Genomic DNA, 57,671 nt, shown 5'->3' with positions numbered 1-57,671 from the left:
CATTTTGATTTTCAGATACGGACGCTATTCAGTATATATCTTTAATGCTGCAGACGATCATGGACGGAAAGGAAATGCCCGCACAGTGATGTTGGATCGCTATTTTCAGGAGCATAAGGAAACTGACTTAATCTTTGACTTTGAAAGTGCGCAAAAACCTGATGTTCGTTCTTTCTATCAGTCGTTTGGCGGAGTGGATACGGTGTTCTTTACGATGAGTAAAACGAGCTTGCGATTCCCGCTTAACTATGTTCAATCCATTCGCAGGTTTCTGATCAGAACCATACGGGCTCTGCTTTTAATCCTTTGTAAGATTTGAGATCCATTTCAAGAGAACCTATCACCAGTTCCACCTGAACTTTTAGTGGGATTTTATTCACATCATCGGAGATCCAGAGCTTCATAGCACCTTCGCCTTTGAATAGTTTGTTATCAGGGATCAGCGGGTTCAAACGTAGTACACGTGTTTTACCAAACTTCGTCTTGATTACATCTTTACCCACATACCTTACCCTGAGCTTATACACTTCACCATCAAAAAAGGTAGGCACTTCAATCACCTCTCCTTCTGCTATACGATCGAAGTTCATGGTTCGTAAAAGGAAATAACCGCTAATAATATCATGTACATTATTAGGGACTGCATATGTTTTTGTTTCATCTTTTATAGATAATACAGCGACATCCTTGTTGTGATTGAAAACCACCGTTTCGTCTTTTCTGTATTTATTTTCCTGAATATTTCTCTGAAACATTTGCGGAATGATAGCGGCTGTATCAACATACGACCTCCAGGTATCTCGCACTCTGGATATCAGGTCAAATGGACCAACGGTGCGGCCTGTAACATTGATTTTATAACACGGCTTGTTATTTACCACAGAGAAGTTTTTGGCTATTTCGACTTTTGCTTCCGCTGCATTAATGAAGCCGTAATGTACGCGGTACTCTACCTTTTCGCCAAAGCCAAAACTTTTATTAGGTACTACCCTGGCTTGGTCAAACTGTCGGAAACCTGCAAAAACTAATGAAATTAAGAGAATAAGTAGTGTAAGGTGTATGTATTTCATGCTTAAAAGTTAAGATTAGAGAGAGGGGTATTTATCCTTCAGATAACCCAGATACTTTTTAAAATTGCTTCCGAATTTGCTTTCGTATTCTTGCTTGAAAACATTTTGTTTGGATTTATAAGTTTGATAACTTATAAAATACGCATTTCCCGGTAAAAAAGATGTCTCGTCCGAACGTTTGGCTTTCAACGTTTTTCTTCCGCCCATCAGTGTATCGGTAGCACTAACAATTTTCAATATCATGTTCTTTTTAGCAGAGTCTTTTTCTGGTTTTGGTGTTTGGTCTGGCCCGAATGTAAGATAAAGACTATCTAATTGCTTTATGCCCCTTAACATATGTTGCGAATAAGCATCATTGTATTTTTTAGAATACTCATAGTCTGCATATTGCTTTGAATCTGCTCCATATTTCTGTTTTAGAAAAAGTGTAGCTCCTAAATCTCCGACAAAACTGGCCAGGTTTTCATTTAATTCCAGATCATTTTTAACAAAAAGTGTTCCATGAGTAAGTTCGTGGAGAATAAGATTAGCGAGGCTTCCTTCCCTTCTTTTGAACATGCTGGAGAGAATCGGATCCCGGAGATAACCCAGTGTTGACCAGGCTGACACTTCGCCGATATCGGTATCAAATCCTTCATCTACCAGCACTTTTTCTTCTTTTACTGCACGTGTAGAATCGAAATAGCCTTTGTATGGAAAGCTGCCGAGGATGGGGAAATGCCATTTATAGGCCTTGATTCTATATCTGTCGGATGCTGTAATAATCCAGATAAGCGGCTTGTTATGTTGATCGTAAAAGGTTGTATAGTTTTTTGAAGGAGAAAGACCCAGCGAATCCACCCCGAATTGTTTGATTTCTTCAATCAAACGGATTTGTGCTTTTAATGAGTCCGGAAAGGCCGGGTCTGCCAATACTTCACTGACATCCTTTACATTTAAAAGAATGCTGACCTGTCCTTTTGCCTGCATCCATCCATAACTCAGCAGGTCACGGTAAACAATGCCAAATGTAATAACGACACAGAGTAGGGCAATGAGGATTTTTTTTAGCACGATATTCTGACTTGTTAAAACTCAAAAAAGGCCGGTGATGAACAGCCGGCCGGTTGAAAAACAAAAATATCGTATGTTTTTAGTTTTTACATATAATTCAGATCATTATTCGGTTTCAGTTTGATGATCCTGAGCTTGTTTAATAATAAAATAAAAGGGTAGGTAGGATCAAATTCATGCCATTTGAAGCCAAAATTGGCACGACCTCCAAACTTATGGTGGTTGTTATGGTAAGATTCTCCCATCATTAAAAAGTCGAAGGGCAGAAGATTCTTAGCAGTATCATTTACGGGAAAATTAACGTATCCATATTTATGCGCATACCAATTGATAATCGCTCCATGTACCGGTCCCATTAGAAAGTGAATGGGCAAAAGCAGATACATCCACCAATGCGTAGCAAATTGTACATAGAAAAGGATATAGAATATGCCCCAGCCCAATCTGGATAACCATGAGTCTCCGATTTTTTCCATAAACTCCCAGTGTGGTACACCTTTTTTGAATTTGGCTTCGATGGTATCTGTACGCCTGACAATTGTATTGTAGTAATTTTTTGTTTTCCACATCATGTCTGTCAGGCTGCTCGAAAAGCTGGGAGAGTGCGGATCATCCTCGGTATCAGCATAAGCATGATGAAGACGGTGCATGACGCCATAGGCGTAGGGACTTAGAAATGAAGATCCCTGGAATACCCAGGTAAATACATAAAATGTTTTTTCCCAGGCAGGACTCATCGTAAACATTTTGTGTGCTGCGTAGCGGTGGAGGAAAAAGGTTTGCATCAGTAAGGATAGATACCAATGCGCAATAAAAAACAGTAAAATAATCATAATGAAGCGAAAGGAGCTTTGATAGGATAAGCTGCAAAGGTATTTTTACAGCATGTAGAGATTGATGACGAAAATCATTTTTAAACGAAGCATTCGACGTATATCTACCCATGCCGCGTACACCAATTATCACTGAAATTGCGATAATCAGATACTGGAAAATTTTTACAGAATGATATGGTTTGATACAATTAATATCATATCTTTGTTACTGAAATTATCGATGAGCTTATTTCAGGTGTGTGCTTCAACACGTTGAAGCATTACATCACATAGGACAAGATAGATTTTAGATTTACTTTGAATAGCGTAAATTTACATCTGTTGAGGAAATATGAAGAAGCGGTTTGTCAAAACAACCTTAATCATAACATAAACAATTACTTTTCATTAAGTATGGCAGCACCAGCAACAACCGATAAAGAAAACAAACTAAAGGCACTTCAGACTACCCTTGAAAAGTTAGATAAGACTTTTGGAAAAGGTACAGTAATGCGTCTTAGTGATACCAAAGTTCTTGATATTCCTGTCATTTCAACGGGATCTCTGGGATTAGACCTTGCTCTTGGAGTAGGCGGCGTTCCCCGCGGCCGTATAGTAGAAATATATGGACCGGAATCATCCGGTAAAACGACGCTTTCTATGCATTGCATAGCTGAAGCTCAGAAGAAAGGTGGCCTGGCTGCTTTTATAGATGCTGAACACGCTTTTGATCGTTTGTATGCAGAAAAGCTTGGGATCGATACGAGTAACTTACTGATTTCTCAGCCAGACAGCGGAGAGCAGGCTTTGGAAATTGCCGAGCATCTCATCAGCAGTGGAGCGGTGGATATCATTGTCATTGACTCTGTAGCTGCTTTGGTACCAAGAGCTGAGCTTGAAGGAGAAATGGGAGAAAGCAAAATGGGGCTTCAAGCGCGTTTGATGTCTCAGGCACTTCGTAAACTGACAGGTGTGATCAACAAAACAGGATGTTGCTGCATATTTATTAACCAGCTTCGTGAAAAAATCGGTGTCATGTTCGGTAATCCTGAAACAACTACGGGTGGTAACGCATTGAAGTATTATGCTTCTGTACGTCTGGATATTCGTAGAGTTGGCCAGATCAAAGAAAGCGCTGATGCGATACTTGGTAACCGGACCAAAGTGAAAGTTGTAAAAAATAAAGTAGCTCCTCCTTTTAAAGTGGTAGAGTTTGATATCATGTATGGCGAAGGAATCTCCAAAGTAGGAGAAGTGATCGACCTTGCGGTTGAGTTGGAAATTGTTAAAAAGGCAGGATCCTGGTTCAGCTACGAAGGAAATCGTTTAGGACAGGGACGTGATGCTGTAAAGGCATTATTGAAAGATAATCCTGAGTTGCTGGACGAACTGGAAGCAAAAGTGCGTGCAAAAGTGAACAATGAGCCTGATTCGCTTATTGATACCAGCGAACCTAATGTGACAGACGAGGGATCTCCTGAGTAATAGCTGATCAATCAAAAAAATGCCCCGGGAAGTGTAAAACTTTTCGGGGCATTTTTATTAGTAAGTAAAAAGGTATTGACGGAACCTAAAATAGTTTGCTGTCGTCGTCATCTTCGTCAAAATCGAAATCTTCATCATCGGGACCAGAGAACATACTGCTCACCAGATCCTGAAACTTCATGCCCTGATCCAGTGATTGTTTTCCAATCAAAGAGAACTCGGCCATTCCGTGTAATGCAAATTCCATCATGAAAAGTTTTTCTTCCTTGCTTCCGTAAGCGCTCAACATGTCGACAAAATCGTCAAGCCCATCTATACTGCCTAATCGGGCTGCATATTCCCGATCGGTCATATCTCCGATCATTTCCATTTCATTGCCGGCACCAAACCACTCAATGACTTTTGCGTATGGATTAATCTTGCTTTTTTTCGATTTTTCAGGATCAGGAAAGAAATTCAGAAACTGAGTTCTGATCGCTTTGCCGATTAGGTTCTGAGCGACGATAACAGGACCTTCCACTTCACCCTCATATACCAGTTCCACTTTACCGCAAATAGAAGAAACCACCCCATAGAGATCCGATATGCGCCCATATGTGCTGTCTTCCCCGTTAACCAGCGTGCGACGCTCTGCAGTACTTAATAGTGTTTCATAGGCCGATATTGTCAAACGTGCAGATACACCACTTTTACTATCTACATATTCACTGTCTCGGGCTTCAAAAGCAATTTGTTCAATCAGGGTTTTGATGAGGTCGTTCACTACAACTACTTCACCTTGTCCTTTTTTAACGATTGCTTCCTGTTCCGTTATCTTTCTGCCTGTTTCGAGCGTCTTCGGATAGTGCGTTACGATCTGGCTTTCGATACGGTCTTTAAGTGGCGTTACTATACTTCCGCGGTTGGTATAATCCTCCGGATTGGCTGTGAATACAAATTGGATATCGAGAGGCAAACGAAGTTTGAAGCCCCGTATCTGAATATCTCCTTCCTGCAAAATATTAAACAGCGCAACCTGAATTCTCGCTTGTAGATCGGGCAACTCATTAATTACAAAAATACCGCGATGCGACCGTGGAATCAGTCCATAATGAATAACGCGTTCATCCGAATAAGGCAATTTCAAGGTGGCCGCTTTAATAGGATCTACGTCACCAATCAAATCTGCAACAGATACATCAGGAGTCGCAAGCTTTTCGGTGTAACGCTCATCTCGATGCAGCCATGCAATCGGCGTCTGATCACCAAATTCAGACAAGGTATCCTTTGCAAAACGGGATAATGGCTGCAATGGATCATCATGCAACTCAGAATCCTTTACGTAAGGAATATATTCATCCAGAAGATTGATCATCATCCTGGCAATCCTTGTTTTAGCCTGACCACGTAAACCCAGGAAATTAATATTGTGCATCGACAAAATGGCACGTTCAACATCCGGAATTACAGTTTCTTCGTATCCCCATATTCCGGGAAACACACTTTCCTTACGCTTTATCTTCTCTATCAGGTTATCACGCAGCTCCTGTTTAATGGAGCGGGGTGCATAACCGGCTTTTTTTAAATCACCGAGGGATTGAATTTTCAATCGCTCCGAACTACTCAGATTTAGATAGGTCATTGAATTTGTTTGGATTATCTTGCATAGGCAACCGAACGCATCTCACGAATTACCGTGATTTTGATTTGTCCAGGGTATTGCATTTCCTTTTCAATTTTTTGAGATATATCGAATGAGAGCATTCCTGCTTTTTCATCCGACACATTATCAGCATCAATAATGACACGAAGTTCGCGTCCAGCCTGGATCGCATAGCACTTCTCAACACCATCGAATGACAAGGCCATGTTTTCGAGATCACGCAGCCTCTGAATGTAAGATTCCATCATTTCACGACGTGCACCCGGGCGTGAGCCTGAAATCGCATCACAAACCTGAATGATCGGAGAAAGCATACTCGTCATTTCGATTTCATCGTGGTGAGCTCCGATGGCATTGCATACTTCCGGATTTTCTTTATACTTTTTCGCCAATTCCATACCTAGAATTGCGTGCGGCAAATCAGATTCTTCAGGCCATACTTTTCCAATATCATGCAGTAAACCGGCTCTTTTGGCAAGTTTGGTATTTAAGCCAAGTTCAGCTGCCATTGTAGCGCAAAGTTTTGCTACCTCGCGTGAGTGCTGAAGAAGGTTTTGACCATAAGATGAACGGAAGCGCATACGACCAATCATCTTTACTAATTCAGGATGCAATCCATGGATACCCATATCGATTACCGTACGTTCCCCGATTTCTACGATCTCATCGTCAATATTTTTACGGGTTTTCGCAACCACCTCTTCAATTCGTGCAGGGTGAATACGTCCATCCTGTACCAGGCGATGAAGGGATAACCTTGCGATTTCACGACGTACCGGGTCAAATCCTGATATCACGATGGCTTCAGGGGTATCATCTACTATAATTTCGACGCCGGTTGCCGCTTCCAAAGCACGAATATTTCGCCCTTCACGACCAATGATCTTACCTTTAATATCATCATTTTCGATATTGAATACAGATACACAGTTTTCAATAGCGTGTTCAGCAGCAGTACGTTGAATAGTTTCGATGACGATCTTTTTCGCCTCCTTGGTAGCTGAAAGGCGCGCTTCTTCCATTGCGCTTTTCACATAGGATCCCGCTCTTGTATCAGCTTCTGCTTTAAGGGCATCTATCAGTTGTTCGCGCGCCTGATCTGCTGTAAGGTTCGCAATTTTCTCCAACTGAGCAACCTGCTGTTGCAAAGACTTCTCAGCTTCTTCACGCTTCTTGTTAGCTACATCGATTTGCTGAGCGAGATTGTTTTTCTGAGATTCCAGATCCTGCTCGCGCTTTTTGTTCTGATCAATACTCTGATTCAGCGTCTGTTCACGTTGCTTTAGCTTTTGCTCATTGGTCTGGAGAATGTTTCTTTTCTTATTTGCATCCTCTTCAAACTCTGATTTCAGGCGTAGATATTTTTCTTTTGCTTCAAGAATACGGTCTTTTTTAATGTTTTCTGCTGAGTTTTCCGCATTCCGGATAATTTCTGCTGCTCTGTCTTGCGCTTCTTTTTCCTTTTGATCGAAAGATTTTTGAAAGATGTATTTACCTGCAAATACACCGATACCAACAGCGATGATATCGGATAAGAGGACAATAAAAATGGATGAATCTGGCATTTTATGTAATGGTTACAATATAGTTGGCTTTTGCCGACTACCAAAGTATGAAATGCCGAACCAGATGGCTGAACGATGGAATTCTTTAAAGAATAAGACAAAGGTTAGGAATATAGACTGATAGGCCGAAACAACTTCTCGTTAATTTCAGCTATCTATAGCATTTGCGACGGCTGCATCCAGTTTTTCTATTCTTTCCTGAAATGCTTCCATCATGCCATCCATTTGTTCCCGAATGCGTTGCAGTGCAACCATACATTCTATTGCAGTGAGACCCATTGCCTCAATATCGTCGTAGCCCTTTGTCTTTGATTTATGCTGCTTTACGCGCTCCATGAATACTTCATAGCCATCCCTGTAATATCTTTCCTGATCAGCCGGCACACTCAGCTTGAAGCCTCTGTCCAACAGTTTTATAAAGACAGAAACGTCAGGATTAGGTATGTTATTTTTTTTCATAAGCTATCTTCAAGCATTTCAATGCACTTATCGATCTCCTCTATATATCGTTCAACTGATTCTTTCAGTTCGGCTAATCCGCTCGTTGGTGTCAGTTTACTAGTGACAATTTTAGCGAAACTTTTAGACTTATTAAAGTCTTTTTCTAAAGTACCGTATTTTTTCTTTGTTTCCTTCGCCTCTTCCTTTAACCTCGTGTTAGATAAACGGAGTTCTGCATTTTCACGCTGTAATTCTGATACTGACCAGGTTAGATTCTCTTTAGTATTAATAAGAATTTCTAATCTTCTTTCCAGATCGGCCAGTTTAAGTTCGATAATGCGTGTGCTGCTCCTTTCCATTCTTGTTCGGGTTTTTGTTTGAAGGCTTTATCAGGTTTCTCAGAAAAATGGAATTATTTTGAAAAAATTGTCAAATAAAAACGTGCAGGAGCTGCTTTTGGTCTCCTGCACGGAAAATCACTTGCGGATAATGGCATTGAGATCACGCTCGTAATTAGCGATTAATCTTGTCATGGTTTTATCAATCACCTTATCTGTAAGGGTTTGTTGATCATCCTGCAAAATAAAACTGATGGAATATGATTTACGTCCTTCCAGATTGGCCCCTTCATACACATCAAAAACATTAACGGAACGTAAGAGCTGGCGTTCGGTTTTAAACGCAACCTGACGCAGTTCTTCAAAGGTAACTTTTTTGTCGACTACCAATGAAAGATCTCTTCTTACTTCCGGGAATTTAGATACTTCGCGGTATTGTACTGCGCTGTCATATTGCTTTAGTATATATTCCCAGTCAAAATCTGCATACAGAACAGGCGCTTTAACACTGGCCTTTTTTGTGACTGCCGATTTTAGCAACCCGAAAGTCACCACAGGTTTTTTATTTACGCTCAATGTCAGTCCGTATTGTAACAGATGTGAATCAGCCTCCTGTTTCTCTATATTACGAATTTTCATAGCAGCCAAAACCTGACTTACGACTGCGGCCAGATCATGAAAAGCGTTTTCTTTTGACTTTGCAATCCAGCTTTCATCCTGTGTGTTTCCGGACAGGAACACAGCAAGTCTTTCTTTCTCTGAATACTTTTCATTAATGAGATTGTAAGTCTTACCAAATTCAAAAAGTTTCAGATCGCGTTGACGGCGGTTGATATTGTGTTCAATTACTTCAAGGCCCGAAAAAACCAATGACTGACGCATCACAGACAGGTCTTCGCTCAGGTAATTGAGAATTTTGACTGTGCTTTGTTCAGCCTGTTCTCCCAGCAGTGCTGCGTAATCTGGTTTGGTGAGTGAGTTGTTGATCATCTCATAAAAACCACTTGCTGCTAACAATTCTGCAACACGCATTTTCAGTTTTTCAGGATCATTGACCGGAAAATCGGAAAGGAAGTCAGAGCTTAGTGACTCAGAAAGCTCTACTTGTCCGAATCCATAAATCCTAAGAATTTCTTCTATTACGTCAGCTTCTCTTTGCACGTCCACGCGATAAGGCGGTACAATGGCCACAAATCCGACATCTGTTTTTTCTTCCAGTGCAATGTCAAGGCCTGTAAGAATCTGTTCAATTTTTTCCGCCCCAAGTGATTTTCCTATCAGCCTGTCTATATTTCTGTAGCTAATATTGATCCGGAAATTTTCAATCGGATCCGGATAAATGTCAGTGAAATCTGAAGTAACCTGTCCACCTGCTACTTGCTGAATCAGAAGAGCTGCACGTTTTAGTGCAAACAGAGGCATATTCGGATCTGTACCCCGCTCGAAACGGAAAGACGAATCTGTTTTAAGTGTGAAACGCTGAGCAGTACGCCTTACCCAAATAGGAGAGAAATACGCTGATTCGAGGAAAATGGCAGTTGTGGCATTACTGACGCCTGAGTCAGCTCCTCCAAATACCCCTGCGATACACATCGGATCCGTAGCGTTGCAAATCATCAGATCCTGGTTGGACAGTGTTCTTTCCAGATCATCCAATGTGGTGAATTTTGTATCGGCTTCCACCGTTTTAACAATTACCCGATTGCCATCCACTTTGGCAGCGTCGAACGCATGAAGTGGCTGGCCCAGCTCGTGACACACGTAATTAGTTACGTCTACAACGTTATTGATGGAACGGATCCCAATTGTCTGTAGCTTTTGTTTCAACCATTCAGGCGATTCTGCTACGGTAATTCCTGATATAGTGAGACCGGTATATCTGGGGCATGCCTCCGTATTTTCAACACTTACTTCAAATGTCAGCGACTGATCAGCTACCCGGAAATCTACGACAGAAGGAAGTTTAATTTCCCTGTCCAGTAACGCTTTTAAATCACGCGCTACACCAAAGTGAGATGCTGCATCCGCACGGTTGGGGGTCAGGCCGATTTCTATCAGGTAATCGGAAGAGATTCCGAAATAATCAGCGGCCGGAGTTCCGTTTGGCGTATCTGTATCCAATACAAGTATACCGTCATGAGATGTGCCGAGTCCAAGCTCGTCCTCTGCGCAGATCATACCTTCCGAAAGCGCTCCTCTGATTTTTGATTTTTTCAGTACAATCGGGTCTTCACTTCCGGTAGGATATAGCACAGCTCCTACGGTAGCCACCACTACTTTCTGGCCGGCCCCTACATTAGCTGCGCCACATACGATATTTAGTGGTTCAGCGAGGCCAACATCTACTGTCGTAATTTTCAGACGATCTGCTTCAGGGTGTTTTTCACAGGTAAGAACTTCACCTACGACAACACCTTTCAAGCCACCTCTGATAGATTCTACTTCTTCAATACTTTCAACTTCCAGGCCTGTGGCGGTCAGCAGTGTACCGATTTCTTCCGGAGTTTCAGTCAGCTCGATCAGTTCACCCAGCCATTTATAAGAAATTTTCATGCGATATAAAAAACAGTAAACCTGTCCGTACCTACCTGAGTAAGTACAGCGGGGTTCTTCATGGTTATGTTATGTAGTATTTTCTCAGTCAAGCAGGATAGCTCAGTACTCCTAAAACAAAAGTATCCGAAACCTTACCAAGCGAGCTGAATTACAAAACTAATAATTTAAGTGCTAAGAGTACGGAACGGGTCTTCCGGAAACAGTTTTTTTATTTAATGAACTCCTTCTTCCACCTGTTCTCCTGCCCACAATGGAATAGGTAGCGTATTTTCAGCGGGCGGTACAGGGCATGCGTATTCAGGCTGATAAGCGCAATAGGGGCTGTACGCATTATTGAAGTCAAGTACGAGCGTATTGTTTTTAATGTCTGAAACAGGATAATCGAGATAACGGCCTCCACCGTAGGTTTCTTTACCACTGGTTTCATCGCGGAAAAGTACAGAGATCACTCCTTCGCTTTTCAGTAGCAGAAGCTTATGGTCTTCTCCGTTTATTTTAAAATGAGCATATCCGTAACGTTCGTATTTTTCTGATGTACTATCAGTGTACGGGATTATGAGCTCTTTGTCGTCCTTCATATAAGGTGATATCGTTGCTTTCACCCGGTATGCAGGATTTACTTTAAAGTAATGCAGGCCGTGGAAGCTTTCTTTGTCTTTGATAGGGGAGTCAGGCCCGGTACGAAAAAGCTCGTCCTTCGCTACTCTTTCTTTATTGATCTTATCAATGTACTCCTGAGGGCGGGTTACAGCTATGTCCTCTGATGTTTCAGAGCCAGGTAGGTTTTCGACTACAAAATAGGTGAGGATCGCAATTACCATGGCAATTGTACTCCATCTGATAACTTTATTTTTGAACATATTCTGCTTGATTCAATGTACTGAATAAAGTACAAACTTACATCTCAAAGACTGGTTTGAAAATGTATAAGACGTTTATTTACTTTTTTTGATAATTTTGAAACTTGCGGCCGGATTCATTTGCGATCTTGGATTAAATATGCCTAACTTGACCTTATTATTTATAAACACAATACCTGATTCATTATATGTCATACACAAAGCGAGTACTCATTGCCGAAGATAGTTCCGTAATTCAAAATCTGGCAAGGAAGATTCTGGAATTTCAACACTACGAAATTACTTCCGTGAAGAATGGGGAGCAAGTATTACAACTTCTTGAAAAAGAAGACTTTGATATCATTTTGCTTGACATCAACATGCCAGTAATGGATGGAATGGAATGTGCAAGAAGCATCAGGAAATTGTCGGATACTAGAAAAGCAAAAACACCAATCGTAGCTATAACGGGTAACGCAAAAAATTACTCAGAAGAAGACTTTAAAGAGGCCGGATTTGATGACGCGCTGATGAAACCGCTCAATTTTGACCGCCTGGTTGAGGTAGTGGCGCATTTGACGGAATAGTCCGGATGAAGATTACATTTCTAGGAACCGGCACATCGCAAGGAATACCAGTTATTGCTTGCGATTGTGCCGTTTGCCGTTCATTAGACCCACGAGACAACCGCCTTCGCACCTCAGTTTGGGTGGAGGTACATGGGAAATCTTTGATTATTGATACCGGGCCGGATTTCAGGCAGCAAATGCTGAGAGCCAACGTACGTGATGTCACAGCGGTATTGTTTACGCATCAGCACAAAGATCATACTGCCGGTCTTGATGACATTCGTGCATATAATCATCGCCAGCAACAAGATATCCCTTTGTACGGACGCCAGTCTGTCCTGAATCAGATAAAAGGAGAATTTGCTTACGCTTTCAGTGAACAGCGATATCCCGGGGTTCCTCATTTCGAACTTTGTCCCATTGAAAATCACGCATTTTCTATTGAAGGCATCTCCATTACGCCTATCGAAGTCATGCATCACAAACTGGCTGTATTTGGATATCGGATAGGTGATTTTACATATATAACAGATGCCAACTATATTTCTGAAAAAGAGCAGCAGAAAATTCTTGGCTCACGTGTACTCGTGCTGGATACGTTACAAAAGGAGCCGCACCTTTCGCATTTTACATTATCTCAGTCATTGGAACTTATCGATAAACTGAATGTTCCACAAACATACCTGATTCATATGAGTCATAAATTGGGAAAGCATGCTGACATTGAAGCTGAGCTCCCGCCACATGTTCGTTTGTCTTACGATGGTCTGACTATTGAACTGTAATTTACAGACCTACACACATAACCATATAGCCAAATTTGAATTAATTATACCTCTACTCAATAATCAATGATACTCCTCATACCCATGGCGATCCTGTTGGCCACAGCAGGTAGTTTCATGGCTCTTCCTATTCATGTTAGTTCACCTCTCAGGCGATCGCTATTATCAACGGCGCTTGGTTTGTTGCTTTTTATTGCTCTTTCCACTGAATTTTTAAGCTTTTTCAACGCGATTAATAAGACAGGAATTGCGCTTTCATGGCTTTTCCTGGATCTTGCGCTGGGGTGGTGGTGTTTCAGTTTACGAAGCAAAAATGAAGTTCGGTTTACAGATCTGCCTAAATTGTGGGCCGGCAGATTCACCACATTCCGGCAGTCGCTGGGTGCTTTAACACAACTTGTGCTTTTTTCAATTCTTACGATCACCCTGATTGTAGCCTTAATAGCAAAGCCGAACAATATTGATTCGCTCTGTTACCATTTGAGCCGGCTGGGTTACTGGTTACAAAGTGGAGACGTCAGGCATTATGCATCCCATATAGAAAGGGCAATCTCCTTTGCTCCTCTGTCGGAATATGTGCACTTGCACACTTTCGTTCTTTCTGGGGGAGATCGTTATTTTCAGCTTTTGCAATGGCTGTCGATGGTGGGTATTTTGTTTTATGTATCGATGCTGATAGCGTTGTTTGACGGAAGCACATCGGCAATGAAAATAGCGCTTTGTTTCGCCATTACCGTACCGATCGGTGTGCTTGAAGCCATGACTACCCAAAATGATCTGGTCATTTCGTTTTTCATTATATCTGCAGTTTATTACATTTTTAGCTTTCTGAAATACGGTTTACAGGCAGATCTGTTTCTTCTGGTGGTTGCTGTTGCAATGGGAATTATGACAAAAGGGACTTTTGTATTTTACACGCTTCCCTTTGCGTTGTATTTTTTGATTGTGTTACTGAAACGAAGGGAATGGAAAATGCTCATAACTACCGGTTTGATGGTCGTCATGCTGACACTGATCTGCAACGCCCCGTTCTGGTATCGGACCTATGAGATTTTTAATAGTCCTATTGGGACCATGAGCTCCGGAAATCAGAATGACCACACAAATCATCGTGTATTTGCTTCTTCGATATCCAAGCACGTCTTTCTGCACCTTGGATTCGTGTCGCCGGGAGATAGCTACAATGGATATTTGCAGCAGGTTCTTGCGGATTTTCATGACAGGCTGGGCATTCCACTCGACTCCCCTTCAGCAGGAATGCCATTTAAAATGAATAAGCTGAATTTTAATGAAGATTTTGCACATAACTTCCTGGCTATGTGGTTGATTCTGTTTGGGGTATTGGCGCTGCCATTTAGTATTATGACTTTCAGAGGTAAATTGTATTGGTCGCTGGCATTCTTTGCATTCCTGACTTTTTGTTATTTTATTAGTTATCAGGTATACGGTTCGAGAATTCACTTACCGTTTTTTATGCTGATGGCCCCCGCAATTGGCCTGTTGTATTCGATGCTGAATGGGGTTATTCAAAAAGTACTTCTGATGACACTATGGCTGAACGCATTACCTTTCGCATTGCTAAGCTCTACCCATCCGCTGCTTTCTACAAAATGGTTCTTTGATGAAGTTTTCCCGGTAATTAATAAACCGCTACAGCTGAATATTCAGCCAGAAAAACTTTACAATCTTAGACAGAAAAGCATCCTCGAAAGTACGCCCGGAGAAATGCTTTGGGGAGAAAACTGGCAGGAAATACAAGAAATGGTGACTTTGATCGATGCAGTGGATGCGAAGAATATTGGCTTTGATTTTGAAGAGTTCAGTCATGACTATGCGTATCAATATGTGATCAGAAAAGAAGGGAGGCGGTTTAACCATGTCATGGTGAGAAATCCATCTGCGGCCTTAGAAGACAAAGATTTTCTTCCTGATTGTATTGTTTCAGAATACCGGCACTCGGACATACTTGTGTACAAATATATGACCTATCAAAGAAAATGGAGTGGGCGGGGAAGGTCATTGTATATTCCCAACTGATCGGGAAAATATAACTACATGGATTTGAAACTTATCTTTTCTTGTATACTGATTGGGATGATTTCATCTTTGTAGAAAATATCGTTCTGCACGTGCAATATTCAGTAAATAAAACAACAGAGGTTACATCCTGGTTAAGCAATGCCGTTTCAATTATCGAAGCTGACTACCAGCGTTCTGCCGATACGCACCTGGTATTTGTGACATTGGCAGGATTTCCTGATATAGATTTTTATTTTAAGGATGAATCTACGCATCCTTCCGGGAGCCTTAAACATCGGCTCGCCCGATCCCTATTTTTATATGCGCTATGCAATGGATGGATTAACCAGGGAACCACCGTTGTTGAGGCTTCCAGCGGTTCTACGGCAGTTTCCGAGGCATACTTCGCTCAGTTACTTGGGCTGCCTTTCGTTGCTGTGATGCCTAAAGCTACAAGTCCGGATAAGATTCAGGCTATAGAATTTTATGGAGGAAGATGTCATTTTGTAGATCATCCTGCCGAAGTGTACGAAGTTTCACGTGCTATTGCTGACCAGACAGGAGGGCACTTTATGGATCAGTTTACATTTGCGGAACGCGCTACAGACTGGCGTGGGAATAACAATATTGCGGAATCTATATTCAGGCAAATGAGCCATGAAAAGTATCCTGTTCCACATTGGATCGTCACAGGCGCTGGTACCGGTGGTACATCCGCCACATTGGGCAGATATGTGCGATATGAATGTCATTCAACAAGAATATGTGTAGTCGATCCTGAAAATTCTGTTTTCTATGACTACTGGCAGCAGCGGGATCAAACACTTTGCAGTACATACGGTTCAAGAATTGAAGGTATCGGGCGGCCCAGGGTAGAGCCATCCTTTTTACCCAGTGTGGTAGATCATATGATCCGGGTGCCGGATTCGGGAAGTCTGGCGGCGATGCGCGTACTGAGTAAATCGCTGAACAGAAAAGTAGGCGGGTCCACGGGAACAAACTTCTGGGGGGTATTGCATCTTGCCCAGCAAATGAAAAAGGAGGGAGAGAAGGGTTCTATTGTGACGCTAATTTGTGATTCGGGAGAAAGATACCTGAACACCTATTACAATGAACATTGGCTGGAGGCCGGCGGATTTCTTGAAGATGTGAAAAAGGAAGAGGCGGTTTTGCTACATGTAATATCAAATTGATTTCTGAATAAAGACAGAGGAGAAATTCACTGTTTGTTAAATACAATAACAAATTGCATCAGAATTATTATTTTCTAAAAAAGCTGGTTCCTCGTTTAAACGAAGAATTAACCGGTAAATTTCTGGTTGAGACGTTCAGTCAGGAAAAAGATGAGCTGGTGCTTGTCTTTGCCAGCGCATTTGCTGACGAGTCACTGGAAAGTCCGTTTTTCATTAAAGCCATGATGCGCTCAGATTTTTCGAGTCTGAGTTTCCCGGAAAAATTTGACAGAGCAAGGAGAAACAGTGTTAATCTTTTTGCCGGATTCCAAGGCGTGAAAATTGTGGCTGTTTCGCCCTTTGTAAATGAGAGAGCATTTGCTTTACAATTTACAAATGGAAGTACATTGGTTTTTAAAATGTATGGAAATAGATCAAATTTAATTGCTTTCGATTCGCAAGGTTCTGTGGTAGAGTTTTTTAATAATAAACTTACTGCAGATCATCAGCTTATCCTGAAAGATTTTAACAGGCCGATTGAACAAACTTTTGAAGCCTATTTACACCACAATCAGAAGCATGAAGTGCTTTTCCCCACTTTTGGAAAACAGATCAATACCTATCTGAATGGAAAACTGAACGGAATTACAGAACCGGAAGTTCGTTGGAATATCATACAGTCTGTATTGAATGAGTTGGGTGATGGTACTTTCTATCTTGTTCAGTATGAGCATGCGACTGCGTTATCTCTCTTAGCTTTGGGTGAAATAAAAGAGACTTTCACCGACCCGGTTGAGGCTTTAAATGCATTTTATTACGCTTTTATACGTCTTACAGGGATAGAGCGTGAGAAAGCGGAAATCATCAGGATTCTAAATAAAAGACTTCGGCAGACCGAAAACTTTCTGGATAATACGTTTAGTAAGTTGGTTGAATTGGAAGGAGCAATCAGGAATGACGAACTGGCCAATATCATTATGGCCAACCTACATCAAATCCCGGCTCGGGCTGAGGTCGCTGAATTATATGATTTTTACCGGGATCAGCCTATCAGGATTAAATTAAAAAAAGATTTAACCCCTCAGAAAAATGCGGAGGGATATTATCGTAAATCAAAAAACGAAAAAATAGAGATTGACAGGCTGAATGAAAATCTGGCTGCCAGGGAGGAAGAGAAGATACAAATCGCCAAACATCTTAAATCCATCGATGGTATTGACTTGTTGCGTGAATTGCGTGCTTATATCAAATCTAATGGATTACATGGAGCAACTCACAAGGGGAATGTACCTGCAGCTGAGCTTTTCAAGAAAGTGGAGTACATGGGCTATGTCATACTGGTGGGAAGAAATGCCAAAAACAACGATCTGCTTACAAGACAATACGCTTCCAAAGAAGATTTATGGCTGCATGCCAGGGATGTAAGTGGCTCTCATGTTGTGATTAAAAAGCAACCTGGAAAAAACTTTCCGTCGCCGGTCATTGAAAGAGCTGCCGAGCTGGCTGCATTTTATTCGAAAAGGAAAAATGATAGTTTGTGCCCGGTGATTGTTACGCCTAAAAAATATGTAAGGAAATTAAAAGGAATGCCCGAAGGAGCCGTTACAGTAGATAAGGAAGATGTAGTGATGGTGGTAGCAAAGGGAGAATAACAGGTGGTTTGTGATGGTGCGTATAGGGTTGGGTTTCACTTTGAAAATTGTATTCAAATTCCTGTATAAAGCCACGGATCAGTCTTTGATAAGTCTTTTGATATCACGAACTTCGCGTAAAAATTGAGAGAACAGGATTATTAGTGCAGAATGCTTGAAAACCGACGCTTCGTCATCATTGGATTTTTTGCTATTGTAGGGTTGATTTACCTCGCCCGACTTTTTTACCTCCAGGTATTGGATGAAAGCTATTCCATAGTTTCGTCAAGCAACTCCATCAAACGTGTAATTGAGATCCCTTTTCGCGGTCAGATTTATGACAGGAAAGGTAAACTGATTGTTTATAATACCCCGGTTTACGATTTATTAGTGACTCCACGCAAAGCCAGGGTGGAAGATACACTTCGTTTTTGTCAGGTATTGGGTATTGAGAGGCGGGAGTTCGACAGCCTAATGAACGCTGCCAGTACTTACAGCCGGAACAAACCTTCTATATTTTTGCGTCAGCTTTCCAAGGAAGATTTTGCGTCTATACAGGATGTGATGGTAGATTACTCCGGGTTTCAGTTTGCTAAAAGCTCCTTACGTACTTATACCGCTCCTACACTGGCGAACACGCTTGGTTATGTAAGTGAAATTACTAAAAAACAACTAGATGCCCAGGAAGAGCCCTACTATCGCCAGAGTGATTACATTGGCCAGAGTGGTATAGAAAAAATATATGAGAATGAATTGAGAGGAAAGCGTGGAACTAAGTTTATCATGCAGAATGTAAGTGGTGTTTATAAAGGTGCATGGAAAGGTGGTGAGCTTGATACGATGGCGATAGCAGGAAATAACCTCTATTCCGGGATTGACCTTGAAACGCAGCAATATGCGGACAGCCTTATGGGACATAAAGTGGGTAGTGTGGTAGCCATTGAGCCATCCACAGGGCAAATCATCTCTATGGTTTCAGCACCCACATATGATCCGAATATTCTGGCCAGCAGGTTTTTTTCGAAGAATTATTCAGCATTGGTAAGAAATCCTTTTAAGCCTTTGTTCAACAGACCTGTTATGGCCAGTTACCGGCCCGGATCTACCTTTAAGCTTATTCAGGCTTTGGTAGGTTTGCAGGAGGGAGTGGTAACGCCCGGCTCAGGATTCAGCCATGCTAACTGTCCTGTAGGTTGCCATAACCATGTTGCAACCACTTCAATTGCTTTGGGTGTAACACATTCGTGTAATCCGTATTTTTATCACTTATTCAGACGGGTGATTTACAACAATAATATTTCCAATACTTTCAAAGCATCTGCTGCAGGTTTGGAAGAATGGCATAACCGGGTGAGTAAGTTTGGTATCGGTCAGCAGCTTGGTATTGATTTGCCCAGTGAACGAAAAGGAAATTTGCCCGACAAAAAGTATTACGATAAGATTTACGGAGAGAATGCCTGGAAGTTCTCAAATATTTATTCGATCAGTATTGGTGAAGGAGAGATTCTGATCACCCCACTGAAAATGGCGAACGTAGCTGCCATTATAGCCAACAAAGGTTACTTTTATACCCCGCACGTGATTCATGGAGTCGGAGATCAAAAGAAACTGGATCCGATGTATACAACACGCCGTGAAACGAATGTGGATGCACGGCATTTTGAGCCTGTCATTGAGGGAATGATTGGAGCCATCGAAGCCGGTACTGCCAAAAGTGCACGTATACAAGGCATTACGGTAGCCGGAAAGACGGGTACTTCTCAGAATAAGAAGGGTGATGACCACTCTATTTTTATCGGTTTTGCGCCGGTCGAAAATCCTAAGATAGCGATTGCAGTATTTGTGGAGAACGGTGGGTTTGGAGGCCAGGCAGCTGCACCTATAGCAGGCCTGATTATGGAAAAATACCTGACAGGAAAAGTGACTAACAAGGCCTTGGAGAAAAGGATGATGGAGTTGAACCTGCTGAACAAGATCGTACTGACTCCCGAACAACGGGCCATGCTGAAATCCGATACGTTGAGGAAAAAGGCACCTGAAAGTAACAGTCTTCTGAAAAAATAGATTTTAAATCATTAATAGTTTGAAAGAAAAACCTGAGGGTAAACCCATCACCAAGAATGTAGATTGGGTGGTAGTTTTAATATATATCGCGTGCCTTGGAATAGGCTGGGTCAATATTTATGCTGCGGTGTATAATCCGGAAGCTGATACAAGTATGTTCGATTTGTCGAACAATGCAGGTAAACAGCTGATGTGGATCGGGACGGCCGCTGTTCTGATCATATGTATTCTGGTGATTGACTATAAGTTCTATGAAACTTTCTCTTTCATCATATATGCGATAGTGATCTTTCTGCTGGTGGTGGTTCTTTTTGCGGGATCAAATATCAATGGATCAAGATCGTGGATCAAATTGGGGGCATTTTCCCTGCAACCGGCAGAATTTTCGAAACTGGCAATTAGTCTGGCTATATCCAAATATTTGAGTGATCCTGTTATCAGCCTGAATCGCAAACTGAAGGATTATTATCCCATTATCGGTATTATTGCTCTTCCGGCGCTGCTCATTCTTTTATCCAATGAAACCGGATCCATGCTCGTTTTTGCTTCATTCGCCATCGTATTATATAGAGAGGGAATGCCAGGCGTAATTCCTGCGATAGGTATGATTGCGGCGGCATTACTAATTATTACTTTGCTTTTCGTAAAATGGTATATAGCTGGTGTTATCGTCGTTATAGCCGGACTGGTGATTTGGTTAATGCCTGTTATGACGCGAAGAAGAGGAGGACTTTGGGCTACAATACTGGTGGCTGGTGTGATGATCGGTATTGTTTTCGGAGTGGATTTTTTCATGAATAATGTACTTCAAAAACACCAGCGCGGAAGAATTATGGTGTTGCTGGATCCCGATTCTGACCCTCGGGGCGATGGGTGGAATGTGATACAGTCAAAAATCGCGATTGGATCCGGAGGTTTAACCGGAAAAGGATTTCTGGAAGGGACGCAAACCAAGTTCGATTTTGTGCCTGAGCAAAGTACAGATTTTATTTTTTGTACCGTAGGTGAGGAACATGGTTTTGCAGGAACGCTTGTTGTGGTCACGCTGTTTGTGCTGCTTATATCCAGACTGGTAATTCTTGCCGAACGACAACGGAGCCGTTTTGCAAGGGTATATGGCTATTGTGTAGCAGGAATTATTTTCTTCCACTTTATGGTAAACGTCGGCATGACGATCGGACTGATGCCTGTAATCGGTATTCCGCTGCCCTTCTTTAGCTATGGAGGGTCTTCACTGTGGTCATTTTCTATTCTGTTGTTTGTCTTTCTTAAAATTGACGCACAACGGCCATTTACACTTTCGAGAAACTAGTTTTTTTAATGGTTAATTGTTAATGATCAATGGTTAATACGTTACTAAATCCTGTATTTCGTGTTAACCATTAACAATTATTAGAGTTTCGCAGCCGCAACGACCAATAGCACCCAGCCCACGATCAGAGCTAGCCCGCCGATGGGAGCAGTAGCGCCAAATTTGGTGATGCCGGTAAAACATATCGCGTAGAGGGATCCGGAAAAAATGATTACCCCGATTGCAAAAGCATTACCCGACCATCCAAGCAAACGAATAGCATCTTGTCCGGCGCCCTTCATCAACAGTCCGACCAATACCAATGCAATCGCGTGGTAGAACTGATATTTAACAGCAGTTTCAAAAGTTTCAGCGCGGCCTGAAGCTTCCAGCATACCTTTTAGGGCATGTGCACCAAATGCACCAAGAGCAACAGCCAATGCACCCAGTATGCCTCCGGCTTGTAACATAAATTTCATGTATAAAATTGATTGTAAGGTTTCAAGTATGATAGTTATAAATCGTCTACTGCTCTCCAAAGGTACTTTCAGATGACTGAGCAATCAACTGTTTAAAGGGATTTTATTAACTTGCGTGCCCGATTGGTAAGCACCTGTCGGCCAATACAAAGTTCTATTTCAATGACCATATCAAGATTTCGCCAGCTCTGGACACACCGCTATTACAAGTATACGCATATTTTCGAAGCTGTCTGGCTGGGGTATATGGCTGCCCTGAAATTCTTTATACTGAAAACCGAGCTCAAGAAAGGCAGAAAGCTGATAGCCATTATCAGGACGGAGCACTTTGGTGATATTGTTGCGGCAGAGCCGCTTTCCCGTCACGTGCGCGGGTTGTATCCCGATGCATACATCGTATGGTTTGTAAAGCCCATATTTGGTGAACTTGTGAGCAACAATCCTGCGATAAATGAAGTGATCAAGGAATTTTGCGTCACGCAACGACGTACCCTTTTGAAAACCGGTGTTTTTGACGAGGTATTTGAACTCCAATTTAAAAACAATAATCACTGCATTAAATGTGACGTGTTTACGGATAATCCCGTTGCCGAGCAGCGTGGGATTAATGTCCTGAATTACTTCAATTTTGGGAATCTACTGAATGTATTTGCTAAAACAGCCGGACTATTGGGTGTTGATGAAAGCTTCACTGGTGATGATAAACCTCGCTTATACCTTCAGGATCAGCATCGGTTAAAAGTGGATACGCTTGGCGTTTTGAAGCCGTTTATTGTCATACATTGTCAGTCTAACTTCGCTCCCAAGGATTGGCCTGCAGCCCGCTGGGAGCAATTAATTGAATGGTTAACTACCCATTACAATTATCAGATCGTAGAAATTGGTTTGAAAAGTAACCTGAATGTCTCTACCAGTGCTTATACAAATCTCTGTGGAAAGCTTACTATCCTCGAAACGGGAGAGGTCATTCGTCGAGCTAACTTTTTTATCGGATTAGATAGCGGCCCGTCGCATTTAGGTAATGCAACGGGTACCTATGGAATTATCCTGATGGGTGCGTTGGTAACTTTTTCCAGTTACAATCCTTATTCGGGTGGTTATGGTAATCAGGAAAATGCGGTCTTTGTCCGCAAAGAAGGATTGGCCTGTGCTGAGCTTTCTTTTGAGTTTGTAAGGGATGAGGTGAAGAAGGTTTTGGATAGCCGTGCCGGCTAGTGCCGACCACCAAAGATCGCGCTTCCCACCCGAACGAGCGTGCTTCCTTCCTCTGCGGCGATAAGGTAATCACTACTCATTCCCATAGATATTTCTTTTAAATCAACGTTGAAGGATTCGTATTTCTTGAATGCATCTGAGAGTTGTTTCAGGCCTTTGAACTCGTTTCTGATCTGCTCATTGTCATCTGTATTAGAAGCCATTCCCATCAGACCAGCGATCTTGATGTTCGAAAGTGAAGGTAATTCTTCGGATGTCAAGATCTCAATCGCTTCCTGTTCAGACAGTCCGAATTTGGTTTCTTCCGTAGCAATAAAGATCTGAAGGAGACAAGGAATGATCCTGTCATTTTTCGTTGCTTCTTTGTTGATCTCTTTCAGTAGTTTATAACTGTCGACCGAGTGGATCATGTTTACAAAAGGAGCAATGTATTTTACTTTGTTAGTCTGGAGGTGACCTATCAAATGCCATTCGATATCTTTAGGTAGCAAATTGTATTTTTCAGTCATTTCCTGCACTTTATTTTCACCGAACCTACGAAATCCGCAGTCGTAGGTTTCCTGTAAAACGGACACAGGTTTGGTTTTTGTAACAGCAATGAGCTTTACACTGTCCTTGATTCCTTGCTCTATATGATGAATATTCTGCGCGATTGAGGTCATATTTTGTATTAATGTATTGGTAATTAGTGTATTATTGCGCCGATCTGATGTTTTGCTCCCAGAAATCATGACCAACTTATTTCAAAATTGAAAAAAACATAGTTCTTTTACCAACTAATTTAAAATTTAAACGCTCTTCCATGGACTATAATCAAGAACAAAAACAAGATCGGAAAACCCTGCTTTGGGCAGCACTGGCAGTATTGCTGTTGCTTAATCTGGTCCTGGTTTATTTCATTTACCACGAAAAGCAAGAAAATAATTTAAAAGACGATATCATTACTGCAAAGACGGAAGAGGTTTTATTTACCAAGACAAAATTGGATTCGATTTCGGCTCAGTTGGATATCAGAATTGCAGAAATACAGCAGTTAGGTGGCAGCGTAGATTCTCTGGTTGCAATGAAAGCGCAGTTGGAAAGAGATAAGCTGGAGTTGAAAAATGTAAATAAGTTTGCAACTGCCGACTATAATAAGAAGATCAGGTCCTATGAAGCTGTGCTCAACCAGAAGGACAATGAAATCGCTCAGTTGAGACAAGAATTGGGTATTGTTACGTCGAAAAATCAGCAACTAAGTGATCAGGTAAGTGGTTTAGAGTCTGAGCGCAGTAAACTGAACGATTCTGTAAATAATTATTCTGCTGTGAACCGGGAGCTGGCAGAAAAGGTAAATATTGCTTCTGCACTTCGCGCAGAAAACCTGACAGTGAATGCAGTATCTGCCAAAGGCAAAGAGCGTGATGGTGGTAAGTACAAAGCAAAACGCATCGACAGACTAAAGGTGAATTTCCAACTGGCTGACAATTCAGTTGCGAAACAAAATGAAAAAGAAATTTATCTGCGAATTCTGGATCCGGATGGAGCAGTTCTATCAGATATGGCCACTGGCTCCGGCTCATTTATGGTAAATGGGAAAGAAGTGATTTACAGTTCGAAACAAACTATAAACTTTGATAACTCCGGGCAGCAGGTAGATATCTTTTACGGACGTGGTGGAATTACCATGAAGGACGGGAAATATTCGATAGAAGTATATAGCGAAGGCTTTAAGATTGGTCAGGGTGATTTTACTGTAAAGTAACCGTTAGTAGCTATATCGCTTGTTTTCAGATCATTCCAGGCATTCTTTTTCTCGGGCTTACTGGTTACCATTACGTGGAGAACGGTTATAAATGGGATAACGTGAACCTGGCAACAATAATTATTTTTGGATTTACACTCCGGCTATGGCCATTGGCCGTTTGATCCGGGAGGCGAAATGAGCTGTGTCAGAGTAGTGTAGGACGATGTATTTTAGTTTGAAGTACAAATAGGGCTTGGAATTATAGATTCCAAGCCCTATTTTTGCACCCTCATTTCAGTATTTGTATTGAATTGAGATTTTTTTAACAACTTTTTATTAATTAATCAATAACCGTATGTCTAAGCAATACGAAACGGTGTTCATCTTAACTCCCATTTTGTCTGAGGCCCAGGCAAAGGACGCCGTTGAAAAATTCAGTGCTATCATCACTTCTAATGGTGGTGCTATAGTGCATGAAGAGGATTGGGGATTGCGTAAGCTGGCCTATCCCATCCAGAAGAAAAATTCTGGTTTTTATCACATCTTTGAATACACTGCTAGCGAAGGAACTGCTAGTGAAGGTAATGTAGTAGATGTTCTGGAAACTGAATTTCGTCGTGACGAGCGCGTTTTGCGTTTCATGACCATCGCTCTTGACAAGCATTCAATTGCTTACAACGAAAAGAAGCGTAAAGGTCTTATTGGAAGAAAGAAAGAAGAATCAACTGAATCAAAAACCGAAAACGCATAAGCTATGTCACTCGTAAACGAACCGGTTGAGAAAAATATTAACCGCAAAAAATACTGCCGTTTCAAAAAAGCAGGTATCAAATATATCGATTACAAGAATCCAGACTTTTTGCTGAAGCTTGTAAACGAGCAAGGAAAAATCTTGCCACGTCGCCTTACAGGTACCAGCCTGAAATATCAGCGTAAAGTATCACAGGCAATTAAGAGAGCACGTCATTTGGCATTATTGCCTTTCGTTGCTGATCAATTGAAATAAATTAGAAAGAGCTACGAACAATGGAAATCATACTTATAACAGATATAGCTGGAGTAGGATATAAAAACGATATCGTAACTGTGAAAGCAGGATACGGTCGTAATTACCTTATCCCACAAGGCTTTGCTTTATTGGCAAATGCGTCTAATCGCAAAATTGTTGCTGAAAACGTACGTCAGGCGTCTCACAAAGCTGAGAAATTGAAAAAAGATGCAGAAGATATCGCATCTGCTATCGGTGACCTGACTATCGATATCCGCACTGTTGTTGGTGAAAGCGGCCGTATTTTCGGACGTGTTACTAACACTCAGGTTGCAGATATTCTGAAATCAAAAGGTTTTGATATTGACCGTAAGAAAATTACTGTTGATGACGTAAAATCAATTGGTACATATTCAGCACTGATAGATCTTCACAAAGAAGTGAAACACAAAATCTCTCTGAACGTAATTGCGGCAGAGGATAACAATTAATAAGGAGAAAATTTAATTTCTCACAAACGGTACGAAACGGGCAGCTCCAAAAGAGTTGTCCGTTTTGTTTGTGGGTGCCTTCATGATTAGGCATAAAAAAACCGAATCAACCCTTACAGGAAGCTTCGGTCTATTTGGATTAAGCTACCTGTGAGGATAGCTTTTCCACCGATTATAAAGAAGGAATACGTAATACTTGTCCTGGGTATATCTTATCAGGATGCGTGAGCATAGGTTTGTTCGCTTCAAAAATAATTGGATATTTCATCATATCTCCATACACTGTTTGAGCAATTTTAGAAAGTGTATCGCCTTTTACAACTGTATGGTATGTTGCTTCCACTGTTGGCGTAGCTACAGATAAGCGGTTATCTACTACTTCTACACCTTCTACATTACCTACTGCAAGCGCAATTTTTTCAGCATCAGCCTGTTCAGCAACTTCTCCTTCGATCGTAACGGTATCACCAGAAGTTTTTACTGTCAGGGAGTTATAAGGAAGTCCTAAGGCCTTCACATGTGCAAGCAATGCACTGGCACGAAGCGGTTCGACCTCCGGAGCAGGAGCTACAGTTTCTTCTTTTTTAAAGATTTTCTCTCCAACTCCCTTGAAAAATGACATTAATCCCATAATAATTTTTAGTTTTTGTAAGTAAAGTGATAAAATTTCAGAGTCAAAGCTAATCTTATTTTAGCATTGAACAAGTGTGAGACCACTCTATAACAAACAAGTAACAAATTACGTACCAATAAATTTTTTCCACACCTTATGCGTTCCACTTCTATTTGTATTTTTGTGGTCAGCGATAATACCAACTGCGGTAAATCAGTATAGGCTCATTATATGAATAGAAATCAATCCCTGGTTAACCTTGAAAAGGACGAATTTGATATTTGTATAATAGGGGCAGGGGCCAGTGGAACCGGTTGTGCATTGGATGCAGCATTAAGAGGTTATAAAGTAGCTTTGATAGACAGGCAGGATTTTGCTTCTGAAACTTCCTCAAAGTCGACCAAATTGATTCACGGAGGTGTCCGCTATCTCGAACAGGCATTTAAAAAACTGGATTTTGCCCAGCTTAAGCAGGTCCGACATGGGTTGGAAGAACGCCATCTGGTATTAAGTAATGCACCACACCTTGCTCGTCCGCTGGCGTTGGTTACCCCGGTAAAATCCTGGATCGAAGGTTTGTATTTCACTATAGGCCTTAAAATGTATGATAGCTTTGCTTCTGATGACTCGTTGCCGAAAAGCAGATGGCTCAAAAAGTCGGAATTGCTGAAAAACATTCCTACACTTAATCGCAGCAACATCCACAGTGCGGTATTATATTATGATGGTCAGCTGGATGATGCCAGGTATTGTCTTGCGTTAGCCCAATCCGCATCCGAAGCCGGTGCTGTGGTTGCAAATTATGTGGAAGTAACGGGGTTTGATAAATCTGATGAAGGCAAATTGAAAGCCGTGCAGGTGCGTGACAGGAGATCCGGAAAGGCATTGTCTATCCGTACGAAACTTGTACTGAACTGTACCGGACCGTTCTCAGACCATATTCGGCTGATGGCAAATCCGGCGCTACCGGAAAGACTTCGCCCAAGTAAAGGTGTTCATGCTGTTCTTCCATATGATACGCTGAACAGCGATTTCGCAATGCTGATTCCCAAAACGTCGGATGGAAGAGTTGTATTTGCCATCCCATTTGAAGGGGCTATGATACTTGGTACTACCGATACAGAGTGTGATCGTATTGATCAGGAGCCAATTTTAAATGCCTCAGAAAAGCAATATCTGGCAGATACGCTGAATCCTTATCTTGAAAAGAAAATAGATGTATCCAAGCTGACCGCTGGCTTCGGAGGACTTCGTCCTTTGCTTTCTGCAGATACGAGTAAATCTACCAAAAGTCTTTTGAGAGATCACGAGGTAGAAATAGATCCCGTTTCGGGTTTGGTAAGCCTGCTTGGAGGAAAATGGACCACATACAGACTTATGGCCAAGGATGCCATAGATCAGATTGATGTCCTTTTTAATCAGCGCAATGACTGCACGACTCAATCTCACAAGCTGGCCGGCGGTGCAGATTATCAGTATGAAAGTTATCGGAAACTTTATGAAACGTATGGTTTACCTGTAGATATTTGTCAGCATCTGGTCCATAAATATGGATCCCGGGCTGAACAAGTTTGTATACTGACGGTGCACGCTGCCGGATTGAAAGAGCGTATTGTTCCGGCACATTGTTTTATCAAGGCAGAGGTAATTTATACAGTAAGGAATGAAATGGTGATCACTCCCAGGGATTTCCTGGCGAGGCGTACACGCCTTGAGATTATTGACTGGAAAGCAACCTTGGCTGCATTGCCCGTGGTGGCTGACCTGATGGCTAAAGAATTGGCTTGGACAAATGAACAAAGAGATTCTGAGGTAGCGGCTTATCAGCAAATTCTGAACAAATTTATGAAATCAGTTGCCTGATAAGCCTGAGTATCCCAACCGAAGAGATTTTTAAATATGTATATAACAGCATCATCCTGTATTTCACCGCAGAAAACCTCTGACGGTTCGTTCTGGAATGGAGATATTGTCAAATGTGAAGGTAATAAATATACGGCCATTGAGCCTTCCTATGGAATGCTGATTCCAGCCGGGTTGCTAAGACGAATGGGTAAGGCAGTGAGAATGGGAGTGGGTGCAGGCCTGCCGTTGATCCAGCAAAATCCTGAATTAGCAGGTATTATACTCGGAACGGCTAACGGTGGTTTAGAAGATTGTCTCAAATTTTTGAATCAGATTGTTGATTACAACGAGGGCACGCTCACACCTACCAATTTTGTACAGAGTACTCCCAATGCTGTAGCGGGAAATCTCGCGCTGATGAGCAAAACTACCGGCTATAATACCACGCATGTACATAAAGGACTGGCCTTTGAAAGCGCCTTGCTCGATGCACTGTTGCTGCTCGAGGAAAGTAGTGTGGATTCTGTATTGTTGGGAAGTATAGACGAGATATCAGAATACAGTTATAATATTGATTATCTGAATGGTTATTACAAAACGTATGAAACTTCTTCGGATACTGTTTTGACTGAAAATACTCCAGGATCGGTATGTGGTGAAGCAGCTGTGATGTTTGTGGTGGATAAGCAATTTTCAGATAAGGCGTTGGCAAAAGTGGTAGACGTAGATCAGTTCAGCCAGTTAAACCAGGAAGAGCTGATCGGCCGACTTATGAATTTCCTTGGCAGAAATGAAGTTATTCCGGCAGATATAGATGTGCTGATTGCAGGATATAGCGGAGATAACCGTACGGACTATCTCTATGACCTGGTTAAGGAAGTGATGCCTCCAGACTGTCAGATTTGCAGCTTCAAAAATTTGTCAGGTGATTATCCGACTGCCTCCGCATTTGCAACCTGGCTGGGAACAGGTATTTTGAATGGGAATGAAATTCCGACTGAACTTATTCTGGAAGAGTCAAGGGAGCGAAATCGACCGGATCACGTCTTAATCTATAATCACTATCAGGGCGCTCAGCATAGTTTTATATTATTGAAGGCGGTTTAGGTATTGACCGCCTTCAATGCTAAAGTCTGCATATTTACTGCTCCTTTGCTTCTTTCATTTTGATCACCTTCGCGAGAGTTGGCAGTATTGTATCATGTTTTTTAACGAATGGATTGGTTTTGTCCCACACATATCCTGCTAAAACGGAACATATCTGGTTCTTGATTTCCAGATCAATATTTTTTGCAAAAACTATAGATTGAAAATCGCCGGTATACCATCCGGTTACGTAGCTTCTGAATACATTTATTCCGTTTTGAACCACATCTTCATATTCCGTTTTCCAATCCACAGTTTCTCCCTGCAAGTGTTTGTGAGTCATTTTTGCCGACAATAGCCCCGATGCCGTTGCAAACGTAACGCCGGATGAAAAGATCGGATCCAGGAATTCAGTACTATTGCCGGAGAGGACGAATCCGTCCCCAAACATTGTTTTCACACCTACCGAATAACCGAGTATACTACGGGGTTCAAATTTTAATTCCGAATGCTCAAAACGTCCGTTGAGATCTTTGAAATTACGAATAAACGCTGTGTATTTTTCTCCGTTATTATCTGCCAGGTCAGCGATTTTTTCTCTGTCACCAACAATACCTACAGACGTGGATCCATCGGAAAACGGGATCGCCCATATCCATGATTTGTTGTCATCGAAGGAATGCACAAAGATATTATTGCTTGTGGTTTCAGTTCTTTTGTGGTCATCCAGGTGAGCAAATACAGCTCCTCTCGGCGTAAAAGCAGAGGGTTTGCTCAGATCAAACAAGCGCGGTAAAACTCTGCCGTAACCACTTGAATCTATAATAAATCTTGATTCGATGTGGTGAATATGGCCTTCCGGATCGCGGTATTCTGTTATTTGCCGGTCCTTATTGGCGTCAACGTGCAATACCTCGCATTGGAAATTTACACTTACTCCCTTTTCCCTGGTGGCTTCTGCAAGCGCCAAGTCGAAATCAGCTCTTTTCACCTGCCATGTGTAAGACCAGCCACTGGTATATTGTTCTTCAAAAAGAAATTCACACCTTTTCTCTCCACGCATGAAGGCAGCACCTGTTTTTTTCTGGAAGTTCTTTGCTTCAATAGCTTCCCGCAAGCCGGATTCTGTCAAATGTTCCATACAACAGGGCAGCAGACTCTCGCCGATCTGAAACCGCGGAAATTCTTCCTTTTCGAGAATGGTTACCTCGTAACCCTGATTTCTAAGATAGGATGCGGCCACTGTGCCTGCAGGGCCGGCACCTATTACGAGTACGTCAATTTTTTGCATGATCAGGCATTTATAACTTTTTGTATCAGTTTATTTTTATCAATAAATGCGAAGCAGGTTACAAAAGCACTTACTGTGACGCCGAGAATACCGTGCATCGATATGTTTTGACCGGTTAAATGCAGGTTAGGAATTCGCGTTCTTGTGTTGACCTGGCTTCGCGCCGGATGATCTGAATTTTTGGCTATTCCATATAGCGAACCATCAGGATTTCCGATGTAATCCCGAAAAGTAAGTGGAGAAGCACTATGTACATGATTGATTTTTTGGCGTATTCCGGGAAAAACTTCTTCAATACGGCTTAAAACTTTTTCTTCTTTCTCCTTCTTAAAACTGTCATAAGTAGCTTCACGATCACCCGGAGATACTATGGTACGAAAGGTATGGGCCCATTGTTCTGTCTCACTACTTTTCATGTACGTCATAATGGACATAGATTCGGCAAACTCAGGGCTTCTTGATAAATGGGGTGTGCAAATGAAATAGGTTTGCGGCCAGCTTTTTTCATCATACTCAATACCATCCCATACGCCACTTGCGTGATGTTGATAAATATTGTGGTTGAGGTATTTGAAGCTATTTCGCTTGAATGAGATATGTACCAGAAAGGTTGAAATGGTATTGGGTAAATTGTTAATTCTATTGCGGTAGACGGTAAGAAACCTCTCCTTCCCGAATATATCGATGGTCATGGAAGGATGCACATTGGATATAAACTGTTTTCCTCTTACTGTTTCTCCATTTTCCAGTTGTACATGGGTAATATGGCCAGTCTCGTTGTACGTTGCACCGATGACTTTTTTATGTTTGAGTATTTCTCCTCCTTGTTCCTTTATTTGCCTGCTCATAAGGATGGCGATTTGTGAACCGCCATCTGTGAATTTATAGGCACCCGACAGATAGCTATAGATGATCAGAGCATGTACATAAAATGGTGTCGTTTCCTTCACACCGGCATACAATTGATTCGACCCTGCCAAAACATCTCTGAGCCGTTGATTGTGGGTAAGAGAAGCGATATAGTCGTATGCATTAAGCTGGAGCAAATCCTGGTCGGTCTGGTAACTCTCGCCAGCGACACGGAGATTATACAGCGGAAACTTGCTGCATACCTCTTTTATCTTTGAGCAATAGGTACGAATAGCCTCTTCTTCTTCGGGGAAATAGCTGATCATCTTTTCCTGAAATGCCTCATATCCCTGGGGGTAGTCATATTCCTGACCATCATCAAACCGGATGACATCAAACCGGTCTTCATCGAGCCGGTGTAGTTTAAGTTTATCCAGAATCTGAAAGTATCTGAAAAACTTGTTCAGGTTTTCGCCTTCGTTCATACTGCCCACATAATGAACGCCTGTATCGAAAATGGTTTTATCCCGGCTATACACCTGCAAATGTCCGCCAATCTGATGGTTTTTTTCAAGTATCACAACACTATGCCCTTCGGAAGCAAGGATAAATCCGCAGGCAAGTCCTCCCAAACCGCTCCCCACAATAACGAAATCGTATTCTTTGTCCTTAAGATTTGGCATCGCTTATAATGATCAGTGTGTGCGTTGAAAGGATTGGCCCGATGTCTGATTGTTACTTTTTCTCAGTATAAAAAGCACATTGGAAGTCGTTCCGGAATGTTGCTGCATTTCAAATGCCAATCCATGGTCGACTGCAAATTGGCGGATATCCTGAGATGAAAAGAAATGAAATGCCTCCATTTTTTTATTAAATGAGAAAAGTCCTGTAGAAAGTGCTTCGGTACGTTGGGTATTACGATGTTTTTCCTGCAAATCAGTGATGCCATCCCGGATGAAAAGTATACCGTTGTCGGATAATGCACTTGCACAATCAGCCAACAAAGAAAACTGTTTTTCCTGTGATAAATAATGGAGCATGTCATTTAAAAAAATCACGTCCTGTCGGCCAAGATCCAGATACATAATATTTGCAGCAACAAAGCTGAGCTTCTTTGTTTTGTTATAGCTGTTTTCCGCAACGGTTATTTTCTCATCATCGTAGTCCACACCCTTCACAATACGTTCAGAATTACAATAGTGCAGGTAAAACGACAGATATCCATAACCACAACCTATGTCGAGAATGTTTTTTCTATCTGCAATGAGTGTGTTATAAAAAGCGTAGTTTTTCTCCTCCAGCTTCCATTTCGTTTTAAAATACCATTCAAGCACCGGGCCTTTATAAACGTAATTGGTAAAAATACGGTGTTTCAGATACCAGGTATCCTCCATTTCTGCCTTGTATTTATTGTGTTCAGATTTGAAGAACTGAGCAATATTTTTGGTTTTATCCCGTAAAGAAATGCCCCATTTCGGATCCTGATATTGTATCCTGGGAAGAACGCGTACATTCAATGCCCCGGGTCTGATCAGGAAATCACCTTTTGGCAGCACCTCAGAAGCACCATGAATGAGCAGCGGCTGAAGGTCCAGCCCAAGCTGTTCAGCCAGGTAAAATGCTCCTTTGTGGAACCGCCCGATTGTACCGTCTTCCGACCTGGTTCCTTCGGGAAATATTAACAGAGAGTATCCATCGGCCACCAGCTGTTTCATTTTTTCGATGTTCTGCTCTGGCCCGTCGTCTGTGTATACATAACCTGCATAGCGGATGATAGGACCGAAAAAGGGCGATTTGTAAACCCACCCCTTCACCATCAATACTATTTTAGGATTCAGCATGATAGCAAGCAGTATATCCAGAAAAGAATTGTGATTGGCAATCAGAATGACAGGTTTATCAATCTCCAGATTTTCTTTTCCCGAAATATTTTTACGTACATGTGGTCCTGAGTAAAGTACGGTTCTGGCAAAAAAGGAAAGCGAACGATTGATCATTTCCTTTTTCTTCTTTTTTGAAACAGGCAACAGTAAAATGGTTACCAGTTTGGAATGCAGGAAAAGGCAGCCGGACAGGAAATAAGTAAAACTGGATACACTGATCAGGAATGGAAGCAGAGTAACAGGTGGACGTTTTCTATCGATTCTATCCTGAACAAATAGGTCGAACAGAATAGGCTGAAGTGTGAATGAAATAATCAAAATACAAACAATGCCCAGCACACTGACGAATGCGATGGAGTGGATCGCAGGATGTTCTGCGAAAAACAGTGCGCCTGTGCCTACGATGGTAGTGATCGCAGAAAGAAGAATAGCGGACTGATACGACCGCAATGTTTCTTTTCCGGTTTTGTATTTATTCAGTAATCCATCTGTTACGAAAATGCTGAAATCATCACCCAAACCAAATATAAAAGTGGTAATAACGACATTGACAAAGTTGAATTTGATTCCAAGCAGTGCGGCTATCCCAAATATCCATATCCAGCTAATGGCCATGGGAAGAAATGTGAGGAGGGTGAGCTCAATTCTTCCATAAACGATCAATAGGGTAAAAAATACAATAGAGGCGGAAATAAGCAGAATGAAATTAAAATCATCCTTCACCATGGTTAGCAGTGATTCAGCCATTTCAACTCTGTCGAAAATAGAAACACCGGCAATCTGTCTCAGTTCGTCTTTAACATGAGAAAGCTGTGCTTTCGGAATGGTAATGGTTGTGATCCACGTTGTTCCGGAAGAATCTGTAGCTGAGAGATTGGATAGGCCGAGCTGCTTCAGCAATTCTTCTTCATCGGCATCATCTTGTCTGGTGCCATTGATCCAGTTTTTGAAAGGAATGAAAGCATCTGCATTTAAACCTGTTGTCTTGACAGCCTGATCCAGTATAGAAAAAGTCTGTTGCTTACGCCCCGAATTCCAGAAGTCGTTCCATTGCTTGTTTCTTTTTAACGCTGTTTTGTCTGAAATGATCAAAGCACCGGAAGAAACGAAGTTTTTAACGCGTCCGTCCAGTTTGAAAGCTTTAGTTTTTTCATAAACCGCCTGGTTGATATCTGCAGCAGTTTCTTTATCTTTTGATGTTGCAAAAACATATATTCGCTTATCCCGATCCGGGTTAATGCCTGTCAGGCTTTCTTCACGCTTTTTCAGTTCGTCGTCCTGCATGCTCAGGCTATCAAAACTGCTATCAAACTCAGTGAAGCGTGCAAAATAGAGAAAAATGATAGTTAGAATGCCAATTGCAAGCAGGATGAAAGGCTTTGCTTTGGCTGGAATTTCAGGAATCCGGAAGCGTTTTATTTCCTCAGGCATTTTTTTGTAGTCGAATGCAAAAGAATCCAGTATAAGAGGCAGACCGATGACCGTGAAGGCTGCTGCACCGATCAGACTTAGAGCAGCAAAAAGTCCGAAATCCTGCAGAACTACGGAATTGGTAAACTGCAATGCTGTGAACGCAAGAATGGTAGTGAGGCTACCTGTGAGCAAGGGCGCACTTACTTCCCTGATGGTAGTCGATGTGGATCCGGTATGTCTCAGATGCGTAAAAAAGTGGAAGGCATAATCCAGCAATATGCCAAAAATGACTGCTCCCGTAGCGAGCGAAATGCCGGATATGTCTGGCCTGAGAAAGCCTGTTAATCCCAATGCAAACATTCCTCCGAACAAACCGGGAAGAATAATGTAAACGGGGATGAGGATTTTTTTGTAGTAAACAACGAGTATAAGAATGATAATCATCAGTGCGATTACCATGGTTCTGGTTGTATCCTGCTTGACCTGAATTGCATTTCTGGCGGCTATCTCAAATGTTCCGAAATACGATAATTCATGATGGGGATGTGCGGCATTCCACTTGGTACTGAGGTTTTCAAGTTGATGAAACAAGGCCACATTTAATGCTGAATTACCAGAATTATACGAAGTGGAAGCGGTGACGATAATATGTTTGCGATCAGCTGAAAACATCACTCCATCTTCAACTGTCATTCCGGCAGCATTGTTGAGTGCATTAAGTTGCTGAAAATAAGGGGTAGTTATACTGAGAGGGTCATTCAGCACAAATTGCTTTACAAAACTCCCTCCAGGTGACACCAGCTGATTATACGTGGAGGTTACTGCTTTTCGAATGGAGTCAGGAGTGGTTTTTTGACTTATATAGGAGTAATACGATGAATCAATCAGTTCCGGAAAGCGGGAATACGTATAACTATACACATCCTGCTGTACATCCGGTCTTATCGCTCGAATATTTTTAATGTATTTTCCCGGTAAAGATGAAAGGGAATCAGCCAGTTTTTCTACCAGTTCCAGTGCCTCATTTGTATTTGTTTCAGGATCGTTTTCCAGAGAAAATACAATTTGATTAACAATATTTTTGTTATCAATGAGCTTTGTGAATTCTTCAAACTTTTCTCCCTTGGGCAAAGTTGCAAAAATGCTTTCAGTGACTCGCAGACGCGAAATGCCATAGCCAAAAACTCCGATCAGGCCGAACAGCAAAAGAAAAAAAACAGCTTTGTGTCTGGAAAGAAGCAGATGCAGCTTAAATAATAATTCCCCGATCATGAACTGGTTAAACGTGAGTGTATGGCAAAATTAAGGAAATGTAGGTGTTTGCCCAACTTATTAATGTTCAATACCGATCTGGAGATGAGCTTGTCAAAGCGGCAAAAAAAGATTTATTTTACACGTTATTTAATTTCACTATTAGTAAATGAATAGTATTTCGTTGGCTCATGTAGAGCAATATGCGTTTGAAAAGAAAGAATTTATTTTAGCTGAAGATGCACTCAATAAGGTTTCTGAGTCTTTTGCTTTTCTGACAGACTTCTCAAAGGATAAAATTATATATGGTATCAATACAGGTTTCGGGCCAATGGCTCAGTACCGTATTGAATCAGATAAACTGAATAGTTTACAATATAACCTCATTCGGAGCCATTCCAGTGGTGTGGGGCGTCCATTGAATGAGATTTATGCAAGAAGCGTGATGGTCGCCCGACTAAACGCCTTTTTGCAGGCCAATTCCGGGATCAGTTCAGGTGTGATCAATCAGTTGGTTACCTTTCTTAACCACGGTATCGTGCCTGAAATATTCGAACATGGAAGCGTAGGTGCCAGCGGAGATTTGGTTCAGCTTTCACATTTGGGTCTCAATCTGATTGGAGAGGGGCACGTATATGAAAGCGGGATCAGAAAAAAAACAGCAGAAGTTTTAGAAAAGCACGGAATTAAGCCGTTGCAGCTGGAACTGCGCGACGGTCTGGGGCTGATCAACGGAACCTCCTGTATGACAGGGATCGCTGCCATTAACCTGATTTATGCCAACAGACTGGTAGACTGGTCGATTGCGGCTTCTTCTATGCTGAATGAGGTCATTGAAGCATTTGATGATTCGTTTTCGCAACAGCTCAATGCGGTTAAACATCATAAGGGTCAGCAGGATGTAGCTGCTAAAATGCGGGAGTTTGTGAAAGGCAGTGGAATGATTCGTAACCGTGAAGAGCTTTTCAAAGACAACACCGCTATGCAGCGTGTGGAGTTTGAGAGGAAAATTCAGGAATATTATTCAATACGCTGTGTTCCTCAGATCATCGGACCTGTATTAGACACAATCAGATATGCGCAGGAAGTAGTCGAAAACGAGCTGAATTCGACAAACGATAATCCTATTGTGAGTCCGGAAGAGAGCAATGTTTTCCATGGAGGTAATTTCCATGGAGATTATATCTCGCTGGAGATGGACAAGGTGAAAATTGTACTTACCAAGCTGTCTATGCTGATGGAAAGGCAACTGAACTTCCTGATGAACAGTAAGCTGAACGGTAAATTTCCTCCTTTTCTGAATGCCGGTACATGGGGGCTTAATTTTGGCTTCCAAGGCATCCAGTTCACCGCTACTTCCACCACGGCAGAAAATCAGGCATTGTCCAATTCTGTTTATGTGCATAGTATTCCGAACAATAATGATAATCAGGATATTGTGAGCATGGGTACCAACAGTGCCGTGCTGGCCAAGCAGGTACTTGAAAACTCGTTCCAGGTCATGTCAATCCATATCATGGCGATATGCCAGGCCATTGATTTGCTCGAACAGGAAGAAAAGGAAAGGCTTTCCCCCAATGCATTGTCAATATACAATCAGATCAGAAAGATGGCAAGCTTTGTTAAAGATGATGTACCACAGTCAGAAAGTATAGCTGCGGTTTACGAATATATCAAAGAAACCCCTTTCAAATTATGAGTTGCGCACTAGTGACCGGAGCGTCAAGAGGTTTGGGCAGAGCTATTGCTGTGCAACTCGCTCTTGATCACGGATTGTATATATTGGTAAATTATTCCAGTAATGTCGCCGCAGCAGAAGAAACCCTGCTTGCAATCAGAGCGAATGGTGGTGACGGAGAATTACTCCAGTTTAATGTTCAGACGAAGCAGGAGGTAGATGCTGCATTAAATAACTGGCGTGAGAACAATCCGGAACGCTTTATCAGCGTTTTGGTCAACAACGCAGGAGTAACCCGAGACGGTCTTTTCATGTGGATGCCCGAAAGTGACTGGGATGAGGTGATGAATATTTCAGCGAAGGGTCTTTTTAACGTCACGCAGAATGCTATTCAGCAGATGTTGAGAAAACGTTCAGGTCGGATCGTAAATGTCGCGTCTGTTTCGGGAATGAAAGGGGTGGCCGGGCAAACCAATTACTCTGCTGCAAAAGGAGCCATTATTTCAGCAACCAAGGCATTAGCTCAGGAAGTGGCTAAAAGAAAAATAACTGTAAATGCCGTTGCTCCCGGATTTATTACCAGTGATATGACCAAAGAACTGAATGAGGCCGAATTGAAGCAGATGATTCCAATGAACAGATTTGGAAAAGCGGATGAAGTGGCACATTTGGTGAGTTTTCTTTGTTCAGATAAAGCCGCCTATATCACCGGAGAGGTGATTAATATTAACGGAGGGATTTACTCGTAACGAATGAGTCAGAGAGTTGTAGTAACCGGAATTGGTATTTATTCCTGCCTTGGTGAGAATCTCACTGAGGTAACTGATTCGTTGTATGCAGGTAAAAGCGGGATTGTTTTTGATCAGGTAAGAAAGGATTTCGGATTTCGCTCTGCACTTACTGGTATGGTCAGGGAACCTGATTTGAAATCACTCCTGTCTCGCAGGCAACGCCTTGGCATGCATCAGCCTGCCATATATGCCTATATGTCAACCCGCGAGGCATTAGAAATGGCGGGTTTGGATATTGATTTTCTGGAAAAAACAGAAACAGGTATCATCTTCGGTAATGACAGTACAGCAGCTTCCGTTGTGGAGGCTGTTGAAAAAGCACGGGAAAAACAGGATACTACATTGATAGGCAGTGGTGCTATTTTTCAAAATATGAACAGCACTGTCAATATGAACCTTTCAACCATTTTTAAACTGAAAGGAATTAATTTTACCTTAAGTGCTGCTTGTGCTTCGGGCTCTCATTCTATCGGAATGGGTTATCTGATGATTAGTCAAGGATTACAGGAGCGTGTCGTTTGCGGGGGTGCTCAAGAGATTAATCCGGCATCGATGGCAAGTTTTGACGGGCTGGGTACTTTTTCTGTGCGGGAGTCTGAACCGGCTCGGGCGTCCCGTCCTTTTGATAAGCATCGTGACGGACTCATCCCAAGTGGAGGTGCAGCGACGATCATTCTGGAGTCGTATGAGGCTGCTGTCAAACGAGGTGCTACGATCATTGCAGAATTAGTAGGTTACGGTTTTTCTTCCAATGGAGATCATATTTCTAATCCAAGTAAGGAGGGACAGATTCGTTCGCTGGAAATGGCTTTGAAGCAGGCAGGTTTGCAGACCAAAGACATCGATTATATCAATGCGCATGCTACATCCACACCAGTTGGTGATGGGATTGAAGCGCAGGCTATCTATGAAGTATTTGGCGGAGAGACGCCGGTTAGTTCTACCAAATCACTGACAGGGCATGAGTGCTGGATGGCAGGCGCCAGCGAAATCGTATATTCTCTTCTGATGATGCAACATGATTTTATAGCTCCTAATATCAACTTTGAAAATCCGGATGAAGATTCTGCCCGCATCAATGTGGTCGCGGAAACAGCCAAACAGAAAATCGATTGTTTTCTGTCAAATTCATTCGGTTTTGGAGGAACCAACTCCACACTTATACTGAAAAAAGTTTAATCTCCATTGAGTAAACGGAAGAGGGTGCCAGAGATAATTTGGTACTTTTGATAAATCGAATTTGCACTAATTGCAACATTGTAATGTTGTAGAACAAGCTTTTGTTAATCTATCCATAATCGCACCAATTATTGTGTTAAAATTTGGATACATTATGAGAGTATGATAAAAGAATAATTTAATTTTGCTGCCATGGATGCTAAAGACGTTAAAATGAATTTGGAAGATGTAATTGAAGAGACCAGAGACTTTTTGTCCGAGGAATTTGAGGTAGACAGGGAATTAATTCTTCCGGAAAATAGCCTGAAAGAAACGTTAGACCTGGATAGCCTTGATTATGTGGACCTTGTTGTTTTGATTGAAGAAAATCTGAACATTAAGATAACGGGTGAGGATTTCAAAGGAATTGAAACTTTCGGAGATTTTTACAGTCTTGTTCAGAAAAAACTGTCACTATAGCGGATGGACCAATCGCCTGCCAGGTCCGGTACAGATGATAACTCCCAGAAAAGTGCATGGGATGGGAAGACCAGAGGCACGCTTGCAGGTTACAAAATCTTCTTCTTTTTTATACGTTCTCTTGGGTTAGGATTTGCCTACTCGCTATTGCGGGTAGTGACTTATTATTACTATCTCTTCGCTTCCAAGCCTCGGAATGTACTCATTGATTTCTACCGGAATACCCTACTTTTTTCCCGCTCTGAGGCTAAAAAGCTGACACGAAAAAACTTTTTTATCTTTGGACAGACGCTTGTAGACAGGACGGCATTTCTGCTTGGTCAGCATGAAAAGTTCAGACATACTTTTGAAAATGAGCAATACCTGATTGACATAAGAGAAAAAGGAAAGGGAGGGATTTTGCTTAGCGCGCACCTGGGTAACTGGGAAACTGCGGGTAATCTGCTGAAAGGACGTATTACACCTACCATTAATATTGTGATGCTGGATGCCGAAGTAGAGAACATCAAAAAATTCATGGAAATGTCTACGGGTGGTTCCAGATTTAAAATAATTGCCATTAAGAATGATCTTTCTCATGTGATTGCTATTCGTAATGCGTTGTTAAATAATGAGTTCGTGGCTATTCATGCAGATCGTTATCTGGAAGGCTCCCGATTTATCGAACTGGATTTTCTGGGTAAAAAGGCACGCTTTCCGCATGGCCCATTTGTGATCGCTTCTAAGTTTGATGCTCCTGTCACGTTCGTTTTTGCCGCGAAGGATGGCACGCACAGCTATCATTTGAGTGCAACCAAACCAATTCAGGAGAAAGTGAAACCTGAATATATTGCTGCTTTGTATGCTGCAGAGCTTGAAAAAAAAGTGAGGCAGTATCCGGAGCAGTGGTTTAATTATTTTGATTTTTTCAGACCATGATTACAGCCAAAGAGACCATACAGGATTTTCTTCCGCATCGTCCTCCGTTTTTAATGGTGGACAGACTATTATCTGTTACTGCTGAGCGGTTTGAATCTGATTTTGAAATTACAGAACATAATATGCTCGTGTCCAATGGTGAGTTTATGGAGAGCGGGCTGATGGAAAATATTGCTCAAACATGTGCGGCATCATTTGGATATCTTGATCGTGAGCAGGAGGGAGAACCTAAGATCGGATTTATCGGGGCTATTTCCCGTGTGCGTGTTCATGCTTTGCCACCAGTTCTTTCCATGATCAGCACTGTCGTTGAGCCGACGCACAAACTGGGGAATATTGTTATGATTTCTGGAAAGAACTATCTGGGAGGACAACTCTTGCTGGAATGTGAGATGAAGATTGTGATCTCGGAATAGCAGTTTTTTGCGTTGCTGATTAGCTCATATGTGTTCCGGGATTTGCGAGAGGTGTCAAAAATCGCTAATCTTGCCTTTCATAATATGATTAAAATATGCTTTCGTCCGAAATTGAAATTGATATAAGATTTAGTGAAACTGATGCGATGGGTGTGGTGTGGCACGGTAACTATCTGAAATTCTTTGAAGACGGCCGCGAGCATTTTGGTAAAACATATGGTCTTGAGTACCTCACCATTTTTGATTCCGGTTATTTTACACCTATTGTTAAATCCGAAATAGACCATAAGGCTCCGGTTTATTATGGCCAGGTAATTAAAGTAGTTACAAGATATATCCCCGCCAAATCAGCGAAAATTCAGTTTGAATACGAAGTGCACAATATTACCACCGGCGAACTTTGTGCTGTAGGCAAAACGATGCAGGTTTTTCTGGATCGGGAAAGTCGTACACTTGAATTACTAACCCCTGATTTTTATCGTAACTGGAAGGAAACCCACAATCAATAATTTGATCACTATATTTGTGGTTTGAAATCGCGCAAGTCGCACATCCGGTTTAATAAAATCATGATTTATATAGGTGCAGAAGAAATGATCAGTCCGCTCGGTAATACTGCGGAAGCGAATTTTTCTGCACTCGTTGCCGACTTATCTGCAATTTCACTATTACCGGGAGCTGGATTTAATAATACAGATCTCCATTTAGCCAAAATTCCTGACCTCAAACCTATACAATCTTTCGAAAACCTGGTTGTTGCGGCGTTAGAGTCAATAGCGGGGAAGATAGATGGCGCTATCATGCGATCCGACCGAACGCTGGTTATACTCAGTTCTACCAAAGGAGGACTTTATGATCAGATTCAGGATCCTTTCAAATCCATTCTTGAAGCTCTTATTTCGAAGTTTAAGCTGATTCATATGCCTGTTGTTGTTTCAAATGCCTGTATATCAGGAGTTTTGGCTATTAATGCTGCGGGGAATATGATTAAAGCAGGTTTTTACGATCATATCATTGTGATTGGCTGCGATGTGATCACAGATTTTGTCGTATATGGCTTTCAATCTTTGTTTGCTATCAGTGATAAGCCTTGTATGCCATTCGATCAGCAAAGGGCTGGAGTGACACTGGGTGAAGCTTGCAGTGCCGTTCTGATATCAAATACCGCAGCCGTATTTAAACAAAAACCCTATACACTACTGGGGGGAACATCCGCAAATGATGCCAACCATATATCCGGTCCGTCCAGGACTGGTGAAGGTTTATACAGAAGTGTGAACAGAACTTTGGAAAAGAACGGAGTTGCTCCTGATGAGATAGATTTTATCTCAGCGCATGGTACCGGAACGCTGTACAACGACGAAATGGAATCCATAGCTATGGAAAGACTTGGCATGACATCGATCCCGTTAAATAGTTTTAAAGGATATTTTGGACATACACTCGGAGCAGCCGGCGTGTTGGAAACGGCTGTATGTTTACAAATGATGCGAAACAGCAAACTAATTAAAAGCCGGGGTTATAATAATCCGGGAACATCTGTACCGCTTCATATCGTTACCGAAACCAAATCAGCCTCATTGAACACCATCTTAAAAACTGCCTCGGGTTTCGGGGGTGGAAATGCCTCCCTGCTTATCCGTGAATGAAAAATTTTATAACAACATATTGTCATATTTCTGCCGAAACCTGCTCAGTTAATGGTAAGGTGGTTGCTCATTCAGATCATACATCAGAAGATAGCTGGCTAAAGCAATTGTATCGGTTCAGCGGACAAACATATCCAAAGTTTTATAAAATGGATATGCTCTCTCAGATAGGTTATCTGGCGGCTGTACTGATCAGAAGCAACCATCCGAATCAGCTTTCTGAATATGCTGACGACGACATTGCATTGGTATTTGCCAACCGGTTTGCAAGTGCAGAAAGTGATATTCGCTTTCAGAAATCCTATCAGGAACAGAAAACACCAAGTCCGGCCATGTTTGTATACACCCTCCCCAATATCGTAATGGGTGAAATAGCCATTGCCAACAAATGGTACGGTGAAAATATGTTTGCTGTTTTACCTAAATTTGATGCTGAATGGTACGTTAATTATGCTAACGTACTTTTGAGTTCAGATTCGAAAGCAGTGTTGGGTGGATGGATAAACATCAATGCAGAGAAGCCTGAAGCTTTTGTTTTCCTGGTAGAGGCCAGGGAGATAGGAGAGGAGTATTCTGCGCATCATTTGCGGGAGCTCTCAGGTTTGGATTAGACTTAGTACTTACAAAATATTTTTCCGCGAATGGACAGATTGAAAGAGGATTTAAAAAAACAGATTATTGAACAGCTGAACCTTGAAGATGTTCAGGTTGAAGATATTGATGATGATGCCCTGTTGTTCGACGAACAAGGGCTGGGACTTGATTCCATAGACGCACTGGAACTCATTGTATTGCTTGAAAAATATTACAGCATTCAGGTTACCAAGCCTGAGGAAGGTAAAGAAGCATTTCGATCTATCAATTCCATGGCAGGCTACATTCGCAATAGACAAGGCGAGACTGCTCTTTAAATTCTCAGGTCTGACCATAATTAATTCATGGGTGTTCAAATTACAGGTATTGGTATAGTTTCTGCGATTGGATTGACCGTCGGGGATAATCTGGCTTCGTTGCAATCAGAAAAATCAGGGATTGCCCCTGTTCAGTATTTAAAGGAACGTCTTGGATTGCTGGTTGGAGAGGTGAAAGCCAGCAATTCTGAACTGATCGATAAATTAAACATAGCCAACCCCAACATATCGAGAACTTCGTTATTAGGCTTGTCAGCAGCTCGCGAGGCTTGGGGTAACTCATCGCATCATTCGGATATACGTACAGGAATCATTTCCGCCACATCTGTGGGAGGTATGGACCGGAGCGAAGGATTTTACAGAGATTTTCTGAAAAAGAATAATCCGGATTATGAGACGTTACTTTGTCATGACAGCGGTACTACTACTGAACGAATTGCAAAAGAACTTGGGATTTCCGGTTATATCAATACGCTTTCTACCGCATGCTCATCTGGTATAAATGCAATTATGCTGGGAGCCAGGCTGATTCAGCAACATAAATTAGATCGTGTTCTGGTAGGAGGAGCAGATGCGTTGGCAAGCTTCACCATAGCCGGTTTCAGATCACTCATGATTTACGACGATGCCTGGTGCAGACCATTTGACGAATCTCGAACCGGATTAAATCTGGGAGAAGGTGCAGCATTTCTATTGCTTGAGAATGAGAAAAGCACATCCATCTCTGGTAATCAGTCACTTTGTTATGTAAATGGCTGGGCCAATGCAGCAGATGCCTACCATCAGACAGCTTCATCTCCTGATGGTAAAGGAGCCACATTAGCCATTCAGAAAGCCATTAAACTCTCAGGCATCAAGCCTGAGGATATCAGCTATGTGAATGCACATGGTACTGGGACAAAAAACAACGATTTATCGGAATCTGTGGCGCTGAAAAATGTCTTTGGTAATGCCATTCCGCCATTCAGCTCTACCAAACCCTTTACTGGTCACACGCTTGCAGCTGCAGGCGCAATAGAATCGGTGTTTTCGGTACTGGCTATTCAGCATAACCTGATCTATCCAAGCCTGAACTTCAAAACCCCTATTGCAGAAGCCGGACTGGTTCCTGTTAGTAAGCTTATTACAGGTCTTCAGATCAATTCGGTTTTATCCAATAGTTTTGGCTTTGGTGGAAACAATTCTTCTATTGTATTTTCAAGTACCTTCTAAAATCAACAAAGACATTGTTCTATATCTCAGCAGCTTCCGGTATCACACATCAACCCACGTTTAAAAACGCAGGTTTTTCTGATTCACTGGAAACGATTTCTACAGATACGGAGCTGATCAGCCCGAATTATAAGGATTATATTGATGCTGGTTTGCTTCGGCGTATGAGTAAAATCCTACGCATGTCTGTAGCTTCTGCAAAAGAATGTATACAACAAGCCGGTGATGTAGAGCCAGATGCTATCGTGGTGGGCACCGGTCTGGGATGCCTGCAGGATACCGAAAAGTTTCTGAATACATTTCTAACGGTGGAAGGTTTGTTGCCACCCACTTCTTTTATTCAGTCAACACATAATACCATAGCAGGCCAGATTTCCCTGAGTGTAGGAAATCATGGCTATAATATGACACATACTCAAAATACATTGTCGTTCGAACATGCTATGATAGATAGTATGATGCTGCTTTCAGAAGGGAGTGAGTATATATTAGTAGGTGCAGCAGATGAACATATACCATTTCTGAATTCGGTAGCACAGGAGCTCGATATTACCTTGCCAGTAACGATGACTTCCGGATCCTCGTTTTTCGTTTTGTCAAAGGAAAAATCTGATCGAACCTTGGCTGAGGTGGTAGAAGTCGAAGCGTTTAGTCAGGTAAACGAGTTGACTCCGCATCTGGACTCTTTTTTAAAATCTAACGATCTTCAGCCTGAGTTCCTTGATTTGATTTTGTTTTCCGGGCTGGATCTGGACGCGTGCGGACAAGTGCTTGCATATCTTACTAAAAGGGGCGTTGACGAAGAGAAAATTCAGGATTATCTGGTTTACTCAGGAATATATCCAACTGCATCGGCGTTCGCTCTCCATTATGCGGTGGATCAAATCGGGCAGGATACTTCACTGAAAAATGTGTTGATCTGTAATTGCATGAATCGAAAAAATCTGGGACTCACGTTAATTAAATCCATTGAAGCATAATATTGTCACATTTGTAGTACTGACCGCCATTGTAATCAGTAGCGTTGTCTTTCTGGAAACAAGCTTTCTATGGTTTGTCGTTGGAGCTCTTGCATTCCTGTATCTGGTCATTGTTGGGTATGGATCATCTCAAATTAAGGCCAATTATTTTATCAACTCCATTAACAGAGGTAACAAAAAATCTGTTGCATTGACATTCGACGATGGACCTGATCCAAAGTGTACGCCGAAGATTCTGGATATTCTCAGAGATAAGAACATACAGGCTACATTTTTTGTGATAGGGAAAAAGGCGGAGCAATATCCTGAAATTGTCAGGCGAATGGATGAGGAGGGGCATATCGTAGCCAACCATTCATATAGTCATCATTATTTTCTGCCATTCTTCTCTTCATCTCGGTTGGGGAAAGATTTGAGTAAGTGTAATGAAGTCATTGAACAGATCATCAATAAGACGCCATTGCTTTTTCGTCCGCCATTTGGCGTGACAACGCCCAGATACGGTGCAGCCACCAAGGAGAATAGCTTGTTATCAATTGGTTGGTCGTTACGAACGATGGATACACGAGCAAAAACCAAATATAAGGTAATTGACAAGGTGATTTCCAAACTTAAAAAGGGAGATATCATTCTTTTGCACGACCGCCTGAGCGTAACCTGTGAGGCGCTTCCCGATATCATTGAACACATTGCCACACGTAAACTGACAATCGAACCGTTACCAGCGGTGATCAATAAAAAAGCGTATGCAGAAAGTTAGTTGTCTCTTATTTCTTGTACTGAGTATTTGGGTAGACGCACATGCTCAGACTTTTAAGCCAGTGTCGGATCCGGCTAAGATTCTGGCAGGCTTAAAAAAATCTTCTGAGTCCGCTACTTCGGTTCAGGCTGACTTTGAAGAGGAAAAATTCATGGCTGTATTAAAAGAACCACAGCGTTCTTCCGGCGTTTTTTACTACAGAAAAAATGATAAGATGCGTTGGGAACAGCAAAAACCGACAAAATATATCATTCTGATTGATGGCGATAAATTGCGCGTACAGGAAAACGGGAAAGAGAAAAATGTAGGGCAGGCAGGGAGAATGGCGGCACAAATACGTAATCTGATGCTGGGCCTGGTGAATGGTGATTTTCAGAATTCGAAGGATTTTAGTCAAAATGTTTCCGAAAGTGCTAATGCTTATCAGATTAGTTTGACGCCAGTGAACAAGAGGTTGAAAAGTATGTATAAACAGATCGATCTTGTGTTCTCGAAAACGAGTATGAGATTGAAAGATCTGACATTTTACCAAAAAGATGGTGACCGAAGCATGATGAAGTTCAGCAATGAAAAGATAAATCAGCCAATTGCTGATCGCATTTTTTCAGAATTGTAAAATGGTTTTCTGCTCTTGATCAGTATACCTGAAAAAGTTTCTCCATGCTGAAAGCCAATTGCTGACAGCTCTTAAAATCAGATAGAAAGTGTTCCTGAACGATTTATTTTCCATACAAGCGATTACACAAGATAATGGTCTTATTACGGCAGAAATCTCTTTGAATGCTAAGCATGAGATATATAATGGTCATTTCCCTGGTGCTCCGGTAACACCGGGAGTGGTTCAGCTGGAGATTGTGAAAGAGATTCTGCAGGTTTTCCTGAAACGTAAACTGCGAATGAAAGTCATGCGGACTTGTAAGTTTTTACAAATCATTAATCCACAGGAAACAGCTTCACTTACAATTTCAATTAAATTTACTGAAGGTGAGCAGCTTGAAGTGGTAGCGTCAGGCCAGAGCATGGAACATACTTTCTTCAAGGCGCAGCTTGCTTATATCTGAGATTTCGTCGGACATATTCTTTACAATCACATCCATAATGACACTGAGAGATATCAACTGTTGCGTACTGATTCCTACTTACAACAATCAGAAAACGTTGCAACGTGTCATTGAAGGCGTATTGGAATATGCCGATGCGAAAGATGTCATAGTCATCAATGATGGCGCTACAGATGGTACTGCTGGTATTCTTGCCGGCTATGCCAACCGTATACATGTATTAAAAAATGAGCCCAATCAGGGTAAAGGATTTTCACTTCGAAAGGGCTTTAAGGAAGCGATCAGACGGGGTTACGATAATGCAATAAGCATTGACTCCGACGGTCAGCATCTTCCCGTTGATATACCACTTTTTATAGAGGCGGCTCTGGCGCATCCGGGAGCATTGCTCATGGGATCCAGAAACATGCAACAGGAGGGGGTTCCGGGCAAAAGCTCTTTTGGTAATAAGTTTTCCAATTTTTGGTTCTGGTTCGAGACGGGACTGACTCTGCCAGATACTCAAACCGGATTCCGGCTTTATCCATTGGCACCTTTAAAAAAAACCAGGCTTTTTACTACTAAGTTTGAAACTGAGATCGAAGTAATCGTCAAACTGGCCTGGAAAGATGTTGCTATTATTCCGATCAACATCAGAGTTATTTATGACAAAAATGAGCGGGTTTCCCACTTTCGGCCCTTTCGTGATTTTACAAGAATCAGTATACTCAATACCTGGCTGGTAACACTTACATTGCTATGGTATCTGCCACGTCGTGTTTTTCTGTACGTAAAAAAAAAGGGTCTTTGGAAACTGATCAAAGATGAAGCGTTAAAACCTGAAGAAGCTAATATCAGTAAAGCAGCTTCGATCGGTTTTGGCTTTTTTATGGGAATTGTGCCCATATGGGGTTTTCAATTATTGGTTGGAATTCCCTTAGCCATTTACTTCAAAATGAATAAGGTTCTGTTCCTCACTGCCGCCAATATCAGTATTCCGCCGATGATCCCGCTGATCATTTTCGGTAGTTACAAATTCGGTGGACTATTCTACCAGAACGGCGTACAGTTGTCTGATATCTCGGATTTGAACCTGGAATCTATACATGTTAACTTCGTTCAGTATTTTTTAGGCGGAACATTACTTGCTGTTGCCGCCGGACTAGTCGGTTTTCTTTCTTCATTACTGTTATTCAAGATCTTGCGGCGATCATAAAGCTGATTCTGCTGTTTTATTTTTCTAAATTTTTGAATCATACCTATTCAAGCTTCCACAGGGCAATTTGCCCTGTGGAAGCTTGTCATCTATCTTTTGTTCAGTATTTTAGGTTCTGTTGACGATTTTGATAAAAGTATTTTTCGTGAAATATTTATAAAAAACATTGAAATTGATCTAAAATAATGGTTTCTGAATTTTGATATGAGGTGTCATTCTCTATATTTACGTGATTTTCAACTATTAACATAATTAATTGAACGCGCATGAGTAACATTACGTATTTGGTTCCGGCGTTGGGCATTATTGGCTTGCTGGTTATGTTTTTTAAAAGAGGATGGGTTGTTCGTCAGGACAGCGGTACTCCCGAAATGAAAGAAATTGCAGATGCCATTGCCGATGGAGCGCTGGCGTTTTTAAAAGCAGAATGGCGGGTTTTAATCGTCTTCGGTATTGTTGTCAGTATTCTGCTGGGTTATTCCGGCACCCTTGTTGAAAATTCCAGTGTATTTATTGGCGTTTCGTTTTTAATTGGTGCATTTGTTTCTGCCTTTGCGGGATACATCGGGATGAATATCGCTACCAAATCCAACGTGCGAACTACTCAGGCAGCACGAACCAGTCTTACCAAAGCTTTGGAAGTATCGTTTACTGGCGGCTCCGTAATGGGAATCGGCGTGGCCAGTCTTGCAGTGATTGGTTTAGGTGGATTATTTATAATTCTCTATTCTGTTTTTGTGGGCGATAGTACCGATGTGAATGGATTGGGTATGGAAAAAGTGCTGGAAGTTTTGGCAGGCTTCTCTCTGGGAGCTGAATCCATTGCCCTTTTTGCACGGGTAGGAGGAGGGATTTATACAAAAGCTGCGGACGTAGGAGCCGATCTTGTGGGAAAGGTGGAAGCCGGAATTCCCGAAGATGATCCACGTAACCCCGCTACCATTGCGGATAACGTAGGCGACAACGTAGGTGATGTAGCCGGTATGGGGGCCGATTTGTTCGGTTCTTATGTAGCCACAATATTGGCTACAATGGTGTTGGGTCGTGAAATCGTTACTCAGACAACGGATCATTTCGGTGGCATCGCGCCGATCCTGCTACCGATGGTGATTGCCGGTGTCGGATTAATTGCCTCGATAGTGAGCATGCTATTAGTACGTATAACTAACGATCAGGGCGACGTACAGGGAGCGCTTAACCGTGGTAACTGGGGATCTATATTGTTGGTATTGGTAGTGAGTTATCCGCTTACCATCTGGATGTTACCTGAAGGCGTACTGAGTATCAGAGGGGCGGAATTTACATCTATAGACGTATTTTGGGCAATTTTGCTGGGCTCAATTGTAGGGGCGATTATGTCTACTGTTACTGAATATTATACTGCTATGGGCAAGCGTCCTGTTCAATCTATTGTAAATCAGTCTTCAACCGGACACGCTACCAATATCATTGGCGGACTTTCTGTAGGAATGGAGTCAACCGTGATTCCTACACTTGTATTGGCGGCGGGTATTTTTATCAGTTATGAATTTGCAGGATTGTACGGAGTTGCCATTGCTGCGGCAGGTATGATGGCGACTACCGCGATGCAGCTGGCGATTGATGCATTTGGTCCAATAGCAGATAATGCGGGTGGTATTGCGGAAATGGCATATCTGCCGGAAGAGGTGCGTGGAAGAACAGATATACTCGATGCTGTTGGCAACACCACGGCTGCTTCGGGAAAAGGCTTTGCTATTGCTTCAGCTGCCCTTACTTCGCTTGCATTGTTTGCTGCCTTCTGTGGTGTGGCAGGCATCAATTCCATTGACATTTATAAAGCCAATGTATTGGCAGGCTTGTTTGTTGGGGCAATGATTCCCTTCATTTTTTCTTCACTTGCCATTGCGGCTGTAGGACGTGCTGCCATGAAAATGGTGGAAGAGGTGCGTCGCCAGTTCAGAGAGATTCCTGGCATCATGGAAGGGAAAGCAAAACCTGAGTATGATAAATGCGTTGCTATTTCAACCGAGGCTTCAATTCGGGAAATGGTAGCGCCCGGTTTGATTGCCTTACTGGTTCCGGTTATTGTAGGTTTTTTATTTGGTCCGGAGGTGTTGGGTGGAACGCTGGCTGGTGTGACAGTCTCAGGTGTATTGATGGGTATTTTCCAGAATAATGCGGGTGGTGCGTGGGACAATGCCAAGAAGTCATTCGAGAAAGGGGCAGTGATCAACGGGGTAACATATTACAAAAAATCGGAACCGCACAAAGCAGCTGTAACAGGCGATACGGTAGGTGATCCATTTAAAGATACTTCGGGTCCTTCGATGAATATTCTGATTAAATTAATGTCCATCGTATCGCTGGTGATTGCGCCGCACATCGCAGAGACAAAGATCAGCCATGGCGATGAAGTGATTGAGGAGATCATTGAAGCAAATATCCCTGTTGTTGAAACTGCTGTGCTGGATTTGAATGGAACCAGGTTGAACATTGCGGCATCCGGCAATCCGGTGGAGTCATCACTGCTTGAATTCATTAAATCTGACCAGCCTGCCGACAAAGAAACATGGTTTGACTTTGATCGCCTGCTGTTTGAAACAGGCAGTGATAAACTCAAAGCTGAGTCAGAAGAGCAACTGGAAAACGTAGCGGAAATTTTGAAGGCCTATCCTAAGGTGCAAGTGAAGCTGGGTGGTTACACCGATAATACTGGTGACTCGGTTGCTAATTTGAAATTGTCCATGGATAGGGCTTCCTCCGTCAAAAAAGCTTTGGCAGATTTAGGAATTGACCAGGCTCGTCTGGAATCGGAAGGATATGGAGAAGAGCATCCGGTCGCGTCGAATGAGAGCGAGGAAGGAAGAGCTAAAAACCGCCGTATTTCGATCAGAGTTACAAAGAAATAGTATTTAAGAAGATATAAAACAACATAGCCTGCACGATGTAAAAAATCGGAGCAGGCTATGTTTTATTGTACATTTATCTGTTGTCTACTGATCTTCTTATACTAGAGTTTGCGGTCCGCCGCTTATCGAAGAGCAATCATGTGCAACCCTTAGACAGGCTCAGGCGACAGTAACTTATGGCTCAGGTTATCGGTTTCTTCAAATAAGCTCCTTACTTAAACTTCTTTTTCAAATAGTCCAGCGAAAGTTTATAAGCATCCGCAGTAGCAACAGGATCATGTTTTGGATTGCTTGGATTTGCAAAACCATGTACAGCATCATACATTTTGATTGTTACAGACTTACCAGCCGCTTTCATATCTTTTTCAAACTGAGCCACCACTTCCGGTGAAATGCCCTGATCCTGACTACCAAAAATACCGAGTACATCCGTTTTTAGTGTTTTAAGTCGCGCTATATCCTTTTCGGGAGTTCCGTAGTACATCACACATCCCACCGACTGTGCCTGTTCAAGAATCGCACTTTGCAATGATAACATACCACCAAAACACCATCCGATAGAAGCGATACGAGCCTTCTTGCCCGCATAATCAATAGCTCCTTTCTGTATAGCAGTAAGTCGGTCTTTTGAAGCGGATTGCATTAGTTTGCCTGCCTCTTCGCGTGTGGTACCTACCTTACCGTCATACATATCAACAGCCAGCACGTTCACGTCTCCAAGGTCCTTGTGAAGCTTTGCCGCTTCTTGTTTGATGTGGTCATTCAGTCCCCACCATTCCTGATAAACCAAAAGCCATTTGTCAGACTTTTTTGTTGATTTTAAAAGGAAGCCGGAAGCATCTTTTCCATCAGGAGCAGGGAAGGTAACGGTATCTCCTTCGCCTGTGTAGTGAAACGGTAATGGTACTTCGTGCAATTGCTGAAAGGCGGGATCAGCGGCCAGTGCAACCATGTCGTGACCACCACCTGCAGGCGTGTGACAAATCGGAATAATGTCAGCCGCCGGACGCTCCGCCGGTTTGTAAATATTCAGCAATAAGAAAGATAATAGTACAAAAACTACCTTCATAACCAATTGTGGGATTAGAGTTTAACAAAATAACATTCTAAATGTAATCAGATTTAAAGTGGTATTTCGGGAAGGATTATTAATACACGAAATTTTAACAATGAACTAAACTGTTGTTATGACAAGTTGTACGATATAATTATATTACACAAATGTTGTACTTATTAAAAAAGAGGAACTTAAAGCACTTTTTCAACCGTTAAAGCTACATTAAGTTCTATTTCAATCCATGAGTCGTAAACGTTATTCTTTCATTATTCTAATATTGGGTTCATTGGCTACGGTCAGCCCTTTTTCGATTGACATGTATCTGCCAGGCTTTCCTACAATAGCGAAGGATCTGGGTACAACTATTGATAAGGTGCAGCTCTCGTTAACGAGCTATCTGATCGGGATATGTTTGGGACAAGTGATTTATGGTCCGTTGCTGGATCGTTACGGAAGAAAGAAACCTTTGTATGTAGGCCTTGTTTTGTATGTCTTGGCCTCTATCGGCTGTGCTTTTACCTCTTCGGTAGACTCCCTGATCACCATGCGGTTTTTCCAAGCGATGGGCGGTTGTGTAGGTCTGGTTGCTTCACAGGCGTTGGTGAGCGATATATTTCCTTCTAATAAACGCGCAGAGGTTTTTTCTATGATTACGTTGGTGATTGCGGTATCACCGATGATTGCGCCTACAGTGGGCGGATACGTTACAGTTGGTTTCAGCTGGCATTGGTTGTTTATTATTCTTGCTGGCATTGTGACGTTGATGATTGCGGGAATTTACTTTTTTCTTCCGGCAGGGCAATTGCCAGATGAGAGTGTATCACTTAAACCTAAATCTGTACTTGGAAGCTATTACACGGTAATCAGTCAGCCTCAGTTTTTGATCTATACGCTTGCAGGTGGTTTGGCAACCGCGGCACCCTTCGCTTATATATCTGGTTCAGCGGATGTATTCATGAATTTATATAAAGTCACTGAACAGCAATACGGCTGGATTTTTGGTTTGCTTGCTTTTGCTATGATTGGTTCCACTCAGCTAAATCACTTTTTGCTGAAAAAATTCAAGAGTCAGGAAATCATTCAGTTTACACTCATCTATCAAAGTATAGTTGGTATTTTACTGATTGTCGGCGTATATAACAATTGGTACAGCCTTCTTGGGCTCATCGGGATGATGTTTATTTTCCTGACCGGACAGGGGTTAACTGGCCCGAATACCTCAGCACTTTCGCTCGCACCTTTCAGAAAGCACACCGGAAGTGCATCAGCTTTAATGGGAAGCTGGAGAATGGGAGCAGGGGCAATCATTTCTGCCATTGTAAGTTTTCTTCACAATAATACCGCCATGCCCATGGTGGGCATGATGGCGTTCTGTTCTATCGGTGGATTGATTATTCTCTATTTTGGCAATAATGCAGTTTTGCAACGTGCTTCCCGCGGTGAAGTAGAGGATCAGGTTTCAGTGTTGTTGTGAGGTTACGGTAAAGTACGAATCGCTTCATAAAGCATGTGTATATACCTGTCACGGTCGATGTCATACACAACTTCCACATTCGGCTCTTTACCGGTCACATTATAAAAGTCTACTACAGTAGTGCCAGTCGTGAGCGTTCCGTTGGTTTCCACATCTACGTAGCAGGATTTACTCCTGAACATCTCCGGTTCAATCAGCCAGGCAATGGCACACGGATCGTGTAGGGCAGCACCACCATCGAGCTCCGTGCGGTTTTCTCTGTAAAATATGGAGAAGAAATCCATCAAATCTGCGGCTGCCTTTCCTGTATTGTTTCCAACAGAGCGAAGTAGTTCAATGTCTTTCTGGAAAACCAACGCTTTATGCGTTACATCCAGTCCGCACATGGTGATCGGTATACCGCTTTTAAAAACAATCTGTGCAGCTTCAGGGTCAGCAAAAATGTTAAACTCGGCGAGCGGCGTCATATTTCCTCTGAAAATGCCGCCACCCATTAATGAAATACGTTCAATCCGATCTTTCAAATGTGGGTAGGCTAGCAGAAAAGTAGCGATATTGGTAAGTGGTCCGGTTGGAACCAGTATGATTTTATCAGGCGAGTTTGAAAGAATCTCTGCAATTCCTTCCACCGCCGATTTGCTCTCAGGCTGAAAGGCGGGAGCGGGTAGAGCTGGCCCATCCAAACCGGTTTCACCATGTACATAGTCAGCAATAATCAGGTTTCTGAACAGAGGTTTTTCCGCACCTCGATAAACGGGAACGTTCGTCGCTCCAATGAGTGTCAACAACTTGAGTGCATTACCCATTGTTTTATCTTGTGTCTGGTTTCCGGCCGACGTGGTTACTGCCTTCACATCAAATTTGCCACTTCCAAACGCGAGCATGAGCATCAAGGCGTCGTCATGACCAGGATCACAATCTATAATTACTGGTATTTTCATCATCATGACTGTTTATAATACTTCTTTCAAATAGGGTGCTGAGCTCTGGGCACCCATACGTGTGACAGAAATGGCTGCGGCTTTGGAAGCAAATACTGTGGCAGACCTCAAATCCTTACCCTCTGCCAAGGCAGTAATGAGTGCACCGTTAAATACATCTCCTGCTGCGGTGGTGTCCTTTGCTTCCACTTCGAAGGCAGGTATTATCTCCTGTATGTCATCATTGTATACAAATACGCCTTTCTTTCCCAGCGTAATCAGCACATGTTGAACACCTTTTTTTGACAGCACTTTTGCGGCCTGTTCCATTCTTTCGGACGAGTCAGGCCAAATTCCTGTAAGCAGGTTTGTTTCCGTTTCATTCGGCGTAATCAGATAAACCTTTTTGAGTAAATCATCACTAAGTTTTGCAGCTGGTGCAGGATTCAAAATCACTTTGACGTTCATTTCCACACAATTGTTTATAGCAAATTCTACTGTTTCGAGTGGGATTTCCAGCTGTATCAGTGCATAATCGACTTCCGTAAATGCTTCATGTGGGATATCATCTGATTTTAAAGCCATGTTCGCACCCGATGCAACCACAATTTGATTTTCTCCTGATTCTGATACGGTAATCAGTGCGACGCCCGATGCGAAATCTGGTGTCACAGTGGTATAGGAGATATCTAATCCTTCTTTTATAAATCCTTGAATCGCCTGCTGACCGAAAATGTCATCTCCGGTTTTGGTAATGAAACGAACATCAGCTCCCAGCCTGGCTGCCGCTACCGCCTGATTCGCTCCTTTTCCTCCCGGATTCATTAAAAATGAGCCACCCAATATAGTTTCACCTGGTTTGGGGAAGGAAGTTGTTTGGACAACCATGTCGGTATTGGAACTTCCTATGATCAATATTTTTTTACCCATTTCCTCTTGACCTTTTACGGATAGATTTTTGATCTATCAAAATACCCAATCCATGATGGTGAGGATAATTATAGCTTTTATGGCCTGTTTTTTTTGCAATATCTATAACTGCTCTTTTAACCTCAGGGAAACTCTCTGTATCGTGGAAAATGGTACAATCGCTGTGTTGAGCAGCCCAGAGCCCGCATTCGAAAGTCTCTTTATAATTGTGGACGATGTCTACATGTGCGAAATCGTATCTGGATTGATCATGAGCTATCCAATCGCGGTAATCGGATTTGATCAGTTCGATATTCTCGAATCTTTGCAGCGATTCCTTGGTCTTTTCGTAATGGGCTTCCTTGTTGGTGGTATGTTCATCGCCCTCAAAAGTGTCAATGCCCCTGACGTGCTTAAAATAATTGGAGAACACAACAGATGAATAACCAAACTCCACTCCAAACTCAATACAACGATTCCGTTCCAGACCAAAACGAAGGATGATGTCTTCAATAATCTGTTCTAACCCCTTCCATGCAGAAGGAATGTCTATCATTTTTTCCGGTTGTGACAACTTATTAGGATGATATTCCCGAAGATCAGTGAGAAACTGATTTTTAACCAGTGTAAGAAAATCCATTTTGTATGTATCTTAATTTTTTTCAAACAACACAATGCGTTGCCCAAGTTACAATTAATTTTGAAACCGCTACAGTAGGTAACGCCAGGGATATGAATTGTGTATT

The 57,671-nt window shown here is 42.1% G+C and carries 53 protein-coding genes (1 of these 53 only partly in view); 34 read left to right on the top strand and 19 right to left on the bottom strand.

Annotation, left to right across the window (positions count from 1 at the left end):
- Positions 1–319, top strand: partial view of a GNAT family N-acetyltransferase gene (locus AC1XUE_RS06485; RefSeq protein WP_483355123.1) — the final stretch only. The gene continues 674 nt to the left of window position 1, outside the view; 319 of the gene's 993 nt are visible here — the last part of the coding sequence; its start codon lies off the left edge, out of view; the stop codon is at positions 317–319.
- Here the strand turns inward: AC1XUE_RS06485 and AC1XUE_RS06480 are convergent.
- From AC1XUE_RS06480 to AC1XUE_RS06470, 3 genes are all read right to left on the bottom strand, one after another.
- Positions 276–1,070, bottom strand: coding sequence for a DUF3108 domain-containing protein (locus AC1XUE_RS06480; protein ID WP_483355122.1), 795 nt, complete (start codon positions 1,068–1,070; stop codon positions 276–278). The genes AC1XUE_RS06485 and AC1XUE_RS06480 overlap by 44 nt on opposite strands.
- 15 nt (positions 1,071–1,085) lie before the next feature.
- Positions 1,086–2,123, bottom strand: a complete 1,038-nt coding sequence (locus AC1XUE_RS06475; protein WP_483355121.1) for an aminopeptidase — start codon at positions 2,121–2,123, stop codon at positions 1,086–1,088.
- Positions 2,124–2,209: 86 nt separating this feature from the next.
- Positions 2,210–2,956 (bottom strand): acyl-CoA desaturase, encoded by a 747-nt coding sequence (locus AC1XUE_RS06470; protein ID WP_483355120.1) that lies wholly within the window; start codon positions 2,954–2,956, stop codon positions 2,210–2,212.
- Positions 2,957–3,352: 396 nt separating this feature from the next.
- Between AC1XUE_RS06470 and recA the strand changes: the two genes are divergently transcribed.
- Positions 3,353–4,423, top strand: a complete 1,071-nt coding sequence (gene recA, locus AC1XUE_RS06465; protein ID WP_483355119.1) for a recombinase RecA — start codon at positions 3,353–3,355, stop codon at positions 4,421–4,423.
- An 85-nt stretch (positions 4,424–4,508) separates the two neighbouring features.
- On the opposite strand, the gene AC1XUE_RS06460 is transcribed toward recA, so the two are convergent.
- The 6 genes from AC1XUE_RS06460 to AC1XUE_RS06435 all read right to left on the bottom strand — a co-directional run bounded on the left by AC1XUE_RS06460 (position 4,509) and on the right by AC1XUE_RS06435 (position 11,825).
- Positions 4,509–6,044 carry a sigma 54-interacting transcriptional regulator gene (locus AC1XUE_RS06460; protein ID WP_483355118.1) on the bottom strand — a complete coding sequence of 512 codons (1,536 nt, stop codon included), beginning with the start codon at positions 6,042–6,044 and terminating at the stop codon, positions 4,509–4,511.
- Positions 6,045–6,058: 14 nt separating this feature from the next.
- A complete protein-coding gene (gene rny, locus AC1XUE_RS06455) occupies positions 6,059–7,630 on the bottom strand; it encodes a ribonuclease Y (protein WP_483355117.1) in 1,572 nt (523 codons plus the stop codon).
- Positions 7,631–7,777: 147 nt separating this feature from the next.
- Entirely contained in the window at positions 7,778–8,089 is a 312-nt protein-coding gene (locus AC1XUE_RS06450; RefSeq protein ID WP_483355116.1) for a cell division protein ZapA, read from the bottom strand.
- Complete coding sequence (locus tag AC1XUE_RS06445) at positions 8,086–8,430, bottom strand: hypothetical protein (protein ID WP_483355115.1); 345 nt, start codon at positions 8,428–8,430, stop codon at positions 8,086–8,088. The genes AC1XUE_RS06450 and AC1XUE_RS06445 overlap by 4 nt, the downstream gene beginning before the upstream one ends.
- 117 nt (positions 8,431–8,547) lie before the next feature.
- Positions 8,548–10,962, bottom strand: a complete 2,415-nt coding sequence (pheT, locus tag AC1XUE_RS06440; RefSeq protein WP_483355114.1) for a phenylalanine--tRNA ligase subunit beta — start codon at positions 10,960–10,962, stop codon at positions 8,548–8,550.
- Between the two features lie 215 nt (positions 10,963–11,177).
- Positions 11,178–11,825 (bottom strand): DUF1684 domain-containing protein, encoded by a 648-nt coding sequence (locus tag AC1XUE_RS06435; protein ID WP_483355113.1) that lies wholly within the window; start codon positions 11,823–11,825, stop codon positions 11,178–11,180.
- Between the two features lie 188 nt (positions 11,826–12,013).
- Here AC1XUE_RS06435 and AC1XUE_RS06430 point away from each other — a divergent pair, with 188 nt between their 5' ends.
- The 7 genes from AC1XUE_RS06430 (at position 12,014) to rodA (ending at position 21,356) form a co-directional block, all read left to right on the top strand.
- Entirely contained in the window at positions 12,014–12,391 is a 378-nt protein-coding gene (locus AC1XUE_RS06430; RefSeq protein ID WP_483355112.1) for a response regulator, read from the top strand.
- 5 nt (positions 12,392–12,396) lie between these two features.
- Positions 12,397–13,158, top strand: coding sequence for an MBL fold metallo-hydrolase (locus tag AC1XUE_RS06425; RefSeq protein WP_483355111.1), 762 nt, complete (start codon positions 12,397–12,399; stop codon positions 13,156–13,158).
- Positions 13,159–13,224: 66 nt separating this feature from the next.
- Entirely contained in the window at positions 13,225–15,195 is a 1,971-nt protein-coding gene (locus AC1XUE_RS06420; RefSeq protein WP_483355110.1) for a glycosyltransferase family 39 protein, read from the top strand.
- Between the two features lie 41 nt (positions 15,196–15,236).
- A complete protein-coding gene (locus tag AC1XUE_RS06415) occupies positions 15,237–16,370 on the top strand; it encodes a PLP-dependent cysteine synthase family protein (protein WP_483355109.1) in 1,134 nt (377 codons plus the stop codon).
- A 53-nt stretch (positions 16,371–16,423) separates the two neighbouring features.
- The gene (locus tag AC1XUE_RS06410; RefSeq protein WP_483355108.1) at positions 16,424–18,001 is read left to right on the top strand and encodes an NFACT RNA binding domain-containing protein; all 1,578 of its coding nucleotides are present in this window, start codon (positions 16,424–16,426) and stop codon (positions 17,999–18,001) included.
- A 150-nt stretch (positions 18,002–18,151) separates the two neighbouring features.
- Positions 18,152–20,044 (top strand): penicillin-binding transpeptidase domain-containing protein, encoded by a 1,893-nt coding sequence (locus AC1XUE_RS06405; protein ID WP_483355107.1) that lies wholly within the window; start codon positions 18,152–18,154, stop codon positions 20,042–20,044.
- A 19-nt stretch (positions 20,045–20,063) separates the two neighbouring features.
- Entirely contained in the window at positions 20,064–21,356 is a 1,293-nt protein-coding gene (gene rodA / locus AC1XUE_RS06400; protein ID WP_483355106.1) for a rod shape-determining protein RodA, read from the top strand.
- An 80-nt stretch (positions 21,357–21,436) separates the two neighbouring features.
- Here rodA and AC1XUE_RS06395 read toward each other — a convergent pair whose 3' ends face one another.
- Positions 21,437–21,814 carry a DUF423 domain-containing protein gene (locus AC1XUE_RS06395; RefSeq protein ID WP_483355105.1) on the bottom strand — a complete coding sequence of 126 codons (378 nt, stop codon included), beginning with the start codon at positions 21,812–21,814 and terminating at the stop codon, positions 21,437–21,439.
- Between the two features lie 162 nt (positions 21,815–21,976).
- On the opposite strand from AC1XUE_RS06395, the gene AC1XUE_RS06390 reads away from it, so the two are divergent.
- Positions 21,977–23,029 (top strand): glycosyltransferase family 9 protein, encoded by a 1,053-nt coding sequence (locus tag AC1XUE_RS06390; protein WP_483355104.1) that lies wholly within the window; start codon positions 21,977–21,979, stop codon positions 23,027–23,029.
- Here AC1XUE_RS06390 and AC1XUE_RS06385 read toward each other — a convergent pair.
- Positions 23,026–23,691: a YggS family pyridoxal phosphate-dependent enzyme gene (locus AC1XUE_RS06385; RefSeq protein ID WP_483355103.1), complete on the bottom strand. Its 666-nt coding sequence runs from the start codon at positions 23,689–23,691 to the stop codon at positions 23,026–23,028. The genes AC1XUE_RS06390 and AC1XUE_RS06385 overlap by 4 nt on opposite strands.
- 140 nt (positions 23,692–23,831) lie before the next feature.
- Here AC1XUE_RS06385 and AC1XUE_RS06380 point away from each other — a divergent pair, with 140 nt between their 5' ends.
- From AC1XUE_RS06380 to rplI, 4 genes are all read left to right on the top strand, one after another.
- A complete protein-coding gene (locus AC1XUE_RS06380; RefSeq protein ID WP_483355102.1) occupies positions 23,832–24,773 on the top strand; it encodes a hypothetical protein in 942 nt (313 codons plus the stop codon).
- 337 nt (positions 24,774–25,110) lie between these two features.
- Positions 25,111–25,506, top strand: coding sequence for a 30S ribosomal protein S6 (gene rpsF, locus AC1XUE_RS06375; RefSeq protein WP_483355101.1), 396 nt, complete (start codon positions 25,111–25,113; stop codon positions 25,504–25,506).
- Positions 25,507–25,509: 3 nt separating this feature from the next.
- The gene (rpsR, locus tag AC1XUE_RS06370; protein ID WP_015811483.1) at positions 25,510–25,761 is read left to right on the top strand and encodes a 30S ribosomal protein S18; all 252 of its coding nucleotides are present in this window, start codon (positions 25,510–25,512) and stop codon (positions 25,759–25,761) included.
- A 20-nt stretch (positions 25,762–25,781) separates the two neighbouring features.
- Positions 25,782–26,234: a 50S ribosomal protein L9 gene (gene rplI / locus AC1XUE_RS06365; protein WP_483355100.1), complete on the top strand. Its 453-nt coding sequence runs from the start codon at positions 25,782–25,784 to the stop codon at positions 26,232–26,234.
- Positions 26,235–26,406: 172 nt separating this feature from the next.
- Here the strand turns inward: rplI and lysM are convergent, their stop codons facing one another.
- Complete coding sequence (lysM, locus tag AC1XUE_RS06360) at positions 26,407–26,865, bottom strand: peptidoglycan-binding protein LysM (RefSeq protein WP_483355099.1); 459 nt, start codon at positions 26,863–26,865, stop codon at positions 26,407–26,409.
- A 213-nt stretch (positions 26,866–27,078) separates the two neighbouring features.
- Between lysM and AC1XUE_RS06355 the strand changes: the two genes are divergently transcribed.
- Together AC1XUE_RS06355 and AC1XUE_RS06350 are read left to right on the top strand one after the other, a co-directional pair.
- Positions 27,079–28,710 carry a glycerol-3-phosphate dehydrogenase/oxidase gene (locus AC1XUE_RS06355; RefSeq protein WP_483355098.1) on the top strand — a complete coding sequence of 544 codons (1,632 nt, stop codon included), beginning with the start codon at positions 27,079–27,081 and terminating at the stop codon, positions 28,708–28,710.
- Positions 28,711–28,746: 36 nt separating this feature from the next.
- The gene (locus AC1XUE_RS06350) at positions 28,747–29,799 is read left to right on the top strand and encodes a beta-ketoacyl synthase chain length factor (RefSeq protein ID WP_483355097.1); all 1,053 of its coding nucleotides are present in this window, start codon (positions 28,747–28,749) and stop codon (positions 29,797–29,799) included.
- A 34-nt stretch (positions 29,800–29,833) separates the two neighbouring features.
- On the opposite strand, the gene AC1XUE_RS06345 is transcribed toward AC1XUE_RS06350, so the two are convergent.
- From AC1XUE_RS06345 to AC1XUE_RS06335, 3 genes are read right to left on the bottom strand one after another with little or no spacing between them, the layout of a single operon-like run.
- Positions 29,834–31,069, bottom strand: a complete 1,236-nt coding sequence (locus tag AC1XUE_RS06345) for an NAD(P)/FAD-dependent oxidoreductase (protein ID WP_483355096.1) — start codon at positions 31,067–31,069, stop codon at positions 29,834–29,836.
- A 2-nt stretch (positions 31,070–31,071) separates the two neighbouring features.
- A complete protein-coding gene (locus AC1XUE_RS06340) occupies positions 31,072–32,601 on the bottom strand; it encodes a phytoene desaturase family protein (protein WP_483355095.1) in 1,530 nt (509 codons plus the stop codon).
- Positions 32,602–32,613: 12 nt separating this feature from the next.
- The gene (locus tag AC1XUE_RS06335) at positions 32,614–36,486 is read right to left on the bottom strand and encodes a 1-acyl-sn-glycerol-3-phosphate acyltransferase (RefSeq protein WP_483355094.1); all 3,873 of its coding nucleotides are present in this window, start codon (positions 36,484–36,486) and stop codon (positions 32,614–32,616) included.
- A 148-nt stretch (positions 36,487–36,634) separates the two neighbouring features.
- On the opposite strand from AC1XUE_RS06335, the gene flxA reads away from it, so the two are divergent.
- The 17 genes from flxA (at position 36,635) to AC1XUE_RS06250 (ending at position 52,565) form a co-directional block, all read left to right on the top strand.
- A complete protein-coding gene (flxA, locus tag AC1XUE_RS06330) occupies positions 36,635–38,164 on the top strand; it encodes a flexirubin biosynthesis tyrosine ammonia-lyase FlxA (RefSeq protein ID WP_483355093.1) in 1,530 nt (509 codons plus the stop codon).
- Positions 38,161–38,892 (top strand): flexirubin biosynthesis SDR family reductase FlxB, encoded by a 732-nt coding sequence (gene flxB, locus AC1XUE_RS06325; RefSeq protein ID WP_483355092.1) that lies wholly within the window; start codon positions 38,161–38,163, stop codon positions 38,890–38,892. Before flxA ends, flxB begins: the two co-directional genes overlap by 4 nt.
- 3 nt (positions 38,893–38,895) lie before the next feature.
- On the top strand, positions 38,896–40,113 hold the full coding sequence (locus tag AC1XUE_RS06320) for a beta-ketoacyl-[acyl-carrier-protein] synthase family protein (RefSeq protein WP_483355091.1): 1,218 nt from the start codon (positions 38,896–38,898) through the stop codon (positions 40,111–40,113).
- A 192-nt stretch (positions 40,114–40,305) separates the two neighbouring features.
- Positions 40,306–40,572, top strand: coding sequence for a phosphopantetheine-binding protein (locus AC1XUE_RS06315; protein ID WP_483355090.1), 267 nt, complete (start codon positions 40,306–40,308; stop codon positions 40,570–40,572).
- Positions 40,573–40,575: 3 nt separating this feature from the next.
- Positions 40,576–41,490 (top strand): LpxL/LpxP family acyltransferase, encoded by a 915-nt coding sequence (locus AC1XUE_RS06310; RefSeq protein ID WP_483355089.1) that lies wholly within the window; start codon positions 40,576–40,578, stop codon positions 41,488–41,490.
- A complete protein-coding gene (locus AC1XUE_RS06305) occupies positions 41,487–41,906 on the top strand; it encodes a hotdog family protein (RefSeq protein ID WP_483355088.1) in 420 nt (139 codons plus the stop codon). The genes AC1XUE_RS06310 and AC1XUE_RS06305 overlap by 4 nt, the downstream gene beginning before the upstream one ends.
- Before the next feature lie 95 nt (positions 41,907–42,001).
- Positions 42,002–42,415: an acyl-CoA thioesterase gene (locus tag AC1XUE_RS06300; protein WP_483355087.1), complete on the top strand. Its 414-nt coding sequence runs from the start codon at positions 42,002–42,004 to the stop codon at positions 42,413–42,415.
- 60 nt (positions 42,416–42,475) lie between these two features.
- Positions 42,476–43,555, top strand: a complete 1,080-nt coding sequence (locus tag AC1XUE_RS06295) for a beta-ketoacyl synthase N-terminal-like domain-containing protein (RefSeq protein WP_483355086.1) — start codon at positions 42,476–42,478, stop codon at positions 43,553–43,555.
- On the top strand, positions 43,552–44,166 hold the full coding sequence (locus AC1XUE_RS06290; RefSeq protein WP_483355085.1) for a hypothetical protein: 615 nt from the start codon (positions 43,552–43,554) through the stop codon (positions 44,164–44,166). Before AC1XUE_RS06295 ends, AC1XUE_RS06290 begins: the two co-directional genes overlap by 4 nt.
- 30 nt (positions 44,167–44,196) lie before the next feature.
- Positions 44,197–44,466 carry a phosphopantetheine-binding protein gene (locus AC1XUE_RS06285; protein WP_483355084.1) on the top strand — a complete coding sequence of 90 codons (270 nt, stop codon included), beginning with the start codon at positions 44,197–44,199 and terminating at the stop codon, positions 44,464–44,466.
- Positions 44,467–44,493: 27 nt separating this feature from the next.
- Positions 44,494–45,678, top strand: coding sequence for a beta-ketoacyl-[acyl-carrier-protein] synthase family protein (locus AC1XUE_RS06280; protein WP_483355083.1), 1,185 nt, complete (start codon positions 44,494–44,496; stop codon positions 45,676–45,678).
- Positions 45,679–45,692: 14 nt separating this feature from the next.
- A complete protein-coding gene (locus AC1XUE_RS06275) occupies positions 45,693–46,658 on the top strand; it encodes a beta-ketoacyl synthase chain length factor (protein WP_483355082.1) in 966 nt (321 codons plus the stop codon).
- A complete protein-coding gene (locus AC1XUE_RS06270; RefSeq protein ID WP_483355081.1) occupies positions 46,648–47,418 on the top strand; it encodes a polysaccharide deacetylase family protein in 771 nt (256 codons plus the stop codon). Before AC1XUE_RS06275 ends, AC1XUE_RS06270 begins: the two co-directional genes overlap by 11 nt.
- Entirely contained in the window at positions 47,405–48,034 is a 630-nt protein-coding gene (gene lolA2 / locus AC1XUE_RS06265; RefSeq protein ID WP_483355080.1) for a flexirubin biosynthesis/transport protein LolA2, read from the top strand. The genes AC1XUE_RS06270 and lolA2 overlap by 14 nt, the downstream gene beginning before the upstream one ends.
- 88 nt (positions 48,035–48,122) lie before the next feature.
- Entirely contained in the window at positions 48,123–48,479 is a 357-nt protein-coding gene (locus AC1XUE_RS06260) for an ApeI family dehydratase (protein ID WP_483355079.1), read from the top strand.
- A 37-nt stretch (positions 48,480–48,516) separates the two neighbouring features.
- Positions 48,517–49,674 (top strand): DUF2062 domain-containing protein, encoded by a 1,158-nt coding sequence (locus AC1XUE_RS06255; RefSeq protein WP_483355078.1) that lies wholly within the window; start codon positions 48,517–48,519, stop codon positions 49,672–49,674.
- Between the two features lie 266 nt (positions 49,675–49,940).
- Positions 49,941–52,565 (top strand): sodium-translocating pyrophosphatase, encoded by a 2,625-nt coding sequence (locus AC1XUE_RS06250; RefSeq protein ID WP_483355077.1) that lies wholly within the window; start codon positions 49,941–49,943, stop codon positions 52,563–52,565.
- Between the two features lie 211 nt (positions 52,566–52,776).
- Here AC1XUE_RS06250 and AC1XUE_RS06245 read toward each other — a convergent pair whose 3' ends face one another.
- Entirely contained in the window at positions 52,777–53,634 is an 858-nt protein-coding gene (locus tag AC1XUE_RS06245; protein WP_483355076.1) for a dienelactone hydrolase family protein, read from the bottom strand.
- Between the two features lie 229 nt (positions 53,635–53,863).
- On the opposite strand from AC1XUE_RS06245, the gene AC1XUE_RS06240 reads away from it, so the two are divergent.
- On the top strand, positions 53,864–55,096 hold the full coding sequence (locus AC1XUE_RS06240) for a multidrug effflux MFS transporter (RefSeq protein ID WP_483355075.1): 1,233 nt from the start codon (positions 53,864–53,866) through the stop codon (positions 55,094–55,096).
- 2 nt (positions 55,097–55,098) lie between these two features.
- Here the strand turns inward: AC1XUE_RS06240 and rihA are convergent, their stop codons facing one another.
- The 3 genes from rihA to AC1XUE_RS06225 are packed head-to-tail and all read right to left on the bottom strand — an operon-like array spanning position 55,099 to position 57,565.
- Complete coding sequence (rihA, locus tag AC1XUE_RS06235) at positions 55,099–56,037, bottom strand: pyrimidine-specific ribonucleoside hydrolase RihA (protein WP_483355074.1); 939 nt, start codon at positions 56,035–56,037, stop codon at positions 55,099–55,101.
- A 12-nt stretch (positions 56,038–56,049) separates the two neighbouring features.
- The gene (gene rbsK, locus AC1XUE_RS06230) at positions 56,050–56,946 is read right to left on the bottom strand and encodes a ribokinase (RefSeq protein WP_483355073.1); all 897 of its coding nucleotides are present in this window, start codon (positions 56,944–56,946) and stop codon (positions 56,050–56,052) included.
- A complete protein-coding gene (locus tag AC1XUE_RS06225; RefSeq protein WP_483355072.1) occupies positions 56,939–57,565 on the bottom strand; it encodes a class I SAM-dependent methyltransferase in 627 nt (208 codons plus the stop codon). The genes rbsK and AC1XUE_RS06225 overlap by 8 nt, the downstream gene beginning before the upstream one ends.
- Positions 57,566–57,671 lie beyond the last annotated feature (106 nt).

It is taken from the genome of Dyadobacter sp. HNCC25DJ187 (genome assembly GCF_056895255.1).
The sequence above is the reverse complement of the archived record's forward strand: the minus strand, read 5'-3'. Positions and strand labels throughout refer to the sequence as shown.

Bases quoted from the DNA above. Each gene is read 5' to 3' on its own strand.
- AC1XUE_RS06480 (WP_483355122.1), bottom strand. From the start codon at position 1,070: ATGAAATACATACACCTTACACTACTTATTCTCTTAATTTCATTAGTT.
- AC1XUE_RS06470 (WP_483355120.1), bottom strand. From the start codon at position 2,956: ATGATTATTTTACTGTTTTTTATTGCGCATTGGTATCTATCCTTACTG.
- recA (WP_483355119.1), top strand. From the start codon at position 3,353: ATGGCAGCACCAGCAACAACCGATAAAGAAAACAAACTAAAGGCACTT.
- AC1XUE_RS06460 (WP_483355118.1), bottom strand. From the start codon at position 6,044: ATGACCTATCTAAATCTGAGTAGTTCGGAGCGATTGAAAATTCAATCC.
- rny (WP_483355117.1), bottom strand. From the start codon at position 7,630: ATGCCAGATTCATCCATTTTTATTGTCCTCTTATCCGATATCATCGCT.
- AC1XUE_RS06450 (WP_483355116.1), bottom strand. From the start codon at position 8,089: ATGAAAAAAAATAACATACCTAATCCTGACGTTTCTGTCTTTATAAAA.
- AC1XUE_RS06445 (WP_483355115.1), bottom strand. From the start codon at position 8,430: ATGGAAAGGAGCAGCACACGCATTATCGAACTTAAACTGGCCGATCTG.
- pheT (WP_483355114.1), bottom strand. From the start codon at position 10,962: ATGAAAATTTCTTATAAATGGCTGGGTGAACTGATCGAGCTGACTGAA.
- AC1XUE_RS06435 (WP_483355113.1), bottom strand. From the start codon at position 11,825: ATGTTCAAAAATAAAGTTATCAGATGGAGTACAATTGCCATGGTAATT.
- AC1XUE_RS06430 (WP_483355112.1), top strand. From the start codon at position 12,014: ATGTCATACACAAAGCGAGTACTCATTGCCGAAGATAGTTCCGTAATT.
- AC1XUE_RS06425 (WP_483355111.1), top strand. From the start codon at position 12,397: ATGAAGATTACATTTCTAGGAACCGGCACATCGCAAGGAATACCAGTT.
- AC1XUE_RS06420 (WP_483355110.1), top strand. From the start codon at position 13,225: ATGATACTCCTCATACCCATGGCGATCCTGTTGGCCACAGCAGGTAGT.
- AC1XUE_RS06405 (WP_483355107.1), top strand. From the start codon at position 18,152: ATGCTTGAAAACCGACGCTTCGTCATCATTGGATTTTTTGCTATTGTA.
- AC1XUE_RS06395 (WP_483355105.1), bottom strand. From the start codon at position 21,814: ATGAAATTTATGTTACAAGCCGGAGGCATACTGGGTGCATTGGCTGTT.
- AC1XUE_RS06390 (WP_483355104.1), top strand. From the start codon at position 21,977: ATGACCATATCAAGATTTCGCCAGCTCTGGACACACCGCTATTACAAG.
- AC1XUE_RS06385 (WP_483355103.1), bottom strand. From the start codon at position 23,691: ATGACCTCAATCGCGCAGAATATTCATCATATAGAGCAAGGAATCAAG.
- AC1XUE_RS06380 (WP_483355102.1), top strand. From the start codon at position 23,832: ATGGACTATAATCAAGAACAAAAACAAGATCGGAAAACCCTGCTTTGG.
- rpsF (WP_483355101.1), top strand. From the start codon at position 25,111: ATGTCTAAGCAATACGAAACGGTGTTCATCTTAACTCCCATTTTGTCT.
- rpsR (WP_015811483.1), top strand. From the start codon at position 25,510: ATGTCACTCGTAAACGAACCGGTTGAGAAAAATATTAACCGCAAAAAA.
- rplI (WP_483355100.1), top strand. From the start codon at position 25,782: ATGGAAATCATACTTATAACAGATATAGCTGGAGTAGGATATAAAAAC.
- lysM (WP_483355099.1), bottom strand. From the start codon at position 26,865: ATGGGATTAATGTCATTTTTCAAGGGAGTTGGAGAGAAAATCTTTAAA.
- AC1XUE_RS06355 (WP_483355098.1), top strand. From the start codon at position 27,079: ATGAATAGAAATCAATCCCTGGTTAACCTTGAAAAGGACGAATTTGAT.
- AC1XUE_RS06350 (WP_483355097.1), top strand. From the start codon at position 28,747: ATGTATATAACAGCATCATCCTGTATTTCACCGCAGAAAACCTCTGAC.
- AC1XUE_RS06345 (WP_483355096.1), bottom strand. From the start codon at position 31,069: ATGCAAAAAATTGACGTACTCGTAATAGGTGCCGGCCCTGCAGGCACA.
- AC1XUE_RS06340 (WP_483355095.1), bottom strand. From the start codon at position 32,601: ATGCCAAATCTTAAGGACAAAGAATACGATTTCGTTATTGTGGGGAGC.
- AC1XUE_RS06335 (WP_483355094.1), bottom strand. From the start codon at position 36,486: ATGATCGGGGAATTATTATTTAAGCTGCATCTGCTTCTTTCCAGACAC.
- flxA (WP_483355093.1), top strand. From the start codon at position 36,635: ATGAATAGTATTTCGTTGGCTCATGTAGAGCAATATGCGTTTGAAAAG.
- flxB (WP_483355092.1), top strand. From the start codon at position 38,161: ATGAGTTGCGCACTAGTGACCGGAGCGTCAAGAGGTTTGGGCAGAGCT.
- AC1XUE_RS06320 (WP_483355091.1), top strand. From the start codon at position 38,896: ATGAGTCAGAGAGTTGTAGTAACCGGAATTGGTATTTATTCCTGCCTT.
- AC1XUE_RS06315 (WP_483355090.1), top strand. From the start codon at position 40,306: ATGGATGCTAAAGACGTTAAAATGAATTTGGAAGATGTAATTGAAGAG.
- AC1XUE_RS06310 (WP_483355089.1), top strand. From the start codon at position 40,576: ATGGACCAATCGCCTGCCAGGTCCGGTACAGATGATAACTCCCAGAAA.
- AC1XUE_RS06305 (WP_483355088.1), top strand. From the start codon at position 41,487: ATGATTACAGCCAAAGAGACCATACAGGATTTTCTTCCGCATCGTCCT.
- AC1XUE_RS06300 (WP_483355087.1), top strand. From the start codon at position 42,002: ATGCTTTCGTCCGAAATTGAAATTGATATAAGATTTAGTGAAACTGAT.
- AC1XUE_RS06295 (WP_483355086.1), top strand. From the start codon at position 42,476: ATGATTTATATAGGTGCAGAAGAAATGATCAGTCCGCTCGGTAATACT.
- AC1XUE_RS06290 (WP_483355085.1), top strand. From the start codon at position 43,552: ATGAAAAATTTTATAACAACATATTGTCATATTTCTGCCGAAACCTGC.
- AC1XUE_RS06285 (WP_483355084.1), top strand. From the start codon at position 44,197: ATGGACAGATTGAAAGAGGATTTAAAAAAACAGATTATTGAACAGCTG.
- AC1XUE_RS06280 (WP_483355083.1), top strand. From the start codon at position 44,494: ATGGGTGTTCAAATTACAGGTATTGGTATAGTTTCTGCGATTGGATTG.
- lolA2 (WP_483355080.1), top strand. From the start codon at position 47,405: ATGCAGAAAGTTAGTTGTCTCTTATTTCTTGTACTGAGTATTTGGGTA.
- AC1XUE_RS06255 (WP_483355078.1), top strand. From the start codon at position 48,517: ATGACACTGAGAGATATCAACTGTTGCGTACTGATTCCTACTTACAAC.
- AC1XUE_RS06250 (WP_483355077.1), top strand. From the start codon at position 49,941: ATGAGTAACATTACGTATTTGGTTCCGGCGTTGGGCATTATTGGCTTG.
- AC1XUE_RS06245 (WP_483355076.1), bottom strand. From the start codon at position 53,634: ATGAAGGTAGTTTTTGTACTATTATCTTTCTTATTGCTGAATATTTAC.
- AC1XUE_RS06240 (WP_483355075.1), top strand. From the start codon at position 53,864: ATGAGTCGTAAACGTTATTCTTTCATTATTCTAATATTGGGTTCATTG.
- rihA (WP_483355074.1), bottom strand. From the start codon at position 56,037: ATGAAAATACCAGTAATTATAGATTGTGATCCTGGTCATGACGACGCC.
- rbsK (WP_483355073.1), bottom strand. From the start codon at position 56,946: ATGGGTAAAAAAATATTGATCATAGGAAGTTCCAATACCGACATGGTT.
- AC1XUE_RS06225 (WP_483355072.1), bottom strand. From the start codon at position 57,565: ATGGATTTTCTTACACTGGTTAAAAATCAGTTTCTCACTGATCTTCGG.